Here is a 57,671-nt window from a genome sequence, read left to right on the forward strand (position 1 = left end):
CCACATCATGCTCTGAACATGCGCCCACCTGTGCCTGAAACCTTATTAGAGAAACCTCAATTTAGTGGTGCCGAACGAGGGGGCTAGACAAGAAATGAGAGGTTCATCCTGACATCGATCAGAAGCCCTAGGACCTCAATGGCAGCTTGGATGTCTTTAATGATGGGCTTCTTTCGTGGCGGCTTACGAGGTTTGGTTTCAGGCAGCGCGCCTTCAAAATTTAGGGCTCGCGCCAAGACAAAGCGCGCATACGCAGTTGCGGAGATACCCTCCGCTTCCGCTCCATCTGTCAACAAATCATGCAGATCTTCAGATACCCGCATTCCCACCATTTTTGTTTGTTTTTTTGTTTTGTTTTTAGCCATCTTCGTTCTCCAATTTTGATAGCTGCACGACTTGCTATTAGCGTGCGCAACATGGAGTTGTGCGGAGGGTTGCAAGGGGCAAGCGGACGTGACTGATCGGCCCACGGCTACCAGGGGCGGTTCCGGCCCAAAGCCGACATCCAGCCGTCTACAGGGATGCTGTACCGCGGCTCAGCAATGCTGCCGTTCGCCGCATATGCACGATACCATGCCGGATCGACAGTACGTAAGTGATCAAAATGGTAGTGCCTGCAATGGTCAGTAGGGCGCCGTCTACAAGTTGCGGGTGAGATCGAGAAAGACCGGGCCGTTCGGTTTGAAACTTCGATCTCCCGCCGTAAGTATAGGCCGTTTTGCTACAACAAAACTGATGTTGTTCAAGCACTGCGATTAATTAGGCAGGTGCAACGGTGTGATGCGCTTTATCAGGTTGCCAAAGATGTAGAGCCAGATCCTGCGTCCATTTTGTTGAAAAATTGATTTGACGCTCGTTGTGGTCTTTTGCCAACCTCCAAACAGTCAGCATTTAGGGAAACACTTGAAAATGAAATCAGGATACAGCGCGCTCGCGCTAGCTATTTTGCTCGCAGGCTCGCCGCTACTTGCTCAGCAAGCCGACACCGTTTTCCTGAGTGAAAACATCATCACGTCAAACCCCGAGTTGCCACTGGCGCAATCCGTGGCGGTTGCGGGAAACACGATCATTTGTGTACGCACTGATGACAGTTGCCGCGAGTTGGCAGGCGATGGCACCCAGATCGTGGATGCGGGCACAAATACCGTTATGGCTGGTATCATCGACACTCACTTGCACACACGCATCTTTGGGCAGACGCATTTCGTCATGCTCAACCTGTTCGGTTACAACGATGCGTCGCGTGAGGAGGTTGTCGAAGTAATCCGGGAGTACGCGGCGACGCTCGGGCCAGATGAGTGGGTGATCGGCGGCGGTTGGTCCGACGCGCATTTTCAGAATCCCACCAAGGAAGAACTGGACGAAATCGTTGGTGGACGCCCTGCATTGATCTCCGACAATACGCAACATAACGGCTGGTATTCGACGAAAGCTCTGGAATACCTCGGGATCACTGCCGATTGGGAGCCACCGAAAGGCGGCTACATGCCTTTGAATGACGCTGGCGATGAACCTTCCGGACTTTTGCAGGAGAAAGCTCACCTTTCGACAGGGTTTGTCGAACAGCACAAACTCTATTCTTTTGAGAAACAGGAGGAAGCGATTATTGGTGCCGCTCGCGTGCTCAACGCGGTCGGGGTCACCGGTGCAACGGAAGCTGCCGCCGGGTCCAAGGAGGGGGCAGATGACGTCTACGTCCGTTTGGCGCAAAAAGGAGAACTAACACTCAGGCACGAATTAGCCATGGTGTTCTGGGGCACCGGCACGCCAGAGGGCGATACCGCAATGATCGAACAATTAGAGATACGGCGGGCCGCAGTCGAGGATGCGGGCGTTGATCCCAGTATTCTCCATGCGAACACTGTGAAGTTCGCTATTGATGGAACACCGGGGCGTTTTGCCTATATGGAAGGCCCGTATCTGGACGGCACACGGCCGGATATGAACTTTCGACCAGACAACCTTGCAGAGATTTTCGACGCACTAACAGAGCGTGATTTTACCTTGATGCTGCACGTTGAAGGGAACGCGGGGATCCGCCGCTCGCTCGACGCGCTGGAATTTGCACATGAAACCGGCGAGCCCCTTCGCGACGACATCCCTCAGATTTTCACGCATGTTGACCATTTGTCTATCGACAACGCTCGTCGCATGTCTCGGCTCGGGGTTTCCGGGCAGCTTCAACTTCACTGGGCTGATCCCACCGAGGAGTACTTTCGTAATGTGACCAGTCAGAACCTGCCAAAAGAGGTGCTGGAGCGTATGTACCAGTTCAAACTCGTGACCGAGTTCATGGAGTATGGATTTGGACCTGACGCGCCGACGTCTCCTGTGTTTTCGCCGTGGGAAGGAATGGAGATCGGCATGACACGACAGGCTATGGGAACACCCGGCGGTCTTGTCATGCCCGGTGAACCATTGACCTTTGAAGAGGTTATCCATGGCTCGACCCTGGGTAGTGCACGCCTTCAGGATCGGGGCGATGTGTTGGGGAGTCTCGAGGAAGGCAAGATTGCAGACATCATCGTGCTCGACCGAGATATTCGCAGACAGGCCGAAGAGAACGTTTTTGAATTTCACAAGACTGAAGTGCTGCAAACCTATTTTGGCGGCGAACTGGTCTACGATATTGATCGCGACGGCGAACCGGACAAACTATTGACCGAGCCGGAGTGGGAAGAAGGCGACGACGAGAAACTGCGCCGAGGCGTCGCAGTTACTAGCGTGAGAGTGTCTGAGGGATGACGAGTCCGCTGTCAGCTTTTGCGATTGGCGCTCTGTTTGGTCTGATATCTCTCCCGGTTGCGGCACAAAGCATTGAGAGCGCATGGCAGCGCGCGATTGCGGGCCAGCAACCCGGTGGTATGCCGTTTGATCCGCTTGCAGCTCCGCTTGATTTGACCCGAACGCCAGTCAGTGTAGCGCCGCAAAACATGTCGACAGGTACGCGTGTGATTGGCTGGCAGGATCTGCTACCAGTGCATGTCTCCAGCGAAACGCCCTTTGCCGACATGCGACCGTTTCTGCGCGACGCCATGCGCATCCACGTCGAATGGCGCACGTCGACACCGCGCGAACGGGAAGATATGGCACTATTTGAACGCCACGAAGCTGCTCTTACACTCCTCTCAATGCATCAAGTTGACGTAGACGGCCTGATGAGAGAGCGGCGGAACATCATCGCTCAGAATGGCAAAGCAAGGCGCGCACCCAACCAGAACATTCTCGGACAATCTATACGGCTTGCCGGTTACGTTGTCCCGCTCGCCTTCGAAGAGAAAAAGGTGACAGAATTCCTGTTTGTGCCAGTTGCAGGTGCCTGCGTTCACACGCCAACACCGCCTCCAAACCAGATTGTCCATGTGGACTATCCAAAGGGTGTTGCCTTCAGCTCAATCTTCGAAGCTTTCTGGATCGAAGGAGAATTGAACGCCGAGGATACACGGCGCGACGTCGTCTTTTTTGATGGCGCTGCAAACATTGAGGCGCAATATAGCCTGAAAGCAAAGACCGTAGAGGTCTACAATTCTTGGTGAAATCAATCGTCAGCCATGATTGATGCTTGAGCCATTTGATAGAGAGAATGTCCAAACGAACTTATGGATCCGTTGCCCCTTACCGGACATTTGAGCTCGAATAGACAGAAGGGCGCAATCTGCGGACGGCCTATTGGGGCCAAGCCGCACGCAGCTATTCTCCACTTGTGAGACAAGCAACAGACGATTTATTGGCTATTCTGAAACGGCCCGAGCTCCTCTGGCCCAGGCTTTCAGGCAAAGAAGTTCTGCGGCGATCATTGCGGCTGCGTTGGAGGTCATCTCCGCATGATCAAACGGGGGGGAGACTTCGACCACATCCATGCCGACTGGATCGAGCCCCTTCATGGCCCGGATTATGGCGAGCGCTTGGTAGCTGGTAAGCCCGCCCGGGACCGGTGTGCCCGTCCCGGGAGCAGTGGACGGATCGAGGCAGTCTATGTCGAAGGTCAGGTAGGTCGGACCATCCCCAGCGGTGGACAAAATGGTTGCGGCAATCTCTTCAGCTGGAGCAGCATGTACGGCGTCTGCATGCAAGATTTTCATGCCATAGGTCTCTTCGCCCTCGAAACAGGTGCGGATGCCCACCTGAACGGTCCGTTGCGGATCTATGATGCCCTCGCGAACCGCTAGGTTGAACATACTGCCGTGATCCATGCGTCCACCCTCGTCGGGCTCGACGTCCCGATGGGCATCAAACTGGATGAGACCGATTGGGCCGTACTTCTCAGCATAGGACTTAAGTACCGGATAGGTGATGAAATGATCGCCGCCCAGAACAAGGCTGGCCGTTCCTCCCGAGATTATCTCCGATATGTGGCGCTCTATGGCCAACGGGACGTCTTGGGGCACGCCCCAGTCGAAAACGCAATCACCGTAATCGATTGCTGCAAGCGTATCGAATGGATCAAACCGCCAGGGCCAAATTGGGCCCCAGGCATGTTGAGCGCTTGCCTTGCGAATTGCCTCTGGGCCAAAGCGGGTTCCAGGACGGTTACTCACAGAAAGATCAAAGGGAACTCCGGTGATCGCTACATCCGCCCCCTCAAGATCCTTTGTGTATTTGCGGCGCATAAAACTCAGAGCGCCGGAATAACTGGGCTCAATCTGTGAACCTTTGAGTGCGCCACGGGTAAAGGCGGCATCGATGCCATAGGATTTAAGGTCTGTAGCCATGGTGTTTTGGTCAGTTTCTTGTGATAGGTTTCATGGCTTTTTCTATTCTCATTATCGGCTGGATGCTATCTGGTGATCTTGATCTTGCAGCCGATTTTCGGCGGCGCAGTGATTATCTTAGTTGCAAAATCAATCGAATGTCAGCTTTCGGCAGAGGTCCTTGCCTATTATGCGGACACAACGAAAGTCAGCTTTCCGCCCATTTTGTCGAACACTGAATTACCCAACCTAGGAAACTTTGGGCTTGTAGTCACTAACAGCGTCAAAGGCGAAGCGTTGAGTTGAGTTGAGCCATTTGCTTCTCAATTCTTTCCTTGAGAACCAATTGCTGCCGATGCCTTCCGCAGGCATCTCTTCCCCAGAAATCCAAATCCATTATCCTTAAATCTTTCCTAAACCTTGTTCTGGCAATCTATCGGAAGCAATTTCTTAAGGAGAATTCGATTGCCAACACTTTCATTTTGCTCACCAAAAGGGGGCTGTGGGAAATCCACAACATGCATTTTAATGGCCCTCGAAACATCCCGGGCTGGGATGTCTGTTTGTATCTTGGACTCGGATCCCAAACGGTGGCTGTCTGAATGGGCTAGCGCGAAGCCGCTTCCCGAGAATCTCACTGTTCGTCAGGTCGAACAGCGAAACCTGACCGAGGCGGCTTTCGCGGCGGCCGAACGTTTCGACTACGTATTGATCGACGTCGAGGGATCAGACGATGCATCTTTGATTGATGCCATTCTCGTAAGCGACCTTGTCATCGTTCCCACCCAGACATCTCGTTTGGATGCGCTGGCGGTGGTCCAAGTTCTAAAACAGGTGCGCCAGAAAAGCCTCGTATTGAGGCGCGATATTGCGGCTCGTGTCTTGCTGACCAAGACAGAACCAGGGGCGGTCGAATATCGGATCACCGCAGAAATCAAAGCAGTCTTACAGCAAGCAAACGCGCCCGTTTTTGCAACTCAGCTTGCAAATCGCCCTATTTTTCAAGCGATGGTGAGCTTCGGTGGGGATTATCTGGACTTACCAAAAGCGTTCCAAGGATCCTCCCCAAAATCAGCGCACGCAAACGTTGCCGCTTTGGCGCAGGAAATCTCAACGACCCTCTCAGAAATTCTCCAAGCTGCATAAGGAAAAACAATGATGGATAAAACAAAACACAATCATATGCCCAGTCTCGGCGACATTAACAAAGTCGAGCAAGGTGACATGGGCTTCCCACTCGGATCGACCAGTAAGCCGAGCCTCGCACTCCAACCAGAGATGAGCCCTTCAAAGCGCAGGGCGGCCGCGCGTACGCAAAAGCTTTCCGTAAGTGTAAATCCAGATCTCTATGCTGCTTGGAACGCAATCCGAGAGGACAAAGAGCAAGCGGTTGTGCGAGCCGTCGAGCTGTCTCTGATCGCATATTTGGAAAAGCACGGACAAACGTTCGATCTGTAAGACCAGCCCTAAAAAGCCCGGCTCCCTGCCTTCGTTATGTGGGGAGTCGTGCCGTTTTCTGGGTCTCTTATTTTTCCCGTGGCCCCCTCTTATTTTTGGTGCTGACCTCTTATTTTTCCAAAAGATTAGGAAACCGATTTTGAGCGGCGTGGAATTGGTGGAATTATTGACTTTATTGTTTTTTATCAAATATTTATATGTTGACTCGGTCGCACTTACGCGATAGAAAATGCGCATTCAAAACGGGAGGGAACAACATGTTCCATTTCATCAAAGAGGCTTACCACCAGTTGCACATTGCAGCTGTCATCATTCATGTTTCGCTGGTTATCGGCGAAGTCTATGATTTGATCCCACACGCGTGACCAGGAGCAAATCATGGAATTTTTGGTCTATCAGATAAGTGAAAGAGCCCTGTTCTGAGCGCCGGTATCATGAGCCTGCGTTGCGGCTCACATTGCAGCTCTTGAAAGCGCCGCCTTCAGAATGGGCGGCTTTTTTGTTTTCAGCAGTGTCAGATGAAGATACTTGGCGTTCTCGTCATCTCGGCACATCCAGGCCGCCGCCGCATACATTTCCTCGAGAACCTTCAGATAGCCAAATAAGTGGGGATCAGTGTCCTTTCTTCGATGCCGGAGGACATCCAGTTTGCCACGGTTGCTCTTGCCGATCTCTGCACCTATTTGGCTGATTTCCAGCCATAGCGCACCTTCGGATTTCGAGTACGTCTCGATTTGTCCTAGAAGAAGAAATCGGCCTTCAGAAATCTTGCCGACGGCGCTCCAAACCGGTTGGCCGGGCTCGCTGAGAATGATGTCTCTGTACAATCTGAAGCTAATTTTTCCAGGCATTTGGCGCCCCCTTGCACAGGTAAGTGTGCGAGCAGATGCAATGGGCAAGTTGGGGGGCTATTTCGGTAGATTGGGCGGGAAGCAGTCGTTCGCTGCGATTGCGATGCGTTCTAGAAGGTTTCGGCAAAGCGGGCGTTCGATCTCCGCAGTTTGAACGTCGGCCATGCGGACAAAGCCGCCATTCAAAACTATTGAACAGATGTCTACTTGTGAGCGTCAGTGATCTCGACCAAACAGGTCATGGTCCGCAAGCGAAGCCAAGACGTAACAGTCTTCTGCTATCCCACGACCGTCGCATCCCCGTGCGATACGCTTCAGTTCACGCTCCAGCGCCTTGAGGCGTCTTATCTTCGCTCGCACTTCGGACAACTGGCCTTCGGCGATCTTGGTGGCGGCTTCGCACGACCGGTCTGGATGGTTTTGTAACTCGATCAGTGAAGAAATCGCTTCGATTGAGAAGCCCAGATCGCGCGCATGACGGATGAAGCTCAGGCGTTCCAGACCCTCATTTGTGTAACGTCTCTGGTTGCCTGCCGTACGTTCCGGTGCTGCCAGAAGACCCATTTCTTCGTAATAACGGATGGTGGGCACTTTGACCTTCGTCCGCTTGGAAAGCTCGCCAATTGAGAACATGCGAAAAAACCTCTTGAACCTCTAGTCACTAGAGACACTATATTAGAACCGAGGCGATTCTGAAGAGGTTTCAAGATGGCAGGATGCTGCGGTAACGACATGAAATTCGACGGGATGTCGAACGAATACAAGCGTCGGCTTTGGATCGTCATCGGGTTGAATGCGACGATGTTCGTGGTCGAGATGACCGCCGGACACTACGCGATGTCTCAGGCACTTCAGGCCGACGCGCTCGACTTCCTTGGTGACGCAATGACCTATGGTATTTCCCTCGCCGTGATCGGTGCGTCTATCCGCGCTCGAACGAATGCAGCTTTGGCGAAGGGGGTCAGCCTCTTCCTGATGGGAGCCTGGGTGTTTGGTTCCACCCTATACCGTGTTTTCTACGTTGGTGTTCCAGCGGCCGAAATCATGGGGATCATCGGCGCATTGGCTCTCGCAACAAACCTTGCGAGCGTGTTCTTGCTCGTCGGCTACAAGGATGGAGACGCCAACGTGCGATCAGTTTGGCTATGCTCGCGTAACGACGCCATCGGCAACGTAGCTGTGATGATCGCCGCGTTAGGCGTCTGGGGCACGGCAACGGGTTGGCCTGACCTCATTGTGGCAGCGATCATGGCAATCCTCTTCTTGTCATCTTCGTTCCAGATCATTCGACAGGCAATTGAGGAACGGCGCGAGGAAGCTGCACATGAGCATCGAACAGCCCGTACAAGCCGACATTAGCTGTGCGGCGCGTACATTTTAAGTCGGGACTATCCTTGCATGGTTTCTCATTTTGAAGGGGTAAGGGCTATGGCAATGAAGACAAACGAGGTAGTTCTTCAATCAGTAATCACCTGTCCGAAATGCGGGCATCTCGCAGAAGAGACGATGCCCACGGATGCGTGTCAGTGGTTCTATGAATGCACCTCTTGCCACACGGTTCTGAAACCCCTCGAAGGGGACTGCTGTGTCTACTGCTCCTACGCCACTGTGCCATGCCCGCCGATACAGGAAGGTAAGTCCTGCTGCGCATAGCTGACGTTCGTCCCTTCGCAGAAACACGTAGGTTTGGGCTCTTTACCGTCAATCGCTGCGATTTGGATGAATGGCTGCTTGAGGTAAGCCGCGGTGCGGCAACCGCCAATTGGTCGAGCGGCCACTATGGGCCGCTCGTGTCTGGCTTAGTTCTTGAATGGAATGACGTTTGACTCGCCATTGACAAATGCCACTGCACCTTCTCGGCGAATTGTGGTGACTGCTTCCTCTAGCGCATCCTGGTCGTCGTCAAAGAGATCGTCCCAGACGATGGATGTCCCGTCTTCAGTCACAACCTCCAGCGACCACCCGTCTCCGCCTTCGAGTTTGTAGATGTCCACCTTGAATGGCACCCCATCCTCAACGATGCGCTGCGAAGCGCTAGAAATGACAAGATTAGGTTCGCGTTCCATCTGAATACCTCGTTGGCCTGCCGCAGAAGATAGAAAAACTGATCAAGGAAGCCAATGTCCGTAAAGCGGTTTGCGGACGCAGCATTTTGACCTGACTACGAAAGACAGGAATGGGCCGTGAGTGACGGAAGATTGGCTACCTATGTTTAAGAACGCCGCGCTGCGTCCGAAGTCTGCTAGGAGCCCAAAGCGGTCGAGGTCAGTCGCTAAATCATAGCATCATTTTGCTTGGGAAACTTGGCGCTCAATTCGATATCGGCAGCAGTTTTCCTTTCCACCTAAGATCATCTCGATGCTAGGCTCAGGCAAATTTCGCCTTACTGAGCATTAAGAGCCATGACCAAACTGAACGTTACCCGCCGCACCGCAATGACCATCCTCGGCAGCGCGTCAATGATCGCGATTTCTCATGCCACCTCAACTCATGCGGCCTCGTCATTGCAGGATTTTGGAAGCCAGCTTCAGACGCTGCCCGAAATCACTGTTTACACAGCGCAGCGCGTCATCACCATGGAGGACAACGACCCAGCAATCAACGCGGTCGCCGTGGTCGGAGACCGTATTCTGGCCGCGGGATCGCGCGATGCAATCGTTAATCGGATTGGTTCGCAGCCGTTTCGGCTGGACGAACGGTTTTTTGACAAGGTGATCATTGCCGGTTTGATCGACCAGCATGTGCACCCTTTCCTCGCCGGATTGACCCTGACCTCCGAGATCATATCGATTGAGGATTGGAATATTCCGACTGGCTTTTCGAAGGCCGCCGAGGATGAAGCGGATTATAAGTCTCGCTTGCAAGCCGCTGAAGCGGCAATGGATGATCCCGACGCCTTGTTACTGACATGGGGATACCACCACTTTTTTCATGGCGAGATCAGGCGTGCACAACTCGACGAGATCAGCAGCACACGCCCAATCATCATAGTCCACCGATCTGCACACGAACTTATCTTGAACACGCCCGCATTGGAGTTTCTGGGCATCACCGAAGACTTCGTAAATGGCTTTGCGGGGCTTGCGCTTGAGCAGTCGAGCTTTGAAGACGGGTATTTCTTCGAGGCGGGCATGTTTGCCGTTCTTCCCGCAGTTGCACCGGTGCTTTCAACACCAGAGCGTCTGGGCGCTGGTCTCAGGCTGGCGCGCGAGTATATGCACCGTGCAGGCGTCACGGTTGCTGCGGAACCGGGAGGCGTGCTGTCGCGCCCTCTGCAAGAAGCAACCAACGCCGTCTTTTCCGGGCCTGACGCACCGCTCAGGACCTATTTCATACCCGACGGGAAATCTCTGGCTGCCTTGCACCTCCAAAACGGCACGATGATCGAAGAGACGGAAAAACTACTCGAATGGGGTGAAGGCAAGACGGCTTTCATGCCGAAGCAGGTGAAACTCTTCGCCGATGGCGCTGTTTACAGTTTGGCCATGCAGGTCTCGGAGCCCTATGTCGGCGGCGATTTCCACGGCGAGTGGATTATGCAACCGGATGAGTTCAATCCTGTTTTCGATGCCTACTGGGAGGCAGGCTACCAGTTGCATGTTCATCAAACCGGCGACCTTGCCGTGGACTTGATCTTGGACGCTGTTGAGCGAAACATGCGCCGGATGCCGCGCGCCGATCACCGCACGACACTGGTCCACTTCGGTTATGCAAGAGAAGATCAAGCAATGCGGATCGCTGAACTGGGCTGCATCGTCAGCGGCAATCCATACTACGTAACCGCGCTGTCAGATCGATATAGCGAGCTTGGGCTTGGCCCGGACCGTGCGGATGACATCGTGCCCCTTGGCCCAATCAAGGCCAGTGGAACCCCGATTTCTTTCCACTCAGACGTACCAATGGCTCCGGGTGAACCGCTGTTTCTCGTGTGGGCTGGTGTGAACCGGACGACAGTATCTGGCCGCGTGGCTGGTCCCGAACACCGCTTATCTGTAGAAGACGCTTTGCGGGCTGTAACCATCGATGCAGCCCAATCCCTTCGATTGGAGGATGAGATTGGCTCGATCACTCCCGGCAAGTTCGCGAACTTCACCATCCTTGAAGAAGACCCATTCGAGGTAGAGGCGGAAAAGATCAAAGACATCGGCATCTGGGGGACCGTGCTTGAGGGCGACATTTTCCCTGTATCAGACGACTTCGATCTAGACCGCGCGTCACTATCTCCACCACGGGATACGACAAATCCACCAACAAAGCCGCTGTACGCGCTTGCTGATGTGTCAGGCATCGCGCAGAAGGGCATGCTTGCCGGATGCTCGTGTTGCGCTTCACCCGTATCGCAGTCGTGCACGACATCTGCGGCAGGGCAAATCTCGGCAGTTAGCTGTTGTGGGACCAATGCGTTGGGGTGGGCCGTCGTGTCCGAATGGGCCTCCATAGTTTAGATTGGAGCCAAGCAGAGATTGGATAATCAAGTGTCCGGAATGTCCGCACTCCGGACCTTAGTCGCTGCACAGATTTTGCGTTCGCAGCGAATGGCGGGTTCAGAGAAGCTGCCCTGCGGCGTGAACTGGGCTGATGAATGTCCGGTCAGGGCCGTTCTAGACAGATCGAAGATCCGGCACCGCAGGGACTTACCCCCCCTATTTCTGTTTAACGGAAATAGGGGGGGGTAAGTCAGGGTATGTCCCTCTCCCAAAACCCATTTCTTAATCTTTCGTTAACCTTTGATCCTAGAAATCCAGTTCCTTCGCTCTGAATCCGCCCGAATTTCAGCCGGTCCCAGGAAACCTCCCAGCTTTAATTCTGGCGAAACCCAGATGTCCGAGTGTGCGCGTGCCGGCAATCCCGCCGGCCAACAGCAAGAGCCGCCGGGCCGGAGAATGTGCAGTGACCAACGAAAGACCTATTTCAGCACCAATTCATTTTGATCGCTTTCCGTCCTGCGGATCCAAGAGCAGTCAATTTGAAACAGAAAACACATTCCGAAGAATACCAGCCTGCCAAATTCACAATATTGGAAGCCCGGCCAGGACGTATTCAAACAAAACGATTTCATGAAGGTGGCGTAGACAACTCGAGCCGGGCACGAAACTTCACATTTGAAGAGCGAGAAGTTTCGGATTTTGAAGACCTTCTTGCCCTAATCTCCGAACTCTCTCAATCAGTGCAAAAGGTTGCGGTGTCTGGATCTGTGAAGGAAGAGGTCCGCCATCACAAAAAAATCCGCCGTTTGGCCAAACCACGAAATGGCGCGAATCCAACTCTCGAAGACCTTGGCTGCTCCTGGCTACATTTCGACATCGATGATGTTGAACGCCCAGATCACCTGGACTGGGGAGATCCGCAGGCCCTGGCCGAATGGACCTGGCGCAATATCTGCCATGGATTGCCTGCGCTCAAGGATCTCTCGGTTGTCTGGCAAGCATCCTCGAGTGCTGCGACTGCCGGCAAAGACCATCTGGCCAAATTCCATTTCTACTGCCTTGCGGATCGCCCCCTCTTTGCCCATGAGCGGCATCACCTTTTTGAACAGGTTAGCAGCGACGAAAGTCTGGCTCGAATAGCTCAACCCAACTACATCGCAGCCCCGGTATTTGACGGGGTTCCCGATCCATTGGAAGGCCTTCCTAGGATTGGGATCATAAGGAAAGACAAAGAAAGGCTGCACACCGCTTCGATAGCATTCCCAAAAGAAGCGAAGAGAAGCAAAGGGAAGGCCAAACAAGGAAAGCCTTCCAAATCCTTGCGCTTGGAAGCCAATTCTTCTTCAGCAAAGGCAATCACTTCAAAGAAAGGAGAAGCCCAACTTTCGAAATCCTGTGCAAAGCTTGCCAGAGGAACGCATCGGAACACATCCATCTATAATGAATCCCAACTCATCGGAGGGTTTATCAGCGCTGGCGAAATCTGTGAGGCCGAAGCGCTTGAAAGGCTTCTAACGGCGGCCAGCCAATCTGGATACGAGAGATATCAGGAAGCCGTAAGAAACGGGCTTCGGGATGGCCTGGCGCGACCAATCGGTGCCTCAGATGCGGATGAACCTGTCCCCTATTATCCGCACAGCGCGATCCCACGTGACCAAGCCATTGCAATGCATTCCAAAACTATTGAGGCTTGGGGAAATGAAGCTTTGGCATTTCTTCGCAAGCAAAGCCAAGGCAACCCGTCGCAAGGCAAAGACAGCCCACCTCGTGTTTTGTTGTCCGGCGCACAAGGGGTTGGCAAAACGGCAGCCTTGGTTGGGCGCAATGGGCAGCCTGGCTTTCTACACGGCACGGAAGGTCTGGTGTCATTGATGCTCTTGCCAGATCACGAGAAAGTGGCCGAGGCCTTCAATGACTATCAGAGAAATGCACCCGCATCGGCTCCGCCGGCCATAGCCCTCAGGGGGCGCAATCGACCCGATCCAGAGGTCGACAATGACACCGTCAAAATGTGTAGGATCTATCCAACGGCGAGGAAGTTGTCAGATCTTGGCTTTTCGATACGATCCACTCTCTGCAAGAAGTGCCCATTTCAAATGGAATGCGGCTATCTGCGTCAGGAAGCTGAAATCAAGGCACATCTGAAAGCCAAGTCTGGCTTGATAATCTTTGCCCCCCATGAATACGGCCATCTTCCTTTGCCAGCCGAAACTTTGCCAGATCTCACTATCTTTGATGAGCGGCCGCGCGATTTTGGGAAGGAAGAGATCCATGTATCAATTCTGGAGCTGACCGAAACTCTTCTGCCGCCTGCCAAAAACCAAAACCAACGAGGCGTTGAAATCGGGGATGCCATCGTCCTGCAAGATCAAGCGATCTCTCCGGTGAAGTCAGCCCTGTTGGCCATGGCTGGAACCGGAGCGGGTGTTCAAATAGAACGCTTGCGCGACATGGGCGTCACACCGGAATTGTTGCGAACCGCAATCAGACATTTGGACGAGTTGAAAACCGGCAATACGAACCGGGCTCTAAAGCCCCTTTTTGCATGTAAGGATGACACCCTCAGCGAGGCCCAGCTTGGTGTCATCGGCAGTCGGCTCAAAAGTAGCAAGGCCAGCCACGCAAGGCGTCTTCAGATGCTTTGCGAGTGCCTTCTGGCCGATTGGGAAAGCGGTTTGGCCACCTCAAGTGCCGTATTTACGGATGTCGACAGAGCGCGTCCGGCGCAGCATCAGGCAGGCTTTACGGCAGCTCGCTTGCGCAATCTGAAGAATGTCACCGGACGCCCGTTTTTGTATTTGGATGGCACGGCAAATGCTGATTTGTCTCGCCTGCTGTTCGGCTCGGATCTGGAAACCCATCACTACCCAGTCGAGCGAAACGCGAAGGTCACGCAAATCTTGGGGTGCAATTTTTCCAAGCGCAGGTTGAGCCTGACAGCACAGGAGAAACAGCGCACTTACGGAAGTATTAGAACGCAAAACGATACACTGCGTGACTTTGTAAATGGCGTGGTTGCGCGATACCCGAGTGCCGCTGTGTTCGGGACAAAAGACGTGATTGCTTCCTTGGATTTTGACCGCCCCGGACGGGCTGGCCACTTCGGCAAGCTCAGGGGTCAGAACAAGTGGGAAGCGTTTAACCAGGCTATCGTCATTGGTCGCGAACAACCTGGGCATTTGGATGTCGAACGCATTGCCAGAGCCTATGCCTCCGCAGCGGGAGAAGAATTCCAGCCGGGTGACTACGTCAAGCAACGCCGCGGCATCAGAGTGAAAAAAGGCAGCCATTCAATAGATGTATTTGCACATCGTGACCCTTGGGGAGACCGCATTCTGCAACAGATACGCGAAGCCGAGATCGAGCAGGCAATGGATCGTGTCAGACTAATCCACAATACCCAGCCAAAGGAGGTCTTCTTGATGTCACCCGTGGTGGCGAACGTAACCGTAGGTAGGATCGTAGAATGGCTGGATTTCAAGAAGGGAGGCAGCAAGGTTGACAAGGCCATTGCGAAATACGGGCTGATTTTCCAGTCACCGGCCGATTGCAACCGGTACATGCCTGAGTTCTGGCGGTCCAGACAAGTTGCCGCCACCGACAAAAACCGCGCGAAGCTTCTGTCAAAAGATCCATGTAGTATAGAACCATATGGGGGATTTGACGGTGAGAGCCTCCCTCTCCGTATCGAGTTCTGGCCAACGGTTGAGGCGGGCAAGAAGCCACCAAGCAAAGAGGCCTTGGTGTTTGCCCCGGAAAGTCAGGTGCGGGAAAAACTGGAGCGGTTCCTGAAGATCTCAGAGTTCCGCGTTCTCAACTTGTAGGACTCCAAAGAAACCGCCATCGTTGCCGAGAGGACCGTTCTCAAACGGTTAGCCTGCGGGAGAAAATAGAATGATCAAATATGTTTTAGGCGACGATGTCGGTCCTCTTGAGCACTGGCCTTTCGACAATCCCGCAAGCGGATATCAGATCAAAGAAGGCTCCCCGCAGGCATCAGGCCGCATGGATGCTGGCGGGCCAGGCCATACGACGCGCACGGGCATCTGGCGCTGCACCAAGGGCGTTTTTGAATGCACCGAGCAAGGCGATGAACTGATGACCATCCTGTCCGGTCGATGCCGGATGACCAACCTGACCAGTGGCGAGGTTCAAGAGTTGGGCCCGGGCGACAGTCTCTTTGTGCGTGATGGCAGCCGGGTGGTCTGGGACATCATCGAAGACGTGACAAAGGTGTTTTTCGGCCATAAAGCGGACGGGTTTTGACGGTGCACCGGCCACATGATTGAGTTTCGCCCGCTTTTCTAGGGCGTCCAGATTTGGAGCCAACGCACAAATTCTTTAACGTCAGATAAATCGAAAGATCTTAAAAATCGGGCAAACAAAAACAGAGGCATAGCCCGATGCATGTAGAATTTCACGAGGCAAATAGTTTCCCTGCCAGCCGCAGTTTTTCGGATCTCAAGGCAATTAATAAATACACCAACAGAGCTCGCGACGGTCAAAAGTTTGGTCCTCAAAAAAGAAAGGCAGAAAGAACGTTAGTTCGCGAAATCGCTCGTGTGACGTCCGCGCTCGAAAAGGCTGCGCTTCTTGTGATCAAGGACCCAACTTATGTTCCTATAATGGAGCGGCTTGAACATGAACTTTGTCAGATGCAGGAACAGCTTGCCAACTGCCCGGTGGAAAGGGCGTTGGCCATTGTTCAAAAGAAGGAAATTTCTTGAAGGATGCGGGCTTTGTGCTCAAGCGAAGCACCATCACCATATCGTTGTTCTTGAAGAGCATGGCCGAAGAGATCGCGTCTAATCCGGTTATCAACTTCAGCCGCGATCATTCGATCCTCAAATGCATGACGGAGTGAGTACATAACATGTCTATCGGACTCCATCAGACCATTGGATCTCAAATACTTGTTAACTGTGTTAGAAAGTGACGCTTTGCCTTTGTAGCTGGGAAAACCGTTCGGACATTCTTGGAACGCTTCAAGGCTAACGCCAACAAGAGGAATAGTTCGCTTGGAGGCATTGTTCTTCAAGTGTCGCCCGACCGGTGCGATTTCAATGTAGGGAACAGAACCCTCAAGATGGATGCGAGCCCTGTCCAGATTTGCGGCTTCGCTAGGTCGATACCCTGTATTGATCATACCCAACAAAATGCACCGCGCCTCGGTGTTTAATCCACTCAAAGCACCTTCAGACAAAATACGATTACGAATCCAATCGTCGGAGAATGATGGTCGAGATCGCCTCTCTGGTTCCTTCAAACTCAGACCAGACAGAGGCAAATCAATCTTAAGTCGCTTTTTTTCGTTAACTGTTTTTAGAATATCACCTAGGTGCGTGAAGTCCTTGTTAGCAGAGTTCTGTGTAACTTCGCCCATTTCAATTCGCTCAATCCACATCTCCCGGAAATCCAACAAATCATCCCGAGTGATCTCGGAAATTGCCACGTCTCCGGCGACCGCGATGAAATTCTTCACCGCTTTCTTCCGTGGGTTCTTCCACCTGCGAATCTGATCAGCGTCTTTACCTAGTGTCCTATCCCTGGCGAGGGACCAATACATTTCCAACGCTTGGGAAACCGAAATCTCCGGTGCAGCAACGGCGCCCAACAGAGCCTTCGCTTCGAACGTGTCTGGGCTGCCTTGCACAACTGGAATCGCCTCAACTCGTTTCAGCAATTCTTCGAGAGGAAGCTCAGCAACCTTCGGCATTTCCAAGTACCGAAACCCCCTCGATCTAGCCAAGTTTTGTGCTGCGCTAAACTGCTTTTCAGCTTCTACGGTGTCGCCGGCAAGGCGAGCTTCCCAGCTATCCAACATCTTCGCCCAAACAGATGGCGCTTTCTCCATTGCCAAACTCAGTGAATCGGTTTTCAGGCTGATCCAGACGGTTTTTCGTTCTTCGACGCTGGCGAAACGGCGTGGAACGCGCCTAACGATACAGTAAATAGAGCCTCTGAGTTTAACATTCACAGTTCAACAGCCTCCAAGCATGAAGAGATTTGTGCAGCAAAATGTGCAGCAAAAAACATCCAGCCTCAAGCGGGGAGTCAGTCAATCCAGCTGAAAATCAACTATTTACAGTGATTTAGAGGCAGGCTCTTGCTGGATAATGGCGGAGACGAAGGGATTCGAACCCTCGAGACCCTTCCGGGCCTACTCCCTTAGCAGGGGAGCGCCTTCGACCACTCGGCCACGTCTCCGCCGACGGGTATATCCGTGCCTGTCACCAAGATACAAGGCGATTTTCCTGCTAAATGGCAAAATTCTGCAAACGGCTGCAAATCGGAATTCCGGGGGGCCGTACATGTGACAGTCTTCGTCGAATAACAGCTGTTTTCTTGGCAGGGAGTGCCGGACAAAAACGACGGTTCAACACGAGGTGGCCGTCACCTGACCACAGTCGTTTTTTGGGGCGGTGATATTAAACTTGCCAAAAACATAAGCATTACTGCATATTTGCCTGTATTTAGTCTGCAGATTTATTCTGTTTGTTGTGAGGCATCAATCGGGCTTGGGGTGGTGTGTACCCGGCAGGAACCTTTGGGGGAAAGGGGCTTGGATTGGCTTGGTTAAAAGTGTGTTTGGCAGTTTGCCTTATTGTGATTCTGCCGTCGCAGGTCGTCGCAAATATCGGAAAAGTCGTTAGTGCCAAGCAAGGCGCTCAGGTGACGCGTGCCGGAGAAACACAAGCGTTGCGGACGGGGATGGAGGTCGACTCGGGTGATGCGATCGCGACTGACGGATCAGGCGTGGTTCAGCTTGTGTTTGTCGATGACACGAAAATAGCCATCGGCCCAAATGCGCGTATGGTCATTGATGTCAAAATGCTGCGGAACAACCGCAAGGCCAAGTCCTTTGCGGTACAGGCACTGGGTGGCAGCTTCCGGTTCATTTCCGGAAAAAGCAGAAAGCGGGCTTACTCCATTTCGACGCCATCAGCGACCATGGCGGTGCGCGGAACGACTTTCGATCTCTGGATTGCCTCCGGCGACCAAAGCGCGATGCTGGTTCTGGAAGGCACTGTTCGAATGTGCAGCCTAAGCGGGTCGTGCCGATCCACCGGGAGACAATGCAGCCTTTTTGCGAACAGTAAGGGTGGCGGCGTCGGACGGCCGGTGGATCGCGAGCAATACAGGAAGGCGCTGGAAAGCGGTTTCCCGTTCGCGCGGTCGCAGGAAGGGCTGCTTCCGCCGCTTCAGGTCGAATTTGGCGGCTGTTCCGAAAACGCCAGGCCGGTTCGCTTCTTTGCATCACCCGGTCGGTCTGAACCCCGCCCTGCGCCGCCCGGTGAAACGAGTACCAATGAGGCGCGTGCTGTGTCAGATCCCACCCCGCCAGACAACCGCCCGGATCCGCCATCCCAACCGGACCGTGACCCGGAGCCTGAACCCGAGCCGGAGCCTGAACCCGAGTACGATCCTGAACCTGAGTACGATCCTGAGCCTGAACCAGAACCCGAGCGTGATCCTGAAGTCGAATAGGGTCTCCCGGGAAAACGACTCGGACCGTATTGTCGGAACAACGTGACCCCCTTGCGCCCGGAGGCAGAGGTGACAGCAAGAACAAGGGATAAAAACAGCCGAAAATGGGCATTCCGTCTATTCGGAATTGTTTTGATCCTGTTCGGTTGCTTGGTTCGTTCGATGGACCCCTATCCGGTTCAGATGTCCCGTCTGATCTACTTCGACATCCTGCAAAGACTGTCTCCACGCGAATACCTTCCCGACTTGCCGGTGCGCGTGGTCGATATCGATGAAACTTCCCTGGCCAATTGGGGGCAATGGCCCTGGCCACGCACGTTATTGGCGCAAATGGTGGAAAACCTGGGTGAATATGGCGCGGCGGTCATCGCCTTCGACATGCTTTTTGTCGAGCCGGATCGGTTTTCGCCTTCCCGTCTTCTCAATGACCCGGCGCTTGAAGGGTTGGTTGATATCGAACCAGGTGCAAAAGCACTGGATAACGATGTCTTGTTCGGGTTCGAAATGGCCCATTGGCCAGTCGTGCTGGGCGTCGCGGCGCGCCTGACAGGTGGCGACCGCGAGGTGCCACCCAAAACGGGCATTGTCGAAATTGGCGACTCGCCGACGACCGGTTTGATCTCGGTTCCACACTGGGCGCCCCCCGCCGAGCCGCTGGATCGCGCCGCGGCTGGCATCGGAGGGGTCAATGTCTCGCCATTGGGCGGAACCGGGGTGGTCCGGCGCGTTCCGGCACTTTGGCGCGGACCTGATGGAGTGATGCCGGGGCTGGGAATCGAGGCGCTGCGGATTGCACTGGATGAACCCATCATTCTGGCAGAGGGGTCTCAGGACGAACCCGGAATAATGCTGGGCATCGATGTTGGGGGCTACGCGGTGCCTACAACGGAACACGGTGAGATCTGGGTGAAATACCGGCGCGACAATCCAGACCTTTATCTGTCGGCAGACCGCGTCATGCGTTCGGCCGACGATCCGGATCTGCAGGAAAAAATCGAAGGACGCATCATTCTTGTCGGCACCTCGGCAGCTGGCCTGTTCGACATTCACCAGACGTCCCTTGGGGAATCGGTGCCCGGGGTATCCATTCATGCGCAGATTCTGGAACAGATCCTGACAGGCGATATGTTGAACCGGTCAGATGTCATCGCGGCGCTGGAATTGATCGCCTTTGTCATTCTTGGGCTGGTGGTCACGGCAGTCATGTCGAGCTTTGGAGCCGTTGCGTCATTTGTTGCCGGCGGCATTGCGGCAGCGGTTGTGATGGCGGTTGGCTGGCTGGTCTTCCAGAACCAGCAGATCCTTTTTGATGTGACGTTCCCGATGATTGGCGGAATGGCCAATTTCGGGTTGTTGGCGGGCTACATGTTCATTTCGACAGAACGCGAAAAACGCGCCATTCGAAAGGTGTTCTCGCACTACGTCGCGCCCGAAATTCTGGATGAGATGGAAGCAACCGGCCATCAGTTGCATCTGGGCGGTGAAATTCAGGAAATAACCGTTATGTTTTCGGATATCCGCGGGTTCACGCCGCTGTCCGAAGGGGTGACCGCCACCGACCTTGTCGCCCTTCTGAATGAGCTGTTCTCTGAAATCGGGGACCAGATCCTTCTCGAGCGTGGGACGATCGACAAATTCATCGGTGACGCCGTCATGGCATTCTGGAATGCGCCCCTGCCGGTCAAGGATCACCCGCATCGCGCCGCGTTGGCGACATTGAACATGCGCAAAGCACTGGCTGAATTCAACAGATCTGACATCATGAAAGATCGTCCTCCGCTTGCCCTGGCAACCGGATGTGCGACGGGTTGGGCTTGTGTCGGCAATATCGGGTCGCGCAGCCGGTTCAATTACACCGTCATTGGCGATGTGGTGAACGTTGCGGCGCGCATCGAACAGAGTTGCCGCAATGTCGACTATGATATTCTGGTCTCGAACTCGGTACAGGAAGCGACTGAAACGACCCTTGCCACTCTGCGGGCCGGGTTTGTCGATCTGAAAGGCAAATCCCAACCGGAACCCGTATTTGCGCTGGTAGGCGATCAGGAGCTGCTAGAAAGCGAACAGTTTCAGAAACTCAGCGCAGAGCATTCGAACCTGCTGGAAGCCATTCGCAACCGGCAGCCGCATCTCAGGATCATGGAAATGTGCGATAAATGCGCGACGCTCGCGAAACCCGTTGAGCCAGGATTGCTGAGTTTCTACCGCGCGCTTCCAAGGCGTGCAGCAGACTTCCGGCTTGATTTCCCTACCGACAAGATCCTGTTCTCGCACAAAGACCGCGCCTGATTACCAGACGCGCCCATTGTCTGCCAGGTGCTTGTACCCCGGTGACAATTTTCTGATGATATGGGAAAGAACGAAAACGAAGCAGTCAGACAGGCTCGCGGAGGGGTGATACTTCGACCCGGTCCGCAACCCTTCTCTGAAGACAGTAACGGGGTAAATCGGATGCCATTCAAACTGGTTTCCTGCGACGGTGGCGGAATTCGTGGATATCTGACGTGCCGTATTCTGCAGAGTCTGCACGAGGAAACTCAGCTTCTGGACAAGGCGGACGGTTTTGCGGGCACATCGACCGGTGGACTGATCGCGGTGGCATTGGCCGACGGCCGGACCCAGGGCAAGGATATGGCCACGCTGATCGAAAAGCTGGCCACACACTACCGGGACGACGCCGCCACGATTTTTCGCGAAAACGAACGCAGTCTGCTGGACAAGGTGGCGGACAGGGTTCTGCAGAAATTCAAGCTGGGCGGCGGGCCAGGCATTACGGCAGCGCAGTACAATGCCTCGGGTCTGGCGGAAATCGGGCTGTCGCTTGTCGGCGACCGGACCATATCTTCGCTGTCACGTGATCTGGTTCTGGCGGTCAACACTGTGTGCCTCCATCGCAGTGACAAGGTAGGCTGGGCGCCGTTCACCATCACAAACCATGACGTCGAGCGCGACGCCTGGCTGGACATGAGTGCGGTCAAACTGCTGGACGTGGCCATGGCCAGTTCCGCAGCGCCATCCTATTTTCCGCCGCACCTGATCAGGGCAGAGGGGGTTGATTACGGCTACTTTGCCGATGGCGGCGCTTTTGCCAACAACCCGGTGATGAACGGAATTAACGTTGCCATCGCTGCGGGCCGGGCGCCGGGGCTAGACCAGATCGAGGCCCTGTCGATCGGCACCGGGCAACAGCCCACCGACATCTCGGAACAGATGATCCGGGATCCCGACGACTGGGGTCTGCTCAAGTGGTTTGGTGTCACTTCCAACGCGCCCAAGGGTGCCTTGATCGAATTGCTGCTGACAACATCGGCCGAGAACCTGTACTGGATGGCCCACCTGGTTTTGAAAGACCGTCTGGTCCGCATAAACCCGCCTCTGCCGAAAATGGTCGGGTTGGCGACGCACAAACCGTCGTCTTACACCCTGATGGACCAGGCATTCGAGGCCAGCAAACAAGGCAGGGATTGGGCCAAGGCCGTCGAGATGGCGCGCCGCTGGTAAGGATTGCATCACGTTCCTGATGTCGGGGAACCGCGACCCAAGCGCGTGTACATGCGACGTTTTTATTGCCTTTGGGGCCGCAGCCGTTAAGGTTAACACATAGGTATTAGTGATTAATTAACGCTCAGGGGGGAAAATATGAGCGCTCCCGGCATTGCCGAGCAGCTGGTTCATGTATTGCATCGACCGGATGGCGATCCCAAGCTGCGACCGGTTCATACAATAGGCATCAGCGCGACAGGTTTCTTCAAGCCCTCTCCGATTGCCCGGAACTTCTGCGCCGCCGACCATTTCCGTTCCGACAAGACGGATGTCATCGTTCGGTTCTCGAACGGCTCGGGATGTGCCGCCGTACATGACGGCTGGTCCGACGTGCGCGGTATGGCTGTCCGGTTTCACCTTTCGGATGGCACCGACACCGACTTGATCGCCATGACGCTGCCCGAGTTCTTTTCGTCGACGCCCGAGAACTTTCTGGATTTCGCCGAGGCGGCGAAACCCAAAATGTACTATGGCGAGTCGCCGTGGCGGAAGATCATCAACCTGCTGCAATTGATCCTGCCAAAACGGGATCCCTACCCGAACGAAACCATCAGCCCGGATGACGGTGCCATCAAGTTCGCGGACGAGAATGCCGAGGCACAATTGGGCGTTCTGCAGGCGGCAGCCATCGGCGCGCCCGTCAGCTATGTTCGCGCGGCTTATCATGCGGTTCATACATTTATTGTCACCGGCGAGGATGACGTGAAGCGCTGGGTCCGTTTTTCATGGCAACCGATCGCCGGTGTTCTCAAAACCGATCCCGCGGAAACCCCGGACGATGACTATTTGCGGCAGGAGCTGAAAGACCGGCTGGCCGTCGAACCCGCACGGTTTTCACTGATGATGGCCATTGGTGAGGTGGGCGACGATTTCGAAAATTCGGCCCGGCCATGGCCGCCGCACCGCAAACGCATCATGATGGGCACACTGACGCTGGACGCGGTGCCCGAGGATCAGATCGAGAATGCGGAAAAGCTCAGCTTCAATCCGGGCCTATTGACGCCCGGGATCGAGGTTTCAGAGGATCCGGTTCTCAAGATCCGCATCGAATCCTACGAATTCTCCAGCCAGCTGCGGGACGCAACCCCCTGCCCATTCCCCAAGAGGCCATCCGATGACACGTAAGGACAGCTGGTTCAATCGCTACGTCAACAGCCTGCCCGAGCGGGGATGGTTCCAGTTCCTGTCGCGCTATGTCGTGGTGCCGTTCTGGATCTGGAAAGAACCCAAGCCTAAGCTTCCGGGCGGGCCCAGACCTTCGCCACAGCCCAGTGAAAACGTCCAGCGCATGATGAACCTGATCATGCCACTCAAGGACCCTTCGCCGGCCGGACGTGCGCATGCGACGCTGGCGATTGCACAGAATGTGGACGAGATCTTTGCCGGGCTGGACAATGTCGGAACCGTTCATTTCGCGCGTTTCCTGCTGATCGAAGACAAGATTTGCATGATCTCGGTCTATGACGGTGATTTCAGCAACTACATCCGCGATTTCATCACCACCATCGGCAGTGTTTTCAACGATGTTATTTCGCTGGTGGACGGTGCCGAACACCTGATCCCGACGGAACACAACGTCGAGGAGTTCATCGACTGGGTGCAGGAACATGACCTGTTCCAGGCCGCCGATTTCCCGACTGATCTGTTCGGGCTGCAGGACGCCGCAAAAGGGCTGCCGCCGAACCAGCCGCCGCACAAACTGGCGACGTTGCCGCGTGAGTTCGTTCTGCAATTGCACGCGAACCGCAATCTTTCGTTGGGAGGAGGCTATCGCGCCTATCCCGGAGTTTCCGCCGCGCAGGTGCGCCAGAAGTTTGGACAGGGCTGGTGAAAACAAGATTCAACCTCGCAGACATTCAGGGCAATATCCTGCGTGGATATCGCCGCAATCTTGTACGTCATCTGGTTCTTGAGGTCAGCGACCGCGCAGCGGCCCGGCAGTTTCTGGCAGCAGCAGTGGATGACAGCCACGGCGACGTTCCGGCGATTACCCGCGATGTCACCTGGACCGTCAGACCGCCGTTCTGCTTCAACATCGGAATTACCTTCGAAGGGCTGCGCGCTCTGGGCACGCCGGCTGAGCATCTTAAGACCTTCCCGACGGAATTCGTTCAAGGGATGACCAAACGGGCGATCAAGATCGGGGACTTCGGCAAAAGCGCGCCCGAGAACTGGCCTGCTCCGTTTGACAAGCCCGAGCGGATACACCTGATTGCATCGGTTCATTCCGACACCGAAGACCATCTTGATCAGGTCGAGGCGCAAGTTGCCAAGGCCTTCACCATTCTCGGTGTGCGCAATGGGCGGAATCTGCCCGAAGGGAAAGTGTTCTTCGGGTATGTCGACGGCATCTCGCAGCCGCGCTTCAGGCATGTCACCGATCCAGATCAGGTGGGTGTGGATGAACCTATGGATCCGCTTGGCACGGCGCTGCTGGGATATCCCACCAAACAAGAAGGCGTGCTGTTCCGCGTTCCGTCCCCGCACGAGCTGGGATTCAACGGGTCTTTCAATGCCTTCCGGGTGCTGCAACAGGACGCCGCCGGATTCGAGGCCTATCTGGACAAGGCCGCTACGAAACTGATGAGCCATCCCAAAAGGGACCTTTTGGCGGACCCGAAGAAACTGCATCTCATCGTCAAAGACCCGGATGTGCATGGCGCCCTTCGCGAAGTGGTCGCGGCGCAGATGTGCGGGCGCTGGCGCAACGGGACCCCATACGAATTGTCGCCAAACGCCCAATTTCCCGAGGAAGAAGTCTCGCTAACCAATTTCGACTATTCGCACGGCTCACGCTGCCCGGCCGGATCGCATTTGCGGCGCGGCAACCCGCGGGGCGGGCCGATCGTCCAGCGCATTGCGAACTACACGCGGCGACTGGTCCGACGCGGCATGTCTTATGGCCCGGACTTTGACCCCCAAAATCCCGATGCCGCGGAACGCGGTCTGTTGGGCAGCTTCATTGGTGCCAATATTGGCGCGCAATTCGAGGCCGTCATGTGCGACTGGATCAATCTCGGCCTACAGGACCCGAACATTACCGGCGCAAACGATCCGCTGCTGGGTGCGAATACGCCCGAAACCAGTTGGTTCGATATGACCCTGCCGGATGGTGACACGATCCGCCTGCGCGGTTTTCCGCGCCTGATTTTTGCACGGGGCGGTGCCTACACGTTCCTGCCAAGCCTCGCGGCGATCAAGTACCTGTCCGAGTTGAACACCTGAACCGTCTTAACCAAGATCCGCCAACGCCGCGTCTATTCGGGCCAGCATTGGCGTCTGCCCGGCCGTTTCAACAATGACGCGGGCTTTGGTCAGGTGTTCGAAGGCCAGTTGACGCTTTTTCCGGGCCTTGTACAGAAGCCCCATGATCATGTCGCAACGGGCGATGTAGTGGCCCTTGTCGTCAAACTGAGGGTTTTTGCGAATTTCCGCGATCATCTGGATCAGCTTCTTCTCGCCAAAAATCATGACCCAGACAACCGAGCGGAAGTTCTTCATGAACACGCCAAGCGAGCTTTCGCCTTCGCCGGTGAGTATGGCCAGATACAATTCGCATAAGAACAGCCGGGCCCAGTCGGCAGACACCTGCGTTCCTTCATCCGTGCGCTTCCGGATCGCATTCTCGACCTGTTGCAGCCCGGCAGCCACCTGGCCGTTCAATGCGTAGGCCACGCCCAGCATTGTCGCCGGGCCCATCGTGAACAGGGTCCATCCCTTTTCGGCGCAGTTGTCTATGTGTTTCTGAACAATCTCGATGGCCCCGGGCTTTTGCAGCGGCACCATGGCTGCGACCCGCGCCGCCTCGGCAATGGCGAGTTCAAATTCCACCTGTGAAGCCTTGCGCGCCTCTTCGGCCATTCGAAGCGCCAGTTCGTGGTCGTCCGTGACCATCGCAATCAGCGCCTTCATCGCGGTTCCGTAACCCAGCGAACGTGGGTCATTCTTGGATGTCCCGATCGCAATCATCCTGTCCGATGCCGCATGCGCACGCGCAACACGGCCCCGGGTCAGTTCGTTCCAGCCCATCGTTGCCAGAAAGAAGTTCTGGATATACGCGTCATCGATCTTGCTGAGAATCTCCTCCACCTCGCGCGAGCGGGCGTCGAATTCCGTGTTTTCGATGGGGGCAAAATATATGGAAACCGAAAGCTCGTTCACCATGGCATAAGCCTGCGAGGCCGGGTCTCCCAGTCGTTTCGCCATGGCGGTCAGCTCCTGCTGAACCCAATGCGCTTCGCGGTATTTGCCGTTGCACACCAGGCAGGACACATAGTGGTGCAGGAACAGCGCGTGATGAGAGTTGTCACCAACCTGCGCAAGAATGGGCCGCACTGTCCCGGCCAGTTCGATAATCGTCTTGACCCGCAACGAGATGTTCGAACAAAGCGCGAAACTGGACAGAAAGCGGGCAAAATGCTCTTTCGTGGCTATATCGGGGTCGCGCTGATACAGTTCCAGCGCGGAATCGAAATACCGGTTGGCTTCGTCCAGTGAATAAACGCCAAGGCTCTTGTCACCTGCCATCACGTTGTAGCGGAAGGCCTGATCTGTCCGATCGGTTTGCCCGTAGTGAAAGGCCAGCGTGTCCGCCGCTTCCTGCAACCTGTTCGCGTTTCGTAACGCCAGATTATCGGCAATCGCAAGATGCAGTTCAGACCGGCGCGAAGAGACAAGGCTCTGGTAAACCGAATCCCGCAACATCACATGTTTGAAAATGTAGTCCGACGAATTAGGTTCGCGATACAGCACATCTTGTGCCTGCAAACGCTTCAGTGCAGCCCCCGTTTCTTCCGAGTTCTCGACGAGTTGCGACAACAGCCCCGGATCAAACCGCCGTCCAATGACGGCTGCGGCCTGCAATACCGGTCGGTCCTCAGCCAAAACCCGCTCCATTCTGGCGGTCAAAAGGCTGCGCATTGTGACGGGCAATCCGCTTTTGCTGATGTCAGCATCAAAACTGGCTTTGCGCCCCTCGACACGCAACGAACCCTGATCCAGCAGAAAGCCCAGAATCTCTTCGCCAAACAACGGGTTTCCTCCGGCCCGTTCCACCAGTTGCGCGGCAAAGCCGTCCGGCAGAACATCGACACCTAGCCGGTGTCGCGCCAGTTGAGCGAAATCTTCGGTATCCAGAGGTTTCAGGGCAACAGTCGTAACGGACACTTCGTCCAGCCATGGCGGCGTGTATTCCGGCCTGCGGGTCTGGATGAGCAGTAGATTCTTCAGGTCGTCCCGAAGGATCAGAGCACGCAGCAGATCCTCGGTCGCGCTGTCCATCCAATGGGTGTCTTCGATCAGAAGGATCACCTGCTCCTTTTCGCAGCGTGCCTTCAACAACAGTGGCAGCAGTTCTCGCGTGCGCAATCCGATCAGAACGCCGTCCAGTCCATCCAGCGATCCGGCAGGCGGCGTGAGGCCCAACAGGTTCAGAAGAAGTCCCAGGTGTTCATCGCTATACTGATCCCAGATCCTGAGACCCGACTCCACTTTGTTGGCAACTTTGACGGGATCATCGCCGTCGCTGATTAGGAAAGCCTTTCGGACAATTTCCAGAATTGGCAGAAACGGAACATGTTGGCCGTCGGCAAAGCAGTATCCCGTCAGAACCGTCGCACCCTCGCTGCCGATCCGTTGCAGGAACTCGAACACAAGGCGGGTTTTGCCAAGCCCCGGCTCGGCAACCAGATCGATCGCCTGAAGCCTGCCTTCCGTCCGCGCCAGCGCCGCTGACATCACATTCAACTCGTTGGTGCGACCGACATAGCTACTGAGACCCTTGGCCATTGAGGCGTCGAACCGGGTGGCATCATCGTGAATGCCCTGCAGTTCCCAGAGCTTTTGCGGAGCCGAGAACCCCTTGACCTCTTGTTCGCCGAAAAAGCTTAGCTCTGTCACCCATTCGACCAGCCCCCGCGTTGTATCGCACAGCAAGGTGCCGCCGGGCGGGGCGAGGTTTTCCAACCGTGCCGCCAGATTTACCGTACTGCCCACCGCGGTTGTTGGGCCATCGTCGCCCTGAACGGCCGCCATCAGGACGTTGCCGGAACTGATACCAACGCGCATGTGGGGGCGAACGCCGAACCGGGCCTCGATACTGTCGGCCTCGGCATGAAACGAGGCATGGATCGTTTTGGCCGCCCGACAGGCCCGCAGCGCTGGATCTTCCAGCGCGTCAGGGATTCCGAACAGGGCCATGATGCTGTCGCCCGCGAATTCGCGCGCTGTGCCGCCATGCTCTTCGACGCCTTTCACCAGCATGTCGTAAACCAGCCGAACAAACTCCAGCGCTTTTTCTTCGCCCAGTTCAGCAACGATTTGGGTATAGCCGACCATGTCCGCGAACAGTACGCAGACCTGGCGCCGTTCCCCCAGATCAACCGGTCGACGCGTTCTTATGTTGCTGACATCCCCCATTTTGACAGAATGTTTACAACACCTTGGCATCTCTCGCCAGCATTAGGCATCACCTTGCCGTTAAGGCAAGCGTGGCTGGCAGCCAAAATGTCACGGGAAATGCCACCGTGGGTTGTGCTCGGCACGCGTAGGTCAGATTTCGTGCGAAACCTTCAGGCAGTGAAGGCCAGTTTCAGCCCTGGGCGCGGCCATCTGGTTTTGTAGATCTTGCCGGTGCTGGACGCCGTGATCCACAGATCACGCATATCCGACCCCCCAAAGCACATGTTGGTTGTAAACAGATCCGGCACCGGGACATGCTCGGTTGTCCCGTCAAGGTTGAACACCGTAATGCCACCATTGAAAATCGTGCCGACGCAAACGCGCCCGTCTTCTTCCACCCTCAGACTGTCCAGCCACTGATATCCGGGCAAGGTTTGCACGACATTGCCGGGCATGCCGGGAATCGGTCCCGCTTTGACTTGCCCCGGTCCAGTGATTTCCATCGCCCAAAGCCTGCCGAATACGGTGTCCGAGACATAGACCGTCTTGCCGTCTGGCGACAGTCCGACCCCGTTTGGCATTGGGATTGTCGCCGCTTTGATCAGGGTTTTTCCGTCGATTGAGGCATAGTACAGTCCGCCATAACGCGTCGACTCTTCATCCTCGATCCCGGTATCGGTGAACCAGAAGCCGCCAGAATCATCAAAGACGATGTCGTCCGGGGCGATCAGCCGCTTTCCTTCGTAGGAATCGAACAATTGCGTGACGGCACCGGTTTCCAGATCAACGCGGTGAACCGACCCGCCCTGATAGTGCGGACGAATGGGAGCGGGAACCGTGATCTGGTCAGGACCAAATGGAACGAAACTGTATACGCCTCCGTTGTTGCAGACATATGCGGCCCCATCAGGTCCGATCGCAACGCCGTTTGGTCCGCCTGGAATTTCGGCAACCTTGGCAACTTTGCCATCCGTGCCCAGTCGAACCAACGTCTGTTCCTTGATGTCGACGAACAGAACCGATCCGTCGTTCATTGCCACGGGACCTTCCGGAAACCCCAGTCCGCTGCATACTTCTTCCAGTTTCAATGACATTCTCAAACCCCCTGTTCGCGCCAGTTCTGTCGACTGTCATAAATTGTATGACGATGAAATATCGTTACTTTTCAATCTACGAGCCCAGCACGTCAAGACAAACCGTACACAAGGATGGTCCTTCCTGACGGGTCCGTGACGTAAGGTAGCCGTGCCAGATGGGTAGGACATTCTCGCAAGACAGGCCTGTACCGCTCACAACCGCAGGACGACCTTGTTCGGGGTCTTGGCGATCGGGGAGAGGTCCAATGCGTCGGCTTGCATCAGGCGCGGAATTCCAAAGCGGGGTTTCCAGTGGCACAAGTCGGGCGAAATGGCTCGCCAGACAGGCAGGTTGAATTCCGGCCTGGTCAGGTCGACAAACGCAACGCGGATCCCCGCGGCAGACAGCCTGTTTCCAATGCTTCGTGGTTCGTTAGGCAAGGGCGACGGGGCCGGCGATGCAGATGATATAGGGGGCGTGTCGATAGAAACCTCGGATAACCAGCGCGCCAATCCCGGTCGTCTGTGCGCTTCCTGTGCGCCGTTCTTTATCACCAGAAACATTTGCGCCATCTCGCACAGCGCGCTGAGCGCAGCATGTCGATACGTTGGTGCCGAAGCAAAACCAAATGCGATATGCCCCCGGGCGCTGACACCCGTCGCGGCCACGCTGGGAACTTCCAAGTCTGTGGTTATGTTCACAAGCGTCGGAACCATGTCGTGGCTTTTACAGCGCTCGATAAATGCTTCAACTTCACTTCCCAGCAGGCGCGCTTCTATTGTGGGCCGCGACCGGCAACCGTACCACCATCGCCCGGTCGCATCGCGTTCTATCAATTCGAACAAGGCAGCACTTCTTGCTTGGTCGTCGGTTTGTCCTGCCGCACAACCGTTTGTGTCTGTTCTGGAAAACACCTGTGTGGACTCGTCATTGATGAAAACCGAGTCTGCCGGAAGCCAGATTGGTTGGCCTTGCAATCCCACGCCCTGTATCCAATCAATTTCCTCGGATTGGGCATCAAGGATTTCATCGACACCGGAATAGTTCGCGTTGAATTTGTCAGGGCGCGACAACTGAGTTTCAGAAAACCCGCAAAGCATGCGGGGATTCCAAACCTCGTCGGAAAGCTGATCTTCCCTGGCATGCGCAGTTACCAGATCAGGCCACCGGCATGCGCTTGCCAGTTCGATTGCCGACCCGACCCCGCTTTCTATTGAAAGTCCGTGCGTCAATCCCCTGCCAGAGCCCACGCGCCCGGCACCCAGTAACGCGGATTCAGGCCAAAGCGGAAAAGCGTTCAGTGATGTTTCGTTGGGGTGGACCAGATTGCAATAGGCCGGCCAGCCATCCGGCGAAACGCGAACTTCATCGAAATACTTTGAAAGTTCATCTATACTCATGAGGCTAATTGTAAAGAATCCGTAGTGTTTCTGCCATAATGGAACAGATTGAACGCATAACGCCTGTTGTTTTGACCCCGTCGAACAGCGCCTCTGCGGATGTGTCCATACTTTTCCTGGACATGGTGTCCTACAGCCGTCGCGTCGCTGAAAACGAAGCCAAGACACTGGACTTCATGTCAAACTGCTTCGATGCGATCCGTATTATAGCGCGCCGATTTCGCGGTGAGTTGGTCAAGACAATGGGCGATGGCGCGTTGCTGTACTTCTCAGACGTGGAATGTGCTGTTGATTTTGGGCTGGAACTTCACCGGATAGTTGACAAACAGCAGGTTGAGGAAGCTGAACCGTTCTTGTTCCGTGTCGGAATTCATATTGGGGAAGTAAGGTTCAAAAATGGGGACGTCTTCGGGCAGACCGTCAATATTGCGTCCCGTCTTCAAAGTATCGCAGAACCCGGCGAATGCATAATATCGAAGGACGTTTTTTCCACACTATCGGACAAGAGCAGCCTTCAGTTTGAATCCATTGGCGTTCCGAAGCTCAAGAACATCACAGCCCGCATCCCGGCGTATCGTGTTCTGGACCCGTTGCAACGCAATCGTTTGACTGATTTGCACCGGTTCACCGGCCTCAATCTCATCGGAACGGACGGTGCCGACCCCGCCGCGACATCGAAACCGCTAGGGACCAGGGCGCGCGGTATTCTGGCATATCTTGCGTTGAATTCGGGCGGCTACGAGACGATCGAACGCATCGAAACGCTGTTTGGCGGTAAGGAAGTCGTCAGTGCCGCGCTCACTGAGCTGGCGGAAAGCGAAACTGGTCTTGATGTTCAGGTTTTTCCCGATAGCGCGTTGATCCATCTTGATGTGGAACTGGATCGCACGGACCTTGGGGGAATGCTTGGCGATCTAAGGCAAAACAAGGTTCCGGAAAGATTGATCCTGGAGGCCAACTGGCCGCAGGAAATCCTTGCAGGTCTGGACGATATTACCCCACTCCTCGACAGCTGGCTCAGGATTACACGCGAGCGCTGGAAATGGTTGCTGCTGAGTGAAATGGAGCGTTTTCTTGAGCGCACCGATCCCGGAAACGAGCAGCGAGAGCAAGTTGCCCAGATCATCCTGTTACAGGAGCCTGGGCACGAAAGCGCGTCACTTGCGAAGATCGAATGCCGACTGGAACACGAAGACCGGGGTGGAGCGCTCGAGGAATTCAAAAGGCTCAAAAAGTTCCTGTTCGAGCATTACGGGATCTCGCCGGGTAAGCGCATTCGGCAGTTGATACAGGCGATACGAGGGAAAGCACCGGCACCGGAACAGCCACGCACAAGCGACATTCCGTCAAATATCGGACTTAAGATAGTCGTACACACATTCCAAGACGAATGCGTGGATTCAACTGCTTGGGAAGTCTCTTCATTTCGAGACGAGCTAATTGCCAACCTCTCCCGTTTCCGCGACTGGTCGGTTTTGGATGGGTCGGCAAGTTTATCGGACTCAACGAGAGCGTCGGGAAACATGATTTACGATGTCGAGGGACGGCGCCACATGTCCGGAGACCAGCCCATGATGGCTCTTATCCTGAAAGAGGCCGAAAACAGCAGGGTGATATGGTCCGAGGAGTTTTGCTTGTCCTCAGAGAACTGGCACGATGTACAGCACGAAGTTCTCCGATCAATTGCTGCCAAAGTAAGAAGTTACATTTCACTCGACCGAATTTCTTCGACACTCGGTACGTCCGCCGGAGGCAAAGACGTCACGGACATGTGGTTGCGCGCCGATCGTGCGCTGATGGAGTGGACCGCAACCGGGGCGGAAAACGCAGATGCGATTTTTCGTGAAATATTAAGAAACCACCCTGACCACGCACCGTCTTTGTATCGTATTGCCTCGATTTCGAACATTCAGCATGTGATCTGGCCCGGCCGGGTACGCGATCAAAGTGAAATAGAAGAGGCGGACAGTTTTGCCGCACGTGCCGTTGCCATCGACCCGCTCGATGCCAGGGTTCAGCGAACGGTCGCCTGGACGGCCGCAATGAACGGCGCTTTTACACGGGCATCGATGCACCTGGAACTGGCTGCCAAACTCAACCCCTCAAGTCCAGCCACGTTGGCCAGTTGTGCCATGGGCTTCGCCTGGTTCGGCGACTATGACAAAGCCAAATCGACCCTGACACAATGCGAAGCCTTGTCCGAATTATTGCCGTCCTGGTGTTGGGCCTACCACGCCTCAACGTATTTCTTCCTCGACAGACTGGAAGACGCCCTGCGGGCCGCCGAGTTGGGGGGCGACAGTATCCCGGACACACAAGGCTGGCTGGCTGCTGTCCATGCCAGAAGGGGTGACATGGATAGAGCTGGACGTGCATTCCAGGCCTTTTGGCAAAAGGTTTCGGAACATTGGACGGCACAAGATGAGGCGACGCCAGAACGGGTCGCCACGTGGTTCACCCAGGCCTTCCCGATCAAAGAGCTATCCGACCAGCAAAAGCTTGGCGATGCAATTCAGGCGGCACGATTGGCGGCTTATTGACAGCGGTTCAGGAAAATTGCTGCCAGAAGATATTGTTTGGCTTCATCAGTGGCTGCGCCAGCCCCCGAAAGCTGGGCAACATGATTAGCAATAGTCCCAACATATGAGTTCACTAAATCAGGATTCTTTTCAGGAATAGGAACAGTCATCTGTTTTGTGTTCCCATTGCCAAAATCTTTTTCGGGCTTCGGTTTTAGTTCTCCACCGGGGTATTCATATTTATTACCTACTTTACTGAGTAATTTGTCGCCCGAGTCTTTGACAAAAAACTGACGCCCATCGGATCCTTCGACATTTGTCCAAAGGTCGTCGAAGAAGTCTTTGTAGCCGTTTGCTCCTCCGGCACCGTGAGTAATCATCCAATGATTGATATGCTCTCCGGCGTCCACCATACCGAGTTTTGTGTCTCCGCCTTTTTTTACAATCACGTGAGTCATTTATTCCTCCTCATTTTTCTCTAATTTAGTGAATAGGTGAACTTGACAATATCTGGCAGTGTAAAGTGTGGATTTGATTCCACCTTTTTTCTAATTAGAGATTTGAAATCTAAGCTGCTGACATTATTTTCAGAAACGCCTAAAATTCCATCCGGATCGCATTCAAGTGCCGCGTGTATGGTTTCCATCACAATTCTTGCTGCGATAGGTCCCAGTTTTCCGTTCCCAATAGCTTCTGCTTCTGCCAAAGTGTAGAACCACAAAGGTGTATTATTTTGAAGAACGCCGAAATTTGGAATACTCGAATATCTAGGGTTTTCTTTTAGGAAGCTTCCGATATCGAATGTGTTACCCGCGCAAACAAGCTCGGCAAGTTCTTGGCCGCTAGGAAGGCCAAAAGACACGCCCCGCATAAGTGTTTGTAATGGAAGGCTGAAATGCTCCGTATCGACATCCAAGTCTGGAAAGTTTTCCCTATTTAATCTGTAAAGCTCTCGGTTAATTCTCGTAGAGATCGGAGCAGCAGAGATTACTTTGTCTTCCTTGCCCTTCAACTCCAAGCCGGCAAAGTGATACCACAATTGCCCCCAAGCCCAATCCAGGTGGCCAGATTTAAGTTCACCTAGGTGCGTGTAATGAAAGAGCGTGCTTAAAGAGGCCGCTTCTTCGGGATATTGGATGCTGGCATTTATTGGCCAAGACAAACCCCACGGGTCATAAACACCGCGAACCATGCTATGCCCAAATCGAAACACAGCCATTGCGAATTCCAGCGGTATGTGGAAGTTTTTGACGCCGTTTTTGGCGACAACGCGACGCCCTTTAGTCATGATCGATTCGTAAATGTTGTCAGGTATAATTCGTGGCAAGTAGTCAGTTAGTACGACGGCTTGAATATGGTGCTTGGTTGACAGGATTGCTTCCTGTTCATTCAGGTGCAATGACTTGGCGAGTTTTTGATGAAATCGAACCAGCAGCACATGCATTTGGGCCAATGCGAGATTGCTGTCAGCACGGGGGTCAACACACCTAGGTTGACCGTTGTGAATATCTCGGGGCAGGTCAAATGAAGGTTCAACTTGTTCCGGAATGTCTTTGTGTTGCCCCAAACATGCTCCCGCCTCACATTTCCATTCAGATGAACTCTGCTCTTGCGCGGGAAGCGTACCAAACAGTGAATCGAAAGTTAGTGCATGATTGCTTGCATTTACCCAAAATCCCTCTGTTTTTTGGTTTTTTTCCTTCCTCATGTGTGTCAGATCGTGAGCCAACAACTGACCAAAGTAAGTGTAGGCGGCAGGTATTTTGGAGATTGGGTCACTTTCATCCAACATAGCATTGGCCAATGCCTTGAGCGTATCCTCATCCGGTCTCGTTGTTGCGCTTGTACTATCTGGTATTAGCTGGCTGTAGTATTTTATCTTTTCCAATCCAGCTTGGCTAAATGTATCGTCGACGCTCTGTCCGCCGAGTGGGACTGCATTGCCGCTTTTGTGTCGTTCCAGGAATTTTTGAAGTTTGTCGACCGTCGTTAATCTGGGCGTGGCTCGTCCGGAATCATCAAGCTCAAGGGCAAGCTTGTTGCGTCTATCCTCGAGACTTTCGAAGAAACGCCAGGACGTGTTTTCTATTTTTTGCGGCGGTTGTTTTTGATCGGGCACATAATGAAACCCACCGCCGTGTGTTTCAACCATGGTACAATCCAATTAACCTACGGCATTATGCTTGCACATATAGCGGCTTTTACAAAGGAGATTCTAGATTCCCATTATTGGTCATTTGTTTGGGGTATCGCGTTCGGTTCGTTTCAACGCGCATTTTACCCAAGGAAAGGCGGTCTGAAGTTTTCGTGGTCCGATCTCCTCCATACCATCTTGGGCGTGCCCGTCCTCGAAGTGAACCGCTATGACCGCGCTTAAGATAAGTGCTCAAACAAGAAGCTTTCTGTCTTCCTGCACAAGATCGCTGCCCAGAATGTCCGCTGAAATCGTCTGGAGCCGTCAATAGTTCGCCGACGGAAGCCCGGCCTCGTTCAGTTATTTACCAAGTTTTCGGCCAAGTCATATTCCACGTTTGTTGTTCCGACATCTCCCATATGCTTGGCAATTTGCTGTGTCAGCTTCTGTTTGGACATCTCAGCAAGCGCTTTTGGAAAACTCTGAAGCTCTTCTTTTCTGGCGACAACTGTCAGGGTGCGCGAGAGGCCGGAGACCGGAAGCTCTTTCAATCGCAAGCTCATGTTCTCCACCAATCCATCAATCAGCAACGTTGGTGTCAAAAGGCTGAACCCCTGTCCGGCAGAAACACAGGACGTAACCATGCTTGAACGGTCCGCCTGAATGACCTTGTCGGGTTCAAAACGCAAACGGCGCAGGTGTTGTGCAATTTGGCGGCCGGCGTTTGTTGTATCTCCGAACCGAACCAAGGGCAGCCGCGTCTGGATCGCCTCAAGGCTATCTGTCGGGCCATCATATGTTTCGGGCAGAACCAGAAGGTATCTTTCGGTCAGAACGTGGTGCCGCTCAAGGCCATCCATGTCCAGAAAAGGATTTGAGGTGATTGCCAGATCCGCTTGCTTGGTCCTCAGCAAATGCTCGTGGTTTCCGCTTTGCCCGGCATGCAAGGTGATATCTTCGACGTTGAACACACGCTGGGCCAGGTCAATCAATGAAGGCGTCAGGGTCGTGGCGATAGAGGCCTGAATGCCGACCCGAAGGAGGGTCAGGGATTTCTGGCCGACGTGGCGCAATTCGGTTTCCATGTCGGAAAACGCATCCAGAATCTTCTGCGCTTTGCTGTGCAGGCGCACGCCCGCGTAGGTCAGCCGGGCCGGACGTGTACTGCGATCCAGAAGCAGGGTGCCAAAGGCCTTTTCCAACGCGGTGATGTGCTGGGATGCCGCCGGCTGCGAGAGATTGAGCAGCTTCGCGCCCGCCCGCATTTGACCTGTTTCCGCAACGGCGACGAAGATTTCGAGTGAGCGCATCAGGCTTGGCGACAGTTTGCGACGATCCAGCATAGCTCATCCTTAGTATAAATGATGATTATACTGTTGGGATTTTCTTGGTTTCCGTCAAGCGCCGGGTCAACAGTTTTGCCATGACACGTTCGCGCCCATCCCGCCGTCGCAGGGCGGCGGAAATTCGCACCTCTGCCGAGATGCGTGCGCCGTTTATTCTGCGAAAGCTCTCGACCTTCAATGTGCTCAGCGAGACGGGGCTGGAGCAGATCGAGGCCAATGCGGACACCATCCTAGCCGAAACCGGGATGGAGTTTCAGGATGACCCGGAGATTCTGAAGATCTTTGCAGATGCAGGCTGTGACGTAAACGGAACGCACGTGCGGTTCGCACCCGGCTTTTGTCGAAAAATGATCACTGCAACCGCGCCCGCGCAGTTCACGCAACATGCCCGCAATCCGGCCAACAGCGTTCAGCTTGGCGGAGAAGCCAGTGTGCTTTGTCCGGCTTGGGGGCCGCCTTTTGTGCACGATCTGGATCGCGGTCGTCGCTATGCATCGCATCAGGATTTCATCGATCTGATCAAGCTGCATCATAGCCTGCCGTGGCTTCACCACTCGGGTGGTGTGGTGTGCGAGCCGGTGGACCTGCCAGCCAACAAACGCCACCTCGATATGCTATATGGCCACATTCGCTATTCTGATCGGGCCTTCATGGGGGCCTTTATCGGGGCCGAGCGGGCAGGCCACGCGATCGACATGGCGCGGATCGTTTTCGGTGAGGATTTTGTGGCCGAAAACGCCGTCCTCTATTGCGTGTCAAACACCAACGCGCCCCTTGTGATGGACAGCCATATGTCGGGTGCATTGAAGACCTATGCTCGCGCCGGGCAGCCGGTTGCCTGCACGCCTTGGGTTCTGACCGGGGCCATGTCGCCGTCCACTGTGGCAGGGACGTTGGCTCAGGTGTTGGCTGAAACCATGGCTGCAATGACTTTGACCCAATTGGTAAACCCTGGGGCACCCTGCATGATGGGCAGTTTCGCCTCGACCATGTCGATGAAGTCCGGCGCACCCACCTTTGGCACACCCGAGGCCGGGTTGATGGTATTGGCGGCCGGACAGCTTGCCCGCAGGCTGAATGTACCCTTGCACACGGTTGGTACGCTCAGCGCATCAAAAGTCCCGGACGCCCAGAGCCAGCAAGAGGCTACCTGGGGTCTGATGATGTCGATGTTCGCGGGCGCGAACCTGATCAACCACGCCACCGGTTGGCTGGAGGGCGGGTTGGTGACCTCGTTCGAAAAAACGATCCTGGATCACGATCTGTGCGGCAAGATCGGGCGTTTCTTCGAAGGCATTGACATGAGCGAGAATGCCCAGGCGATGGAGGCGATCGCGGCGACAGGCCCGGGTCGGCATTTCCTCGGGTCCGAACACACGCAGGCCAATTTCATGTCCGCTCTGTTCCGGCCCTGGACCCCGGATGACAATTCGTTCGAACAATGGCACGCGGCGGGAGAGAAGGATGCCGCAACCCGCGCCAATGCAATTTGGAAAGAGCAGCTTGACGCATATGAAGATCCTGGTCTGGATCCAGACATTGACACGGAATTGCAGGACTATATCGCACGGCGAAAGGCCGAGAAACCCGATCGGGACTATTTCTGATGAGCTTGGGTTTCGGCGATTTCACGCATCTGAGTGTAGTACGGCAGGTGATGCGCCACGTGGTCGGCATATGGCTCGCCAAGCGCATCCAGTTCCGCCCGCACGTCCGTGACCACGGGCGCCTGGATCGCGCCGCTTTGCAGTACTTCGCTATGCCAGCTTTGCACCGATTGCCAGCCATCCGGTACACTGCTGTCCCAGGAAAACGCATGCGCGAGATAGGGCAGCCCGACATGCGCCCAATATCGGCGCAGCGTCGCTTGCGGATCGCGGCGCAGTTGATCAGCGGTGATGACCAAAGGGTCATGTCCCAGCTCTTTCAGCGCGGTGTACAGTCGGTACTGGGCTTCATGTCCCAGTTCCAATCGGGTGAATTCGGGATCCCGTTTAGCATAAGACAGCGCCGCTTCGCCCGGGTCGCGCAGCAAAAATGCGTGGCTCATCTGATGAGTAAATTCGGGATCCAGCGGCAAGGCTTCGGTGACATAGTAAGCCATATCCTTGAAAAACAAGGGGTTGATTGCAGCCTTTGCGCGGATCATGGCCCGAATATCGTCGTATGTCGCAGGGTGCCCGGGTTCGGGCGTGAAACCCGGAAACAGCCGGTCTTTGGTGGTCAGATAGTGATGGTACATGAACGGCTCGTGCAGCACGGTCAGATCACCGCGCTCGCGCATGACACGTTCAAAAGCGGTCGAAACCGAGCGGGGATGGCACCACAAAGCATGTATCGTCATGTGCCGACCCTAAGTTCGGTGCCTTTGTCGCGTCAATGGAGGGCAGCATGACGCGTATCCTGATCATCGGGGGCGGCGCGATTGGTCTCAGCCTGGCCTACCATCTGGCCAAGCGCGGTGCTGAAGATGTCACCGTCCTGGAGCGAAACCAACTGACCTCGGGCACGTCGTGGCACGCGGCCGGGATCGTTGGTCCCTTGCGGGCAACTCCAAACATGACGCGGTTGGCGATGGCCGCACTCGAGGTATTTCCAGCCCTTGAGGCCGAAACCGGAATGTCGACCGGCTACCGCCAGACCTCAGGCTACTGGCTGGCACGCGATCCCGCTCGTCTGGACGAGTTGCACCGGATTGCGGATCTGGGTCAGACGCTGGGATTGAGCCCGCGCATGGTCTCGGCCTCGGACGTACCCCTGACGCAGCTTGATCTGAGCAGTCACGTCGGCGCCCTGTTTGTGCCTGAAGATGCCAATGTGAACCCGGTCGATTTGTGCATGGCTTATGCCAAAGGTGCGCGCGACAGTGGTGTAAAGATCCATGAGCACACCGGTGTTCAGGCCCTCCGCAAGTCGGGCACTCGAATCATTGGCGTAACCCTGACCGATGGAACCGAACTGGACGCAGATCAGGTGGTCATCGCCACCGGTGCCTGGTCACGCGAGTTGGCGGCCAGCGTGGGCGTGGCGCTGCCGTTACAGGCGGTCGAACACATGTATGTGGTCACTGAACCCATGGCCGGCCTGCCAAACCCATTTCCGGTGATCAGGGATCTGGACCGGGGCATCTACATTAAGGGCGACGCGGGCAAACTGGTGATCGGCGGCTTTGAACCCAACGCCAAATGCTGGGACGCCTATGGCCCCGAAGGCGACCGCCCTTTTCTTGAGATGACCGAAGATTGGGACCAGTTCACCCCCTTCATGGAGGCCGCGTTGGAGCTGTGCCCCAGCCTTGAAACCGTGGGCATCCAGCATTTCATGAATGGCCCCGAAAGCTTTACGGCGGACACCCGGCCACTTGTAGGTGAGACCTCGGTTGATGGCCTGTTTGTGGCCGCTGGCATGAATTCGGTCGGGGTGATGTCTTCGGCAGGAATTGGACGGGCACTGGCGGATTGGGTGATCGACGGCCACCCCTCCATGGATATGTGGGAGGTCGATGTGGCCCGGGTCGACCCCGCTACGGCGACTGCCGGGCACATGGCACAACGCATTGAAGAGGCTGTCGCGGATCTCTTTGCCTTGCACTGGCCGTATAAGCAGCCCCAAGCTGGGCGGGGCTTGCGGACCACCCCCTTGCACGACCGCTGGGCTGGGGCCGGGGCACATTTCGGGCTTACAGCAGGTTGGGAACGCGGGCTGTATTACGGCCCGGCACAGGATTATTCCATAGCCGATCAGGGGTGGTGGCCTCTGGCCGAGGCGGAAGCGGCTGTCATGGGTCATGGCACCGCCCTGATCGAGTTGAGCCCGTTTACCAAACTGGAAATCACCGGCCCGGAGGCTCTGGTGGCGCTGAATCGCCTCACCACCGCGCAGATGGACGTGCCTTTCGGTCGGGCTGTCTACACCCAGATACTCAATGCGCGCGGCGGCATCGAGATGGACGTGACCATCACGCGGCTGCGCGGGGATGCGTTTCACCTGACCTCGGGCGTGGCCACACGCAGACGCGACCTGACGTTTCTGCGCCGCCACCTGAAGGGCGACGTCATGGTTCAGGACTTGACCGAGGCGCTCTGCACCATCGGTGTGATGGGGGCAGGCAGCCGGTCTGTTCTGCAAAGCCTGGGAGACCTTCCCGAGATACCCTTTGGCCACGCCGCCACCGCCGAATTGGCGGGCACTTCATGCCGTGCGACCCGCGTCAGTTTTGTCGGAGAGCTGGGCTGGGAACTGACAGTGTCCAATGCGTATGCCCCCAAGCTGTTCGATGCGTTGCGAAACGCAGGTGCAACCCCATTGGGTCATTACGCCGTGGATGCATGCCGATTGGAAAAGGGTTTCAAACATTGGGGGCATGAGCTTGGCCCCGAGATCACTCCGCTTGAAGCCGGTCTGGGGTTCACCATCGATTGGTCCAAGGAGTTTGTGGGTAAAGCGGTGTTGGAACAGCAAAAACACCAGGGGCTGCATCGACGTCTTGTCCTGCTGCAGGTTCGGGGCGCGGCCCTGCTGCTGCATGACGAACCGGTGTTCGAGGACGGCACCTATGTCGGGCTTACAACTTCGGGTGGACGCGGGCCGCGAACGGGGCTGAACCTGTGTTTTGCCATGGTATCTGTCCAGCCGAGCGAGACATTGGACGAGACATGGGACCGAATTTTCACAATTCGGGTCGCCGGGCAGGACTATCCCGCGCAGCCCCTGCGCCGCCCGCCCTTTGATCCCTCAGGCGAAAGGATGCGCGCATGATCAAGGCGCAGGTAACGATCATCGGCGGTGGGGCCATGGGCGTCTCGCTGATGTATCATCTGGTCAAGGCGGGTTGGTCCGACGTTTTGCTGGTCGAGAAGAACGACCTGACCCATGGGTCGACCTGGCATGCGGCCGGGCTTTGCACCCATTTCGCGCACAATCCCACGATTCAGGAACTGCGTGCAACTTCTGTCCGGCTTTACCGGGATATTTTACCGCAGGAAACCGGGCGCGATTGTGGGTTTCATCGCTCGGGTGCGATGCGGATCACGCGCAACCCCGACCGGATGGACGAGTTCCGCCACGTGGCCGGCCTGTCCGAGTTCACCGGCTATTCGCTGGAGGTGCTGACACCGGAACGGATTGCCGAACTGTTCCCCCTGGCAAAACTGGATGGGTTGATCGGTGGGATTTATGAACCCGATGACGGCCACGTAGACCCAACGCTTGCAACCCACGCGATGGCCGAAGTCGCCCGACGTGGCGGTGCCCGGATCCTGCGCAATTGCGCGGTCATCGCGGTTAAGCGCCAGCAGGATCATTGGTGGATCGAAACCGAGAAAGAGACGATCGAGACTGTCCACGTGGTCAACGCCGCAGGCACTTGGGGCTGGGAGGTTAGCCGCATGATGGGGCTCAACATCCCCTCGGTTCCTGTGCTGCACCAATATCTGGTGACAGACACGGTCGACGCCGTGTCGTCCCGGATAAAGGAGGGCTTGCCCGAGTTGCCGATCATTCGAGACCCCGAGGAAAGCTGGTACGTCAGACAGGAACGCGACGGGTTGATCCTTGGGCCGTATGAAAAGGACGCCAAGGTTTGGTCAGTCGACGGTGTACCGCCGGATTTCGGCGCGGACCTGATGCCGCCGGATCTGGACAGTGTCGAACACATCATCATGGCCGCGATGGACCGTATTCCGGCGCTGGAAACGGGTGGCGTGAAATCGGTGATCAACGGCCCTATTACATTCACACCGGACGCCAACCCCCTGATCGGGCCTGCGCATGGCTTGGAGAACGCCTGGCTGCTGACCGGCTCGTCCATGGGCGTGATGGAGGGCGGCGGCGCAGGCTGGTTCCTCGCCCACTGGATGACCCATGGCGCGCCGCCAATGGATGCGCTGGCAGTGGACAGCCGACGCTTTGGCGTCTGGGCGGATCGTGACTATCGCGTGGCCAAGGCCATCGAATGTTTCGGTCTGCAATTCGGTGTGCACTACCCGCACGAGGAACGCCCCGCCGGGCGCGGCTTGCGCCTGTCTCCGCTGCACGACCTGATGGTTCAGCGCGGCGCGGTAATGGGGGCGGCCTTTGGTTGGGAGCGACCGAACTGGTTTTCGGACATGCCCGGGGCTGTGGCCGATGAAACCTTCCGCCGCGCCAATTGGTTCGAACATGTGGCGCGAGAGGTCGACGCCGCGCATAACCGCGTTGCGATGGCAGATTTGTCGGTTTTCTCGAAATTCGACGTCACCGGCCCGGATGTTGTCCGGTTTCTGGAGGCGCTGGGCGCAAACCGCGCACCCGCGCCGGGCCGCATTGGCCTGACCCACGCGTTGACGCCGACAGATGGTGTATTGTCGGAGTTCACCATCACGCGCCTGACCGAAGACCATGCCTACCTTACCAGTGCCGCGGCGGCCGAGCAGATCGATTTTGATCTGCTGACACATGTCGCCGAAGGTTTTGACGTCATGGTTCGAAACGTCTCCGAGGATCTGGCGGTCATCGGTGTCATGGGACCCAAGTCTACTGACGCTCTACCCGAATTGGTCGATATGCCCTGGCTGACCGCGCGCGAGACCCACGTGGCGGGCATCCCCCTGCGCGCCCTGCGTGTGTCCTATCTGGGCGAATGCGGTTGGGAGTTGCATGTCGCCAATAAGCACGCGGCAAGGCTCTTCGTATTGCTTGAGGAAACTGCGAAACCTCTTGGCCTTGGCTTCTACGGGGCCTATGCCGCAAATTCCATGCGTCTCGAAAAGGGTTATCGTGGCTGGGGCAGTGACCTGACGACCGAGCGCAGCCCTCTTGAGGCTGGGCTGACCCCTTTTGTCCGCAACGACCTGCGCACCAAGCTGGCCCGCGACGACGCGTGGGACATGGTGCTGCTGGATGTCGAAGCCGGTCAGGTCGATCCGTTCTACGCGCACACGATATGGAAAGACGGGGTGCCGGTAGGGATCGCCACCTCGGGGGCCTATGGTCATCGCACCGGCAAGGTTCTTGCCTTGGCCTACCTGCGTGACCCGACCGCGCGCGAGGGGCTGACCATCTCGATCCTGGGTCAGCACCGTGCCGCGACCATCCTGCCGGAAGCCCCCTTTGACCCCAATAACCATCGACTGAAAACCGGAGGTTCCAAATGACTGACCACCCCCTTCACACCGACTGGGACTTCTCGAATACCGCCGCGCGACGGGACCGGTACTATGCCGCTTCGCTGACGCGGTTCACGCCCTTCCGCGAGCCCATTGTGTTCAAAAAAGGCCAGGGCCAATACCTGTGGGACACGGACGGGCGGAAATATACGGACTTGTTGGGGATGAATGTCTGTATCTCGGTCGGGCACTCGCACCCACGCGTGGTGGCAGCAGCAAGCGCGCAGGCGCAGGAACTGACCCACTGCACGACAATGTTCTACCACCCGACACCCGCACATCTGGCCGAGGAACTGGCCGCGACCATGCCCAAGGGCCATGACTGGGTGGTACATCTGACCAACTCCGGGTCCGAGGCGATTGATCTGGCGATGACCATGGCGCGTACCTATACCGGCAATCTGGACCTGCTGGCGTTGCGCACTGCTTATCATGGGCCCACTGCCGCAGCGCAGTCGATCACAGGTATTGCCGGGTGGCGCCACCCGGGCATGCCCGGCAACGTCGCCTTCGTTCCCGAACCCAACCAGTATCGCGGCATCTTCGGGCCAGGTACCCAGCCGTATCTGGAAGAGATCGACCGCACCATCGCCACAGCGACATCCGGTCAGGTGGCGGGCATCTTTGTGGAAAGCGTGCAGGGCTATGGCGGCATCATCGAAATGCCGCCGGGCTATATGTCCGGCGCAGCAGATCGCGTGCGCGCGGCAGGGGGGCTTTACATTGCCGATGAAGTTCAGTCAGGCTTTGGCCGCACCGGCGAAAACTTCTGGGGGTTCGAGGCAGACGGCGTTGTCCCCGACATCATTGTCATGGCCAAGGGCCTTGGAAACGGCTTTCCGATCGGAGCGGTTGTGGCCAAAAAACAAGTTGCGGCGCCGATGGCCGAAAGGTTCATGTTCCACACCTACGGCGCCAACCCGACCTCGGCCGCTGCAGCCCGTGCCGTTCTGGCCGTTATGCGAGACGAAGGGCTTCAGGAAAACGCCCGTATTGTGGGCGCGGCGCTGTTGGAAAGGCTTAATGACTTGAAAGACAAGTACAAGGCCATCGGTGATGTTCGCGGCAAGGGACTTATGCTGGCGCTGGAATTCGTGAAAGACCGGGACAGCAAAGCGCCTGACAAGGAGATGACAGCAGAGGTCTTCGAAGCCTGCCGCGCGCAGGGGATCATCCTGTCAAAGTCCGGTCCTTTCCAGCAATGCCTACGGATGGTGCCGCCACTTTGTTTGTCCTTGGAAGATGTGGACCAGGTGGCAAACAGCCTCGACCAGGCGCTCGAAATGGCTGAAGGTACTGCCCATGGATAAAGGATAGCCCTGTGAAACTGCTGAAAGCGGTGGCGCGACAAGGGCCCTTTTGAGGGACCCGCCAATGTCGATTGGCTAGGTGGAGTTCGAGCCTAGGATGTTGATTGGTTCAGGCAAGCTCTGACCGACAAGGGTGCGCATCTGTATCCGGGGTCGGAACCAGCGCAAGGCCACCGTCAGACTTTGCGAACACCGCTATCAAAAAGGCAAACGAGTTGAGACGATCTCACGGACCGCTTGGCTCGTCGGCAATTTCCTTGATCAATCGCGTCTCCAACAATTGCCCATAGCGGTACAGGACCGGGTAGGCGACAGAGGCGATGTGACTGTTGAACTCTCGAAACGCACGCAAAGTCTCCAGATGCATATCGCTGGTCTCGAAGCTTTCCGTTGTCCCATGTTGCAATCGGCGCAGGTGCCGCTTGCGGCTGTCACGTTCCACCCGTTTTATTTCGGTTTTTTCAAGGCTCAGCAGCCGCGCGCTTTCCAGATCGTCTGAAATAAGCACATTCGAAGCCAGTTTCATATTCGACAGAATGCTCTCGTGCATGTGGACGAGTTCCGACCAGCCCTCTTGCGAGAAACTTGAACCCTTGGCGCGCATTTCGCCCGCCAAAACAGTCAGGCGTTTGGCAACAACATCCCCGGCCGTTTCAAGCCGAATAGCGAACTCCATCAGATCGCGCGCGGTTTTGGCATCCTGTTTTTCGTATAATTCAGCCGGTATCGCTGCAACAAAGGTTCGAATACCCGAGAGGCACTGGTTCACTTCCTCGTCAATCGCCTGAACAGACCGGATCTGTTCCTTATCACCGTGTCGGTACAGTTCCAGCACCGGGCGGAACATGGTCTCGAGAAGATCGCTCATCCGCAGAAGTTCCCGCTTCAGGCTCGGCAGCGCTTGGTTTGGGCTCGAAACGCATCTGATGTCCAACGCACTGACCGGCCTTGCGGGTTGCGGCTTCTGTTCTTTTTGGGGGTCTGGCAAAAGCGTTTCGAACAGTGCCTGCAAGCGCCCGCAAAACGGAAGCGCCAGAACCAGCAGTGACAGGTTGAATGCAAGATGCACATTGACGAGCATCTGTCCCCCCTGCGGTTCTCCCAAGAGCCCGGTTCGCAGGGCCAGGTTCGCCACAAACAGGGTCACCAAAGCCCAACTGCCCCGCAGCGCCAGGTTTGCGTAGGGGATGCGTCGTGCCGTCACAGGCATTCCCCGGGTCAGCCAGACCGGAATGAAGGCCGAGCCAAAATTCGCGCCAAGAACCAATGACATACCGGCGGCAAAAGGGATTGCGCCGATCTGTACAAGCGTCACGCACATAAGGATGGCCGCGACCGACGAGTGCATGACAAAAGCCAGGGCCCCCCCGACAAGGAAGGCCGTGATGTAATCGCGCGCCAGATAATCGGCGACGGCGGGCAGAAATGCACTGTCCCGGATGGGGTCCATCGCCTCGCGCAGGAACCTCAGCGAGATCAGGATAAATGCCACGCCCATCAGAATGCGCCCAAGCTGCCGTGCTTTCTTGGCTTCGGTCTTGACGAACAGATAGCCGCCAGTTGCCAGTAACAGCGGCACAAGCCAGTCCAACCGAAAGGACAGGATCTGAATGATCAACGCCGAGCCCAGATCGCCACCCAGTACAATCGCCAGACCGGCTGGAAAGCTCAGCATCCCACTGGCGGCAAACCCGGACGTCAGCAAAGCCACGGCGGCCGAGCTTTGCAACACGACCGCCATCATCAGCCCAACCACCGAGGCATGCAGGTAGCTGCGCTGGCGCGTCATCACCCGCTGGAACGACGCGCCGTAGCTGCGTTCGATTCCAGTGCGCACCATGCGTACTGCGTAAAGCAGAAGCATGGTTGCCCCGGCCAAACTGATCAGGAAGGTGACAATTGCCATGCTTCACTCCGGCTTCAAAACAGGTATTTGCACCGCAGTTTGTGTGCGATCCGCTGCAGATGGCTTTTGAGCCTTGGGCGACGGCAAACAAGGACGGGAAATCCGGTCTATTTTGCAGCATCTTATTGGGTTGCGCCAAGTGCGCCCGTTACCGAACCAATTGGCGATCTTGCCCGCCGCCATGGCCAGTCGGCTCAGTTTGCCTCTGTGATTGCGGCAACAACGATGTCGATGGCACGATCCAGTTCAGTTTGCGAAATCGTCAGCGGCGGCGACAGGGTCAGAACGCAACCCTGGCTGATCTTATAGCTCAACCCCGCTTCGAGACAGGCATAGTAGATCTGTTCCGCGCGCGCATTTCCGGGCGTCTTGCTGGCACGATCCTCGACAATCTCGATACCGTACATAAGGCCGCGACCTCGGATGTCACCGACGATGGGAACATTCTGAAGGGCGTCGACCAGGCGCCCCATCGCGTATTCGCCCAACTCAGCCGCGCGCTGGACCAAGCCCTCGTCTTCTATGATTTGAAGTGTCGTCAAAGCGGCCCGAGAGGTTACGGGGTTCTTTTCGTGCGTGTAATGCCCAATGGCAAAGTCCCCGCAAACATCCAGATTTTTCCGGGCGATGCAGGCGGCGATTGGCAGGATACCCCCGCCCAGCGATTTGCCGATGGTGACAATGTCGGGGATGATTTCATCATGCTGGAACGAGAACATCTGCCCGGTCTTGCCCAGCCCGGTCGGAATTTCATCCAGGATCAGCAATGCGCCGTGCCGGTCGCAAATTTCGCGCACCCGCTTCCAGAAACCTGGCGGCGGCACGATGGGCACGGCACGCATCGCCTCGGCCACGACGGCGCAGATGTCGCCTTCGCGTTCCAGCACATAGTCGATCATGTTGGCGCAGGCTTCCGCGCTGGCTTCAAGCGTTGTGTGCCCATAGGGGCATCGGGTGGGGTGAAAGGGTGCTACATGCTCGGTTCCCGGCAAAAGCGGCCCGGCGATGTGGCTGCGGAAAGTGGCCTCGCCACCAACGCTTGCCGCGCCAAAGCCCGCTCCGTGGAAGGCGTCCCAGAAGCTCAGAGTCTTGAAACGGCCCGTCGCGGCGCGGGCGATCTTGAGCGCGACTTCATTGGCGTCCGAACCGCCGGTGGTGAACAGTACCTTGCCCAGATCGCCCGGGGTGATGGCCACCAGCTTTTCGGCCAGTTCCACCGCCGGTTCATTGGTGAAACGGCGTGGGGCAAAGGGCAGGTCGTCCAGCTGATCCTTGATCGCCTGGACCAGACGGGGATGGCCATAGCCAATGTGATGTACCGAATTGCCATGGAAATCCATGTAGCGGCGGCCGTCGAGATCCTCGATCCAGATACCTTCGGCCTTGGCAATCGTGCTGACGCAGGGGCTGGACAGGGATTGATGCAGGAACACATCCGAGTCGCGTTTCAGCAGCGGCGATGATTTGGGCCCGATGGACTTCTTCAGCCAGGCTTTGCGGGCTTCCGAGGTATTCGATTCCCCTTCTGTATGGACAATCTGTGGCATATCCGTTTCTCACTGTCGTTTTGGAAAAGGGGCGGGCCCCGAAGGGTCCGCCAGTTCCGGGGAGAAATTTCCTGGACCCCTCCTGTTTGCAGAAGGGGCAGGGACGTCAGCCAGGCCAGGGCAGCGAATAAGTCTTCACGTTGCTAAAGAACTTCATCGCTTCGATAACGCCTTCCTTCACGCCGTTTCCGCTGTCCTTGATTCCGCCGAAGGGCGACATTTCGATCCGGTAACCCGGCTGTTCCCAGATGTTGCATGTGCCCACGTTCAGCCCGTTTATATAGGCTATGGCGCGGTTCAGATCGTTGGTGCATACGCCTGAGGACAGGCCGAACTCGGTCGAGTTCGAGATGGCCATCACCTCTTCATCGTTGTCGGGCACACGCACAATGGGGACGATCGGGCCAAAGGTTTCCTCCATCACCAGTTCACTGTCATGCGGCACCTTGTCGACCACAATCGGGGGCAGCAGCGCGCCCTGACGGCCCGGATGATAGAGGATTTCCGCGCCTTCTTTCTCGGCCTGATAAACGCGGTTTTCAAAGACTTCCGCCGCCTTGTCGTGGATCACGCAGCCCAGTTCGGTTTCAGGATCCTGCGGATCGCCGAATTTGATCTTTTTGGCCTTCTCCAGAACCAGCGGCACAAACCTGTCGGCCACGCTTTCCTGCACGAGGATCCGTTTGACTGCCGTACAGCGCTGGCCGGAATTGCCGGTGGCACCTGCAACCGCAATCGTGGCAGCCTTGTCCAGATCAGCATCGCTGAGGTCGTTGAGGACGATCAGAGGATCATTGCCGCCAAGTTCCAGTGCCTGACGTTTGTAGACGCCCTTTTCGGCAATCATCTTGCCCACAGGCACGCCGCCGGTGAAGGTGATGATGTCGATATGCTCGTTGGTGATCATCTCGTCGCCGATGTCAGCGGGCCAACCGGTGACAACATGGAACATCTCGGGTGGCAAGCCCGCCTCGTACAGAATATCCGCCAGGGTCAATGCGGTCAGCGGGGTCAATTCCGTCGGTTTGCAGACCATGCAGTTGTTGGTGGCAATCGACGGCGCGATCTTGTGGCTGACCATGTTAAGCGGGTGGTTGAACGGTGTGATCGCGCTGATCGCCTTTACCGGCTCGCGCATGGTGAAGATTTTGCGGGCCTTGCCGTTATGGGTCAGATCGCACGAGAAAATCTCGCCATCATCCTTCAGTGCCTCGGCGGCGGCGAACTGATAGACATCCTGCGCGCGCTTGGTTTCGTAGATCGCGTGCTGGTGGCAGATGCCCAGTTCAAGCGTCAGCCACTTGGCCAGATATTCGCGCTTTTCTCCGATCAGCTCACCCGCGCGCTGCAGGATCTGGCTGCGTTCATACCGGGTGAGCTTTGGTTTGTAGTTTGCCGCAATCTCGAAAGCCTTGCGCGCATGTTCGGCGGTTCCGGCCGGAACGTACCCCACAACTTCGTTGGTATAGGGGTAGTGCACCGGAACGGTTTCTTCGGTGAAGACAATTTCACCGCCGATCCGCATTCCTTCGTTTCGTATTTCGATGTTCGACATGGTCTGATCTTTCATGACTTACTGTGCCGCTGCTGTGGTTGCGTAAAAGAAGGCGTCGAAATTACGCAAAACCGGTTGGTTGGGCAGGTCGATGACGCGGTTCACGATGAACGGAACTTCTTGCTCGGTCAAACCGCCATGGCTGCGCAGGGGTTCCTTCAGGGCCGCCAGATCGTGACGGTGCTCGGACGTGCCAATGCAGATGTTCTCGCCCGAGACCATCACGATGTCGCCAATCCGGTCGCCCGGCAATTCGAACTGCTCGATGGCTTCGGCCTTGGTCAGCACGTGGGTTATACCCTCGGTCGCTTTGAGTTTTGCTATGATTTCATCCTGATCCGCGCCTTCCGGCAGATAGGCGGTCGCGAAAGACCCCAATGCGCCGTGATGCACGACATAAGGATCGGTAATCGGCAGGATGACCCGCGCGGCGTCCTTGCCCAGCCACTCGTCCATCAGATCCTGCGCATAGACAACGGCGGGCGAGCCATCAGGCAAGTGCTTTGGCTTCATGCCGTGGTCGGCGGTCACCACGATGGCGGCACCCAACGCGTCCAGTTCGCCCAGATAGCGATCGAACATCGCGTAGAAATCCAGCGCGCCTTGCTGTTCGGGTGCAAACTTGTGCTGAATATAGTCAGTGGTCGACAGATACATCACGTCGGGCTTGAACTCTTTCAACAGCTTGACGCCGGCAGCAAAGACAAACTCGGACAGTTCGGCCGAGTAAACCTCGGGGACGTCCATGCCCAACCATTTGCTGGCATTGTCGATGCCGTGCTCAGCCATGGTCGTCTCGCCCGAACGTTCCGAGGAAAAGGCGACTGCACGGCCTTCGTCGAACTTCAGCCCCGCACCAAGAAGCGCGCGCAGCTTGTCCTTGGCGGTTACCATGGCGACGCGGAACCCGGCATCGTAGAATTGCGAGAAGATGGTCGGTGCACGCAGGAAACGCACGTCATTCATCATGACTTCTTCGCCGCTGTCCGGGTCAATCAGGTAGTTGCCACAGATGCCATGCACGATGGGCGGGCGTCCAGTGGCGATCGACAGGTTGTTGGGGTTGGTGAAGGACGGGATCACGGAATGGGCCAGCCGGTCAGTGCCTTCTTCGCGCATCCGCTTGAGGTTGGGCATCAGTCCCTTGGCAATCGCAACCTCCAGATATTCAGGCTCGCACCCATCCAGGCAGATGGCAATTGCGGGGACCTTGGGCGTCGGATAGACGCGCTCGTTTGCTACAACGGGGGTTTGGATGGTCATCTTGTCATGTTCCTTGATAGTTAGGCAGCCAGTTTGGCGCGTTCTTGCAGTGCCCGGAGGGGAGGTGCCGCGTTGGTCACGCCCATCTCCTCCAATGATTCCTTTGCGGCGGTCACGACCATTCGCATGACGTGTTCGTCCATTTGGCCGATGCATCCGACGCGGAAGCTGTCGACCACCGTCAGTTTGCCCGGGTAGATGATGAAGCCCTTGGATTTCATCAGGTTATAGAACTGATCAAACACGAAGTTTTCGTCCGCGGGACAGAAAAAGGTGACGATAATTGGGCTGAGCCAGCGATTGTCCAGCAACGTTTCAAAGCCCAGCTCTCGCATTCCGGCGACCATGACATCGCGATTACGGGTGTAACGCCCGCCACGGCCGGGTACGCCCCCTTCGGCGGCGTGTGCCCTGAGTGCCTCGATAAAGGCGGCCACCACATGTGTTGGCGGTGTGAACCGCCACTGGCCGGTCTTGTTCATGTGCGCCCACTGTGCGTGCACATCCAGAGACAACGAGTGGCTGTTGCCCTTCGCGGCTTCAAGCTCGGATTTACGGGCGACTATGAAGCCGAAACCGGGCACGCCTTCGATACATTTGTTGGCCGAAGACACCATCGCCTCGTAGCGGATTTCGGTGGGTTTGAGTTCCACCGCGCCAAACGCCGACATCGAGTCGATCAGAAGTTTGCGCCCGGCGGCATAGGTGACTTCGGATATCTCCTCGACCGGATTCAGAATTCCCGAGCTGGTTTCGCAGTGAATAGCGACCACATGGGTGATGTCGGGGTCCTCGGCAAGAATGCGGGCAACTTCCTCGCCCCTTGGCGGCAGGTAATCCCCCTTGTCCAGAACGACATGGTCGCGCCCCAGATATTCCAGGGTCTGCGCAGATCGTTGCCCGTAGGCGCCATTCGCAAGAACAAGTGCCTTGCCATTGGGTGGAATAAACGACGCAAGCATCGCCTCGACCGAGAACGAACCGCTACCCTGCATGGGGACGCAATCGTAGTCGTCAGCCCCTTCGCCAAGCAACGCCAGAAGGCTGGACCGCACTTCGCGCGTCATGGCACGAAAGTCGTCATCCCAACTGCCCCAATCCTTCAACATGGCTTCTTTTACAGCATAGGACGTTGTCAAAGGACCGGGTGTCAGAAGATATGGTTCACCGAGGCGAGGAGGTTCGATTTTTGCGTTGGAAGGCGTCATATCCATGCTCCAGAAAAGCGTTTTCAAGAACACAATTGCAGCAACGGTTGCTATATGTGAAATTGCAATTATCGATCTAATTATAAGCTCAGCCTATGTAATGGGAAACGGGGATACGCGATGCGGCACAGTCAGCTCAAAGCCTTTCATTTTGTGGCTAAACACGGTGGTTTTTCACGTGCAGCAGAAGCCTTGTATCTGACACAGCCGGCCATTTCCGAGCAGGTGCGAAAGCTGGAACAGGATCACGATTTGTTGTTGTTCCAGCGCGAACGGAAACGTGTGACCCTGACCCATGAAGGAGAGCAGCTTTACAGATACACCAAGCAATACTTCGAGATCGAAGATCAGATCGAGGACTACCTTTCCGAGACCAAGGCCGTGGTTGATGGAGAGTTGCGCATCATCGCCGACTCAGCGCACCACCTGACAGCCTTTTTGGGGGCCTTTCAGAAGAAGAATCCGAACGTCACAATCACCGTGCGCTCGGGCAATACCGAGGAAATCCTGGAGGAACTCCGGTCCTATAATGCGGAGATCGGCGTTGTCGGCAGCCTGTCGCCGGGTAAGGACATGGAAATTCTGAGCCTTGGATCCACCGAGATCGTCGCCTTTGCGGCCCAGGGTTTGCTTTTGGCGTCCAAACCGACCCTGTCTCTGGAAGAGCTGTCAAAGCTGCCGCTTATCTTTCGCGAGACCGGGTCAAAAACGCGCCAGAAACTGGAAGATGAGGCCAAAAAGCACGGGATCATGCTTAAACCGGCGATCGTTGCCGAAGGGCGTGAAGCAATTCGGGAACTTGTGGCCTCCGGCGCCGGCATCGGTTTTGTTTCGCAGGCGGAATACGGGCATGATGACCGGCTGCGGCAGATCAAGTTGCAGGGGATCAACCTGCAAATGGGCGAGAGCATCATTTCGCTTTCGCAACGCCGCGAGGTGAAGATTATCCGCGCTTTCATGGAGTTCGTGCAGCGGACTTTGAAAGAAAACCCCGCCAATAGCTGATTGGCGGGGCAGGGAGTCAAAATGGCCGCTAGCGACTTCGCCAGGCTTGAGTGCGTTTCAGAATGCCCTTGGACGCTATCTGATGAATGATCCGGGCCGCGGCATTTGTATAGAAGATCATCATCCCCATTGCCGCCGCCGGTGCGATGTCTCCGGCATCATCCATATTCAGGACAGCGATTGAGGCGAGCGTGGTCTTGGGTGAGTACAGAAACACCACAGCCGACACGGTCGTCATCGCGTTGACAAACAGATAGATGGATATGTCCAGAACCGCTGGCAGGCAGACCGGAACCGTCACCCGTGCAAACAGCTTCATCGTCGGTTGCTTGAGCGACGCTGACACGGACTCGAACTCGCGGTCCATTTGTTTCAGGGCCGTCACCGCCGTCAGGTGCGATACGGTGTAGAAGTGCGTCACCGTACAGATCACCAAAATCGCCATTGTGCCGTAGATGCCGTTCAGCGGGTTTGACGGGTTGTTGAAGAAAAAGATGTAGGACAGCCCCAGTACCATGCCCGGAATGGCCATCGGCAACATCGCGAACATCTGAAAGATCGATCTGCCGGTGCGGAACCCTTGTGATTTCTCAACCAGGTAGGCCCCGAAGAACACAACCGCCGTGCCGATAATTGCAGTCAGCAGGGCCAGCCGGATCGAATTGAAATAAGACCCCCAGCCGCCGCCATCCATCTTGTCGAACTGATAGTTCCTCAGGCTCAGGCTCAGATCATAGGGCCAGAACTTGATCAGGGCAGCGAACTGGCACACTGCCAGAAGGCCAACGATGAACAGGCCGACCGCGCTGCAATAGGCCAGAAACAGGCGATCAGCTTTCGGGTTCGGGGTTGGCTGATACGGCACCGACCGGGCCGACAGCAGCGCCACCTGTTTGGACTGGACCATGCGGTCGATCGCAAAAGCCAGGATCGCCGGGATCACCAGAACCACGGACACAACCGCGCCCATCTCAAAGTTCTGCTGGCCGATCACCTGCTTGTAGATGTCCACCGCAAGCACGTTGAACTGCCCGCCAATGACTTTGGGCAGGCCGAAATCGGTGATTACCAGATTGAACACAACAAAGGCGGCAGAGATCAGGCCGTACCTGGCGCCCGGAACGGTCACCGTCCAGAACGTGCGCCATGGGGTTGACCGCAGGCTTGCCGCAGCTTCGTACAGCCGCGCATCCGAAATCGCCAGCGCCGTTGAGATGATCAGGAAGGCATGCGGAAAGGTGAAGAAAACCGAGCCTATCACAATGCCGATCGGACCATAGATGCTGGCGCCGAACAGCAGTTCTTTGATCATGCCCTGATTGCCGAACAGGTATACCAAGGCGATACCCGGCAACAGCGAGGGAACGAGAATTGGCGCCATTGCGATCAGGCGAAAGACACCTTTGAACCGCATGCAGCTGCGGTTGAGCGCGTAGGCAAACCAGAAGGCCAGCGTCACGGTGATGATCGTGCTGACAACCGAAATCCAAAGCGAATTCTTGATCGAATTGAACAGCGCGGGCGTGGAGAAGTAGTTTACAAAGTTATCCAATCCCCTGGACTGGACGGGCCGGAGTTGAACCCGCCGAAAGGTATTGGAATCCAGCTCGACCCAATCGGTTCCTTCCTGCAAAGTCGATCCCACCAGGAACCGACCGGTATCCGTCGTGTTCCGGATCTGATACATCACCGGACTGCGGAAACTGAAATCTGGGAAGAAACCCGTAACAGGCAAGCGCCCGTCCGAACCCGTCACAAGATCGGTGTCGGCAAATGCTCCGGTTTCGCGGTTCAGCGCATCGCCCGACAGGATCGTTCCATCAAAACTCCCTGCGTCATCGCTGACCTGAAACTCGTATTGGGACAGTTCCACCCGATAGGTGGAAAACGACTTTGAGAGCATCGTGTAAAGCGGCAGCGCCAGCGTCACGATCAGATACAGCACGATAACCATCATGCTTCCGCGCATCAGGATGTCGTCGCGGCTGAGCTTGGGTTTGATGATTGGGCCGGGGGGCAAAGTGTTGCCGTTGGTGGAAGCGGTACTCATGCCCCGGTCTCCGGTACGTCAAAGGCCATCAGGCGGTCTTCGGGAAGCTCGATCATCATCGTCCGCCCTTCTTCCAGCTCAAGGCGGCGCACGGCATTGATCGAGAAATCCGCGATCAGCTCGGATTTGCCGAACCGCTCATTGCTCAGGCGGCACCGCCAGAACGAACCGAGGAACTCCATCTCGGTGATCAGTACTTCGAAGGCGTTTTCCGGGGTGGTAATTGTATCCGGCGCACCGGGAGACCGCGCACCTTCTCCATGTGGAATGACATCATCGGGTCGGACAGCAGCTATGACGCGGCTTCCTTTCTGATGCGAATGCCGCGTGCATTTCAGCACGGACCCGCCCAGTTCTATCGTCTGAGGGTCACCGGCAACTGCCGACAGCTGGTTCATCTCGCCAATGAAATCGGCGACAAACAAGTTCCTTGGATGGCGGTATATCTCGGTGGGCGATCCCACCTGTTCAATCACCCCATGGTTCATGACCACGATCCGGTCCGCCATGGCCAGCGCCTCTTCCTGGTCATGCGTCACCATCACAGTGGTCACGCCCAGCTTGCGTTGCAACTCTTTGATTTCATGACGCAAATGGACGCGTACTTTTGCATCAAGCGCCGAAAGGGGTTCGTCCAGAAGCAGCAGGCCGGGCTTGGTTGCGATGGCACGGGCCAGGGCAATCCTTTGCTGCTGCCCACCCGACAACTGTGCCGGATATTTTTTGCCCTGATCCGGCAGGCCGACGAGATTAAGCAACTCATTCACGCGGACAGCGATTTCAGATTTGCTGTGGCCTGAATTTTCCAGACCAAATGCAATGTTCTTTTCAATCGTGAGGTTCGGAAATAGCGCATAGGACTGAAACACGATCCCGAAATCACGCTCGGACGGGGGCAGGTTGGACACGTCCTTGCCGTCCTGCATCACCGTCCCCTTGGTCTGCAAATCCAGACCGGCGATAGCGCGGAGCAGGGTCGTTTTCCCGCAACCCGACGGGCCCAGAAAACAAACGAATTCGCCATCGTTGATTTCCAGCGAAATATCCTTGAGAGCGAGAAAGCTGCCGAACGCCTTCCACAAGTTCTGGATGCTGAGATACAGTTCACCGGGAGGTGTTTTCTGAAGCACGGGAGAAGTCCTCACATCTGCACCTCGGGCATGGCTGATCCGGGCTGGGCATTGCCAGGTGCGCAGGTCATGTTTTTGGGATAAAGAGAAGGGCGCGCAGGAGAGGCAAAAGCACCTCTCCTGCTATCGTGTTTATTTCGCTTCCGACTTTCCGTCATAGCGAGACTGCCATTCCTTCAGGATTGCCGCACGGTTATTCGCGGCAAACTCAAAATCATT

General features: G+C 56.0%; 44 protein-coding genes and 1 tRNA gene (1 of these 45 running past the window's edge). 23 read left to right on the forward strand and 22 right to left on the reverse strand.

The window, feature by feature from the left end; all coding sequences use genetic code 11:
* Nucleotides 1–83: 83 nt before the first annotated feature.
* Nucleotides 84–365, reverse strand: coding sequence for a hypothetical protein (locus ACR0MI_RS19575; protein ID WP_170817228.1), 282 nt, complete (start codon nucleotides 363–365; stop codon nucleotides 84–86).
* Nucleotides 366–909: 544 nt separating this feature from the next.
* Between ACR0MI_RS19575 and ACR0MI_RS19580 the strand changes: the two genes are divergently transcribed.
* The gene (locus ACR0MI_RS19580; RefSeq protein ID WP_170486578.1) at nucleotides 910–2,745 is read left to right on the forward strand and encodes an amidohydrolase; all 1,836 of its coding nucleotides are present in this window, start codon (nucleotides 910–912) and stop codon (nucleotides 2,743–2,745) included.
* Between the two features lie 188 nt (nucleotides 2,746–2,933).
* Complete coding sequence (locus ACR0MI_RS19585) at nucleotides 2,934–3,536, forward strand: DUF3299 domain-containing protein (RefSeq protein WP_170681727.1); 603 nt, start codon at nucleotides 2,934–2,936, stop codon at nucleotides 3,534–3,536.
* Between the two features lie 195 nt (nucleotides 3,537–3,731).
* Here the strand turns inward: ACR0MI_RS19585 and speB are convergent, their stop codons facing one another.
* Nucleotides 3,732–4,712 carry an agmatinase gene (speB, locus tag ACR0MI_RS19590; RefSeq protein WP_170352649.1) on the reverse strand — a complete coding sequence of 327 codons (981 nt, stop codon included), beginning with the start codon at nucleotides 4,710–4,712 and terminating at the stop codon, nucleotides 3,732–3,734.
* Nucleotides 4,713–4,784: 72 nt separating this feature from the next.
* Here speB and ACR0MI_RS19595 point away from each other — a divergent pair, with 72 nt between their 5' ends.
* The 3 genes from ACR0MI_RS19595 (at nucleotide 4,785) to ACR0MI_RS19605 (ending at nucleotide 6,149) form a co-directional block, all read left to right on the forward strand.
* Nucleotides 4,785–4,997, forward strand: coding sequence for a hypothetical protein (locus ACR0MI_RS19595; protein WP_170486579.1), 213 nt, complete (start codon nucleotides 4,785–4,787; stop codon nucleotides 4,995–4,997).
* 159 nt (nucleotides 4,998–5,156) lie between these two features.
* Nucleotides 5,157–5,837 carry a ParA family protein gene (locus ACR0MI_RS19600; protein WP_170486580.1) on the forward strand — a complete coding sequence of 227 codons (681 nt, stop codon included), beginning with the start codon at nucleotides 5,157–5,159 and terminating at the stop codon, nucleotides 5,835–5,837.
* Between the two features lie 9 nt (nucleotides 5,838–5,846).
* Nucleotides 5,847–6,149, forward strand: coding sequence for a hypothetical protein (locus tag ACR0MI_RS19605; RefSeq protein WP_170469303.1), 303 nt, complete (start codon nucleotides 5,847–5,849; stop codon nucleotides 6,147–6,149).
* A 452-nt stretch (nucleotides 6,150–6,601) separates the two neighbouring features.
* On the opposite strand, the gene ACR0MI_RS19610 is transcribed toward ACR0MI_RS19605, so the two are convergent.
* Both ACR0MI_RS19610 and ACR0MI_RS19615 read right to left on the reverse strand, forming a co-directional pair.
* Nucleotides 6,602–7,000, reverse strand: coding sequence for a hypothetical protein (locus tag ACR0MI_RS19610; RefSeq protein WP_170469306.1), 399 nt, complete (start codon nucleotides 6,998–7,000; stop codon nucleotides 6,602–6,604).
* A 216-nt stretch (nucleotides 7,001–7,216) separates the two neighbouring features.
* Nucleotides 7,217–7,633, reverse strand: coding sequence for a MerR family transcriptional regulator (locus ACR0MI_RS19615; protein ID WP_170412912.1), 417 nt, complete (start codon nucleotides 7,631–7,633; stop codon nucleotides 7,217–7,219).
* 75 nt (nucleotides 7,634–7,708) lie between these two features.
* Between ACR0MI_RS19615 and ACR0MI_RS19620 the strand changes: the two genes are divergently transcribed.
* Nucleotides 7,709–8,359 carry a cation efflux transmembrane domain-containing protein gene (locus tag ACR0MI_RS19620; protein WP_170412914.1) on the forward strand — a complete coding sequence of 217 codons (651 nt, stop codon included), beginning with the start codon at nucleotides 7,709–7,711 and terminating at the stop codon, nucleotides 8,357–8,359.
* A gap of 75 nt (nucleotides 8,360–8,434) precedes the next feature.
* A complete protein-coding gene (locus tag ACR0MI_RS19625; protein ID WP_253284478.1) occupies nucleotides 8,435–8,653 on the forward strand; it encodes a GDCCVxC domain-containing (seleno)protein in 219 nt (72 codons plus the stop codon).
* 146 nt (nucleotides 8,654–8,799) lie between these two features.
* On the opposite strand, the gene ACR0MI_RS19630 is transcribed toward ACR0MI_RS19625, so the two are convergent.
* On the reverse strand, nucleotides 8,800–9,066 hold the full coding sequence (locus ACR0MI_RS19630; protein WP_170352652.1) for a hypothetical protein: 267 nt from the start codon (nucleotides 9,064–9,066) through the stop codon (nucleotides 8,800–8,802).
* 336 nt (nucleotides 9,067–9,402) lie between these two features.
* Between ACR0MI_RS19630 and ACR0MI_RS19635 the strand changes: the two genes are divergently transcribed.
* The 4 genes from ACR0MI_RS19635 to ACR0MI_RS19650 all read left to right on the forward strand — a co-directional run bounded on the left by ACR0MI_RS19635 (nucleotide 9,403) and on the right by ACR0MI_RS19650 (nucleotide 16,154).
* Entirely contained in the window at nucleotides 9,403–11,445 is a 2,043-nt protein-coding gene (locus ACR0MI_RS19635; protein WP_245224464.1) for an amidohydrolase, read from the forward strand.
* A gap of 521 nt (nucleotides 11,446–11,966) precedes the next feature.
* Nucleotides 11,967–15,251, forward strand: a complete 3,285-nt coding sequence (locus ACR0MI_RS19640) for a hypothetical protein (protein ID WP_170817230.1) — start codon at nucleotides 11,967–11,969, stop codon at nucleotides 15,249–15,251.
* Nucleotides 15,252–15,321: 70 nt separating this feature from the next.
* On the forward strand, nucleotides 15,322–15,693 hold the full coding sequence (locus tag ACR0MI_RS19645) for a cupin domain-containing protein (protein WP_170467182.1): 372 nt from the start codon (nucleotides 15,322–15,324) through the stop codon (nucleotides 15,691–15,693).
* A gap of 137 nt (nucleotides 15,694–15,830) precedes the next feature.
* Complete coding sequence (locus ACR0MI_RS19650) at nucleotides 15,831–16,154, forward strand: hypothetical protein (protein ID WP_170467184.1); 324 nt, start codon at nucleotides 15,831–15,833, stop codon at nucleotides 16,152–16,154.
* Here ACR0MI_RS19650 and ACR0MI_RS19655 read toward each other — a convergent pair.
* Entirely contained in the window at nucleotides 16,133–17,404 is a 1,272-nt protein-coding gene (locus ACR0MI_RS19655) for a DUF6538 domain-containing protein (RefSeq protein WP_170467186.1), read from the reverse strand. The genes ACR0MI_RS19650 and ACR0MI_RS19655 overlap by 22 nt on opposite strands.
* Before the next feature lie 140 nt (nucleotides 17,405–17,544).
* A tRNA-Ser gene (locus ACR0MI_RS19660) sits at nucleotides 17,545–17,634 on the reverse strand.
* Between the two features lie 399 nt (nucleotides 17,635–18,033).
* Here ACR0MI_RS19660 and ACR0MI_RS19665 point away from each other — a divergent pair.
* The 6 genes from ACR0MI_RS19665 to ACR0MI_RS19690 all read left to right on the forward strand — a co-directional run bounded on the left by ACR0MI_RS19665 (nucleotide 18,034) and on the right by ACR0MI_RS19690 (nucleotide 25,683).
* A complete protein-coding gene (locus tag ACR0MI_RS19665; protein ID WP_480440543.1) occupies nucleotides 18,034–18,915 on the forward strand; it encodes a FecR family protein in 882 nt (293 codons plus the stop codon).
* A gap of 69 nt (nucleotides 18,916–18,984) precedes the next feature.
* On the forward strand, nucleotides 18,985–21,204 hold the full coding sequence (locus ACR0MI_RS19670) for a CHASE2 domain-containing protein (RefSeq protein ID WP_480855349.1): 2,220 nt from the start codon (nucleotides 18,985–18,987) through the stop codon (nucleotides 21,202–21,204).
* Between the two features lie 162 nt (nucleotides 21,205–21,366).
* Complete coding sequence (locus ACR0MI_RS19675) at nucleotides 21,367–22,416, forward strand: patatin-like phospholipase family protein (RefSeq protein ID WP_480855351.1); 1,050 nt, start codon at nucleotides 21,367–21,369, stop codon at nucleotides 22,414–22,416.
* 138 nt (nucleotides 22,417–22,554) lie between these two features.
* Nucleotides 22,555–23,583 carry a catalase gene (locus ACR0MI_RS19680; protein ID WP_170619234.1) on the forward strand — a complete coding sequence of 343 codons (1,029 nt, stop codon included), beginning with the start codon at nucleotides 22,555–22,557 and terminating at the stop codon, nucleotides 23,581–23,583.
* Nucleotides 23,573–24,289: a hypothetical protein gene (locus ACR0MI_RS19685; protein ID WP_170612148.1), complete on the forward strand. Its 717-nt coding sequence runs from the start codon at nucleotides 23,573–23,575 to the stop codon at nucleotides 24,287–24,289. Before ACR0MI_RS19680 ends, ACR0MI_RS19685 begins: the two co-directional genes overlap by 11 nt.
* Entirely contained in the window at nucleotides 24,286–25,683 is a 1,398-nt protein-coding gene (locus tag ACR0MI_RS19690; RefSeq protein ID WP_480855354.1) for a Dyp-type peroxidase, read from the forward strand. The genes ACR0MI_RS19685 and ACR0MI_RS19690 overlap by 4 nt, the downstream gene beginning before the upstream one ends.
* Before the next feature lie 6 nt (nucleotides 25,684–25,689).
* Here ACR0MI_RS19690 and ACR0MI_RS19695 read toward each other — a convergent pair whose 3' ends face one another.
* The 3 genes from ACR0MI_RS19695 to ACR0MI_RS19705 form a co-directional block, all read right to left on the reverse strand.
* Nucleotides 25,690–28,875 (reverse strand): adenylate/guanylate cyclase domain-containing protein, encoded by a 3,186-nt coding sequence (locus ACR0MI_RS19695; protein WP_170612144.1) that lies wholly within the window; start codon nucleotides 28,873–28,875, stop codon nucleotides 25,690–25,692.
* A 152-nt stretch (nucleotides 28,876–29,027) separates the two neighbouring features.
* Nucleotides 29,028–29,951 carry an SMP-30/gluconolactonase/LRE family protein gene (locus tag ACR0MI_RS19700; RefSeq protein ID WP_170612142.1) on the reverse strand — a complete coding sequence of 308 codons (924 nt, stop codon included), beginning with the start codon at nucleotides 29,949–29,951 and terminating at the stop codon, nucleotides 29,028–29,030.
* Nucleotides 29,952–30,146: 195 nt separating this feature from the next.
* On the reverse strand, nucleotides 30,147–31,334 hold the full coding sequence (locus ACR0MI_RS19705; protein WP_170612140.1) for a YcaO-like family protein: 1,188 nt from the start codon (nucleotides 31,332–31,334) through the stop codon (nucleotides 30,147–30,149).
* 38 nt (nucleotides 31,335–31,372) lie between these two features.
* On the opposite strand from ACR0MI_RS19705, the gene ACR0MI_RS19710 reads away from it, so the two are divergent.
* Nucleotides 31,373–33,874, forward strand: a complete 2,502-nt coding sequence (locus ACR0MI_RS19710; protein WP_170619232.1) for an adenylate/guanylate cyclase domain-containing protein — start codon at nucleotides 31,373–31,375, stop codon at nucleotides 33,872–33,874.
* Here the strand turns inward: ACR0MI_RS19710 and ACR0MI_RS19715 are convergent.
* From ACR0MI_RS19715 to ACR0MI_RS19725, 3 genes are all read right to left on the reverse strand, one after another.
* Nucleotides 33,868–34,311 (reverse strand): hypothetical protein, encoded by a 444-nt coding sequence (locus ACR0MI_RS19715; protein ID WP_170612136.1) that lies wholly within the window; start codon nucleotides 34,309–34,311, stop codon nucleotides 33,868–33,870. The genes ACR0MI_RS19710 and ACR0MI_RS19715 overlap by 7 nt on opposite strands.
* 20 nt (nucleotides 34,312–34,331) lie before the next feature.
* Entirely contained in the window at nucleotides 34,332–36,005 is a 1,674-nt protein-coding gene (locus tag ACR0MI_RS19720; protein WP_170612134.1) for a peroxidase family protein, read from the reverse strand.
* A gap of 338 nt (nucleotides 36,006–36,343) precedes the next feature.
* Nucleotides 36,344–37,330, reverse strand: coding sequence for a LysR family transcriptional regulator (locus ACR0MI_RS19725; protein ID WP_480440550.1), 987 nt, complete (start codon nucleotides 37,328–37,330; stop codon nucleotides 36,344–36,346).
* A gap of 80 nt (nucleotides 37,331–37,410) precedes the next feature.
* On the opposite strand from ACR0MI_RS19725, the gene ACR0MI_RS19730 reads away from it, so the two are divergent.
* Nucleotides 37,411–38,940, forward strand: coding sequence for a trimethylamine methyltransferase family protein (locus ACR0MI_RS19730; RefSeq protein WP_170612132.1), 1,530 nt, complete (start codon nucleotides 37,411–37,413; stop codon nucleotides 38,938–38,940).
* Here ACR0MI_RS19730 and ACR0MI_RS19735 read toward each other — a convergent pair.
* Nucleotides 38,931–39,677 carry a sulfotransferase-like domain-containing protein gene (locus ACR0MI_RS19735; RefSeq protein ID WP_170817233.1) on the reverse strand — a complete coding sequence of 249 codons (747 nt, stop codon included), beginning with the start codon at nucleotides 39,675–39,677 and terminating at the stop codon, nucleotides 38,931–38,933. The genes ACR0MI_RS19730 and ACR0MI_RS19735 overlap by 10 nt on opposite strands.
* A 47-nt stretch (nucleotides 39,678–39,724) precedes the next feature.
* On the opposite strand from ACR0MI_RS19735, the gene ACR0MI_RS19740 reads away from it, so the two are divergent.
* The 3 genes from ACR0MI_RS19740 to ACR0MI_RS19750 are packed head-to-tail and all read left to right on the forward strand — an operon-like array spanning nucleotide 39,725 to nucleotide 45,788.
* On the forward strand, nucleotides 39,725–42,091 hold the full coding sequence (locus tag ACR0MI_RS19740) for a GcvT family protein (protein WP_480855361.1): 2,367 nt from the start codon (nucleotides 39,725–39,727) through the stop codon (nucleotides 42,089–42,091).
* Nucleotides 42,088–44,466, forward strand: coding sequence for an FAD-dependent oxidoreductase (locus ACR0MI_RS19745; RefSeq protein ID WP_170817235.1), 2,379 nt, complete (start codon nucleotides 42,088–42,090; stop codon nucleotides 44,464–44,466). Before ACR0MI_RS19740 ends, ACR0MI_RS19745 begins: the two co-directional genes overlap by 4 nt.
* Nucleotides 44,463–45,788 carry an aspartate aminotransferase family protein gene (locus tag ACR0MI_RS19750; RefSeq protein WP_170612124.1) on the forward strand — a complete coding sequence of 442 codons (1,326 nt, stop codon included), beginning with the start codon at nucleotides 44,463–44,465 and terminating at the stop codon, nucleotides 45,786–45,788. Before ACR0MI_RS19745 ends, ACR0MI_RS19750 begins: the two co-directional genes overlap by 4 nt.
* A 226-nt stretch (nucleotides 45,789–46,014) precedes the next feature.
* Here the strand turns inward: ACR0MI_RS19750 and ACR0MI_RS19755 are convergent, their stop codons facing one another.
* The 5 genes from ACR0MI_RS19755 to ACR0MI_RS19775 form a co-directional block, all read right to left on the reverse strand.
* A complete protein-coding gene (locus ACR0MI_RS19755; protein ID WP_170612122.1) occupies nucleotides 46,015–47,694 on the reverse strand; it encodes a Na/Pi cotransporter family protein in 1,680 nt (559 codons plus the stop codon).
* Nucleotides 47,695–47,888: 194 nt separating this feature from the next.
* Nucleotides 47,889–49,241 carry a (R)-1-hydroxy-2-aminoethylphosphonate ammonia-lyase gene (pbfA, locus tag ACR0MI_RS19760; RefSeq protein ID WP_480855364.1) on the reverse strand — a complete coding sequence of 451 codons (1,353 nt, stop codon included), beginning with the start codon at nucleotides 49,239–49,241 and terminating at the stop codon, nucleotides 47,889–47,891.
* A 106-nt stretch (nucleotides 49,242–49,347) separates the two neighbouring features.
* Nucleotides 49,348–50,811, reverse strand: coding sequence for a phosphonoacetaldehyde dehydrogenase (gene phnY, locus ACR0MI_RS19765; RefSeq protein ID WP_480440553.1), 1,464 nt, complete (start codon nucleotides 50,809–50,811; stop codon nucleotides 49,348–49,350).
* Between the two features lie 3 nt (nucleotides 50,812–50,814).
* A complete protein-coding gene (phnA, locus tag ACR0MI_RS19770; protein ID WP_170612118.1) occupies nucleotides 50,815–52,059 on the reverse strand; it encodes a phosphonoacetate hydrolase in 1,245 nt (414 codons plus the stop codon).
* Nucleotides 52,060–52,079: 20 nt separating this feature from the next.
* Nucleotides 52,080–53,267, reverse strand: coding sequence for a 2-aminoethylphosphonate--pyruvate transaminase (locus ACR0MI_RS19775; protein ID WP_170612116.1), 1,188 nt, complete (start codon nucleotides 53,265–53,267; stop codon nucleotides 52,080–52,082).
* Between the two features lie 120 nt (nucleotides 53,268–53,387).
* Between ACR0MI_RS19775 and ACR0MI_RS19780 the strand changes: the two genes are divergently transcribed.
* Nucleotides 53,388–54,272: a LysR substrate-binding domain-containing protein gene (locus tag ACR0MI_RS19780; protein WP_170612114.1), complete on the forward strand. Its 885-nt coding sequence runs from the start codon at nucleotides 53,388–53,390 to the stop codon at nucleotides 54,270–54,272.
* 28 nt (nucleotides 54,273–54,300) lie between these two features.
* Here the strand turns inward: ACR0MI_RS19780 and ACR0MI_RS19785 are convergent, their stop codons facing one another.
* The 3 genes from ACR0MI_RS19785 to ACR0MI_RS19795 form a co-directional block, all read right to left on the reverse strand.
* Nucleotides 54,301–56,322: a putative 2-aminoethylphosphonate ABC transporter permease subunit gene (locus tag ACR0MI_RS19785; RefSeq protein ID WP_480855369.1), complete on the reverse strand. Its 2,022-nt coding sequence runs from the start codon at nucleotides 56,320–56,322 to the stop codon at nucleotides 54,301–54,303.
* On the reverse strand, nucleotides 56,319–57,452 hold the full coding sequence (locus tag ACR0MI_RS19790; protein WP_480490710.1) for a putative 2-aminoethylphosphonate ABC transporter ATP-binding protein: 1,134 nt from the start codon (nucleotides 57,450–57,452) through the stop codon (nucleotides 56,319–56,321). Before ACR0MI_RS19790 ends, ACR0MI_RS19785 begins: the two co-directional genes overlap by 4 nt.
* A 132-nt stretch (nucleotides 57,453–57,584) precedes the next feature.
* A protein-coding gene (locus ACR0MI_RS19795) for a putative 2-aminoethylphosphonate ABC transporter substrate-binding protein (RefSeq protein ID WP_170612111.1) crosses the window boundary here: on the reverse strand, nucleotides 57,585–57,671 show its 3' end. It continues 933 nt past the right edge of the window; the window shows 87 of its 1,020 coding nt (coding positions 934–1,020); its start codon lies off the right edge, out of view; it ends in the stop codon at nucleotides 57,585–57,587.

This window comes from Ruegeria sp. D4, assembly GCF_056534475.1.

What these genes read in the sequence shown, in the direction of transcription:
- ACR0MI_RS19615 (WP_170412912.1), bottom strand. Translation starts at nt 7,633, where the DNA reads ATGTTCTCAATTGGCGAGCTTTCCAAGCGGACGAAGGTCAAAGTGCCC.
- ACR0MI_RS19620 (WP_170412914.1), top strand. Translation starts at nt 7,709, where the DNA reads ATGGCAGGATGCTGCGGTAACGACATGAAATTCGACGGGATGTCGAAC.
- ACR0MI_RS19630 (WP_170352652.1), bottom strand. Translation starts at nt 9,066, where the DNA reads ATGGAACGCGAACCTAATCTTGTCATTTCTAGCGCTTCGCAGCGCATC.
- ACR0MI_RS19755 (WP_170612122.1), bottom strand. Translation starts at nt 47,694, where the DNA reads ATGGCAATTGTCACCTTCCTGATCAGTTTGGCCGGGGCAACCATGCTT.
- ACR0MI_RS19695 (WP_170612144.1), bottom strand. Translation starts at nt 28,875, where the DNA reads ATGGGGGATGTCAGCAACATAAGAACGCGTCGACCGGTTGATCTGGGG.
- ACR0MI_RS19575 (WP_170817228.1), bottom strand. Translation starts at nt 365, where the DNA reads ATGGCTAAAAACAAAACAAAAAAACAAACAAAAATGGTGGGAATGCGG.
- ACR0MI_RS19720 (WP_170612134.1), bottom strand. Translation starts at nt 36,005, where the DNA reads ATGGTTGAAACACACGGCGGTGGGTTTCATTATGTGCCCGATCAAAAA.
- speB (WP_170352649.1), bottom strand. Translation starts at nt 4,712, where the DNA reads ATGGCTACAGACCTTAAATCCTATGGCATCGATGCCGCCTTTACCCGT.
- ACR0MI_RS19605 (WP_170469303.1), top strand. Translation starts at nt 5,847, where the DNA reads ATGATGGATAAAACAAAACACAATCATATGCCCAGTCTCGGCGACATT.
- ACR0MI_RS19775 (WP_170612116.1), bottom strand. Translation starts at nt 53,267, where the DNA reads ATGACGCCTTCCAACGCAAAAATCGAACCTCCTCGCCTCGGTGAACCA.
- ACR0MI_RS19740 (WP_480855361.1), top strand. Translation starts at nt 39,725, where the DNA reads ATGACGCGTATCCTGATCATCGGGGGCGGCGCGATTGGTCTCAGCCTG.
- ACR0MI_RS19680 (WP_170619234.1), top strand. Translation starts at nt 22,555, where the DNA reads ATGAGCGCTCCCGGCATTGCCGAGCAGCTGGTTCATGTATTGCATCGA.
- ACR0MI_RS19780 (WP_170612114.1), top strand. Translation starts at nt 53,388, where the DNA reads ATGCGGCACAGTCAGCTCAAAGCCTTTCATTTTGTGGCTAAACACGGT.
- ACR0MI_RS19735 (WP_170817233.1), bottom strand. Translation starts at nt 39,677, where the DNA reads ATGACGATACATGCTTTGTGGTGCCATCCCCGCTCGGTTTCGACCGCT.
- phnA (WP_170612118.1), bottom strand. Translation starts at nt 52,059, where the DNA reads ATGACCATCCAAACCCCCGTTGTAGCAAACGAGCGCGTCTATCCGACG.
- phnY (WP_480440553.1), bottom strand. Translation starts at nt 50,811, where the DNA reads ATGAAAGATCAGACCATGTCGAACATCGAAATACGAAACGAAGGAATG.
- ACR0MI_RS19585 (WP_170681727.1), top strand. Translation starts at nt 2,934, where the DNA reads ATGTCGACAGGTACGCGTGTGATTGGCTGGCAGGATCTGCTACCAGTG.
- ACR0MI_RS19715 (WP_170612136.1), bottom strand. Translation starts at nt 34,311, where the DNA reads ATGACTCACGTGATTGTAAAAAAAGGCGGAGACACAAAACTCGGTATG.
- ACR0MI_RS19730 (WP_170612132.1), top strand. Translation starts at nt 37,411, where the DNA reads ATGACACGTTCGCGCCCATCCCGCCGTCGCAGGGCGGCGGAAATTCGC.
- ACR0MI_RS19580 (WP_170486578.1), top strand. Translation starts at nt 910, where the DNA reads ATGAAATCAGGATACAGCGCGCTCGCGCTAGCTATTTTGCTCGCAGGC.
- ACR0MI_RS19705 (WP_170612140.1), bottom strand. Translation starts at nt 31,334, where the DNA reads ATGAGTATAGATGAACTTTCAAAGTATTTCGATGAAGTTCGCGTTTCG.
- ACR0MI_RS19750 (WP_170612124.1), top strand. Translation starts at nt 44,463, where the DNA reads ATGACTGACCACCCCCTTCACACCGACTGGGACTTCTCGAATACCGCC.
- ACR0MI_RS19675 (WP_480855351.1), top strand. Translation starts at nt 21,367, where the DNA reads ATGCCATTCAAACTGGTTTCCTGCGACGGTGGCGGAATTCGTGGATAT.
- pbfA (WP_480855364.1), bottom strand. Translation starts at nt 49,241, where the DNA reads ATGCCACAGATTGTCCATACAGAAGGGGAATCGAATACCTCGGAAGCC.
- ACR0MI_RS19610 (WP_170469306.1), bottom strand. Translation starts at nt 7,000, where the DNA reads ATGCCTGGAAAAATTAGCTTCAGATTGTACAGAGACATCATTCTCAGC.
- ACR0MI_RS19625 (WP_253284478.1), top strand. Translation starts at nt 8,435, where the DNA reads ATGAAGACAAACGAGGTAGTTCTTCAATCAGTAATCACCTGTCCGAAA.
- ACR0MI_RS19710 (WP_170619232.1), top strand. Translation starts at nt 31,373, where the DNA reads ATGGAACAGATTGAACGCATAACGCCTGTTGTTTTGACCCCGTCGAAC.
- ACR0MI_RS19685 (WP_170612148.1), top strand. Translation starts at nt 23,573, where the DNA reads ATGACACGTAAGGACAGCTGGTTCAATCGCTACGTCAACAGCCTGCCC.
- ACR0MI_RS19635 (WP_245224464.1), top strand. Translation starts at nt 9,403, where the DNA reads ATGACCAAACTGAACGTTACCCGCCGCACCGCAATGACCATCCTCGGC.
- ACR0MI_RS19645 (WP_170467182.1), top strand. Translation starts at nt 15,322, where the DNA reads ATGATCAAATATGTTTTAGGCGACGATGTCGGTCCTCTTGAGCACTGG.
- ACR0MI_RS19700 (WP_170612142.1), bottom strand. Translation starts at nt 29,951, where the DNA reads ATGTCATTGAAACTGGAAGAAGTATGCAGCGGACTGGGGTTTCCGGAA.
- ACR0MI_RS19650 (WP_170467184.1), top strand. Translation starts at nt 15,831, where the DNA reads ATGCATGTAGAATTTCACGAGGCAAATAGTTTCCCTGCCAGCCGCAGT.
- ACR0MI_RS19745 (WP_170817235.1), top strand. Translation starts at nt 42,088, where the DNA reads ATGATCAAGGCGCAGGTAACGATCATCGGCGGTGGGGCCATGGGCGTC.
- ACR0MI_RS19785 (WP_480855369.1), bottom strand. Translation starts at nt 56,322, where the DNA reads ATGAGTACCGCTTCCACCAACGGCAACACTTTGCCCCCCGGCCCAATC.
- ACR0MI_RS19725 (WP_480440550.1), bottom strand. Translation starts at nt 37,330, where the DNA reads ATGCTGGATCGTCGCAAACTGTCGCCAAGCCTGATGCGCTCACTCGAA.